The 57,671-nt window shown below is 51.9% G+C and carries 51 protein-coding genes (1 of these 51 running past the window's edge); 23 read left to right on the forward strand and 28 right to left on the reverse strand.

Annotated features, from left to right (window positions below; translation table 11 throughout):
• The 4 genes from JNE38_RS29995 to JNE38_RS30010 all read right to left on the reverse strand — a co-directional run.
• Positions 1-458, reverse strand: the 5' portion of a protein-coding gene (locus JNE38_RS29995) for an ABC transporter permease (protein ID WP_203354660.1). It extends 334 nt beyond the left edge of the window; only the first 458 of its 792 coding nucleotides appear in the window; its start codon is at positions 456-458; its stop codon lies off the left edge, out of view.
• 4 nt (positions 459-462) lie between these two features.
• Positions 463-1,236, reverse strand: a complete 774-nt coding sequence (locus tag JNE38_RS30000) for an ABC transporter ATP-binding protein (RefSeq protein WP_203354661.1) — start codon at positions 1,234-1,236, stop codon at positions 463-465.
• A gap of 5 nt (positions 1,237-1,241) precedes the next feature.
• Entirely contained in the window at positions 1,242-2,300 is a 1,059-nt protein-coding gene (locus JNE38_RS30005; protein ID WP_203354662.1) for an ABC transporter substrate-binding protein, read from the reverse strand.
• Positions 2,301-2,382: 82 nt separating this feature from the next.
• A complete protein-coding gene (locus JNE38_RS30010) occupies positions 2,383-2,931 on the reverse strand; it encodes a DinB family protein (protein WP_238933514.1) in 549 nt (182 codons plus the stop codon).
• Positions 2,932-3,061: 130 nt separating this feature from the next.
• Here JNE38_RS30010 and JNE38_RS30015 point away from each other — a divergent pair, with 130 nt between their 5' ends.
• Positions 3,062-3,376 carry a hypothetical protein gene (locus JNE38_RS30015; RefSeq protein WP_203354663.1) on the forward strand — a complete coding sequence of 105 codons (315 nt, stop codon included), beginning with the start codon at positions 3,062-3,064 and terminating at the stop codon, positions 3,374-3,376.
• Positions 3,377-3,446: 70 nt separating this feature from the next.
• On the opposite strand, the gene JNE38_RS30020 is transcribed toward JNE38_RS30015, so the two are convergent.
• The 8 genes from JNE38_RS30020 to JNE38_RS30055 form a co-directional block, all read right to left on the reverse strand.
• Positions 3,447-4,034, reverse strand: a complete 588-nt coding sequence (locus tag JNE38_RS30020) for a TetR/AcrR family transcriptional regulator (RefSeq protein WP_238933515.1) — start codon at positions 4,032-4,034, stop codon at positions 3,447-3,449.
• Positions 4,035-4,208: 174 nt separating this feature from the next.
• On the reverse strand, positions 4,209-5,462 hold the full coding sequence (locus JNE38_RS30025; protein ID WP_203354664.1) for a cyanophycinase: 1,254 nt from the start codon (positions 5,460-5,462) through the stop codon (positions 4,209-4,211).
• A gap of 28 nt (positions 5,463-5,490) precedes the next feature.
• A complete protein-coding gene (locus tag JNE38_RS30030; protein WP_203354665.1) occupies positions 5,491-6,528 on the reverse strand; it encodes an asparaginase in 1,038 nt (345 codons plus the stop codon).
• 14 nt (positions 6,529-6,542) lie between these two features.
• The gene (locus tag JNE38_RS30035) at positions 6,543-7,511 is read right to left on the reverse strand and encodes an ABC transporter ATP-binding protein (protein ID WP_203354666.1); all 969 of its coding nucleotides are present in this window, start codon (positions 7,509-7,511) and stop codon (positions 6,543-6,545) included.
• Between the two features lie 12 nt (positions 7,512-7,523).
• Positions 7,524-8,495, reverse strand: a complete 972-nt coding sequence (locus JNE38_RS30040) for an ABC transporter ATP-binding protein (protein ID WP_238933516.1) — start codon at positions 8,493-8,495, stop codon at positions 7,524-7,526.
• Positions 8,496-8,508: 13 nt separating this feature from the next.
• Positions 8,509-10,083 (reverse strand): ABC transporter permease subunit, encoded by a 1,575-nt coding sequence (locus JNE38_RS30045; protein WP_238933517.1) that lies wholly within the window; start codon positions 10,081-10,083, stop codon positions 8,509-8,511.
• 11 nt (positions 10,084-10,094) lie between these two features.
• Positions 10,095-11,018 carry a nickel ABC transporter permease gene (nikB, locus tag JNE38_RS30050; protein WP_203354667.1) on the reverse strand — a complete coding sequence of 308 codons (924 nt, stop codon included), beginning with the start codon at positions 11,016-11,018 and terminating at the stop codon, positions 10,095-10,097.
• A gap of 85 nt (positions 11,019-11,103) precedes the next feature.
• A complete protein-coding gene (locus JNE38_RS30055; RefSeq protein ID WP_203354668.1) occupies positions 11,104-12,747 on the reverse strand; it encodes a glutathione ABC transporter substrate-binding protein in 1,644 nt (547 codons plus the stop codon).
• A gap of 228 nt (positions 12,748-12,975) precedes the next feature.
• Here JNE38_RS30055 and JNE38_RS30060 point away from each other — a divergent pair, with 228 nt between their 5' ends.
• The 14 genes from JNE38_RS30060 to JNE38_RS30125 all read left to right on the forward strand — a co-directional run bounded on the left by JNE38_RS30060 (position 12,976) and on the right by JNE38_RS30125 (position 30,180).
• A complete protein-coding gene (locus JNE38_RS30060; RefSeq protein WP_203354669.1) occupies positions 12,976-15,051 on the forward strand; it encodes a sigma-54 interaction domain-containing protein in 2,076 nt (691 codons plus the stop codon).
• A 175-nt stretch (positions 15,052-15,226) separates the two neighbouring features.
• The gene (locus tag JNE38_RS30065; protein ID WP_203354670.1) at positions 15,227-15,967 is read left to right on the forward strand and encodes a (Fe-S)-binding protein; all 741 of its coding nucleotides are present in this window, start codon (positions 15,227-15,229) and stop codon (positions 15,965-15,967) included.
• Complete coding sequence (locus JNE38_RS30070; RefSeq protein ID WP_203354671.1) at positions 15,954-17,459, forward strand: LutB/LldF family L-lactate oxidation iron-sulfur protein; 1,506 nt, start codon at positions 15,954-15,956, stop codon at positions 17,457-17,459. Before JNE38_RS30065 ends, JNE38_RS30070 begins: the two co-directional genes overlap by 14 nt.
• On the forward strand, positions 17,456-18,136 hold the full coding sequence (locus JNE38_RS30075; RefSeq protein WP_203354672.1) for a LutC/YkgG family protein: 681 nt from the start codon (positions 17,456-17,458) through the stop codon (positions 18,134-18,136). The genes JNE38_RS30070 and JNE38_RS30075 overlap by 4 nt, the downstream gene beginning before the upstream one ends.
• A gap of 80 nt (positions 18,137-18,216) precedes the next feature.
• A complete protein-coding gene (locus JNE38_RS30080; RefSeq protein WP_203354673.1) occupies positions 18,217-18,933 on the forward strand; it encodes a FadR/GntR family transcriptional regulator in 717 nt (238 codons plus the stop codon).
• Between the two features lie 155 nt (positions 18,934-19,088).
• Positions 19,089-21,125, forward strand: a complete 2,037-nt coding sequence (locus tag JNE38_RS30085; protein WP_203354674.1) for a transporter substrate-binding domain-containing protein — start codon at positions 19,089-19,091, stop codon at positions 21,123-21,125.
• On the forward strand, positions 21,103-22,473 hold the full coding sequence (locus tag JNE38_RS30090) for a sigma-54-dependent transcriptional regulator (protein WP_203354675.1): 1,371 nt from the start codon (positions 21,103-21,105) through the stop codon (positions 22,471-22,473). The genes JNE38_RS30085 and JNE38_RS30090 overlap by 23 nt, the downstream gene beginning before the upstream one ends.
• Positions 22,474-22,695: 222 nt before the next feature.
• Positions 22,696-23,526 carry a transporter substrate-binding domain-containing protein gene (locus JNE38_RS30095; protein ID WP_203354676.1) on the forward strand — a complete coding sequence of 277 codons (831 nt, stop codon included), beginning with the start codon at positions 22,696-22,698 and terminating at the stop codon, positions 23,524-23,526.
• A gap of 23 nt (positions 23,527-23,549) precedes the next feature.
• Positions 23,550-24,224, forward strand: a complete 675-nt coding sequence (locus tag JNE38_RS30100; RefSeq protein ID WP_203354677.1) for an amino acid ABC transporter permease — start codon at positions 23,550-23,552, stop codon at positions 24,222-24,224.
• On the forward strand, positions 24,224-24,982 hold the full coding sequence (locus JNE38_RS30105; protein ID WP_203354678.1) for an amino acid ABC transporter ATP-binding protein: 759 nt from the start codon (positions 24,224-24,226) through the stop codon (positions 24,980-24,982). Before JNE38_RS30100 ends, JNE38_RS30105 begins: the two co-directional genes overlap by 1 nt.
• Positions 24,983-25,000: 18 nt before the next feature.
• Complete coding sequence (locus tag JNE38_RS30110; protein WP_203354679.1) at positions 25,001-25,963, forward strand: agmatinase family protein; 963 nt, start codon at positions 25,001-25,003, stop codon at positions 25,961-25,963.
• 187 nt (positions 25,964-26,150) lie between these two features.
• A complete protein-coding gene (efeO, locus tag JNE38_RS30115) occupies positions 26,151-27,044 on the forward strand; it encodes an iron uptake system protein EfeO (protein ID WP_203354680.1) in 894 nt (297 codons plus the stop codon).
• A 4-nt stretch (positions 27,045-27,048) separates the two neighbouring features.
• On the forward strand, positions 27,049-28,332 hold the full coding sequence (efeB, locus tag JNE38_RS30120; protein WP_203354681.1) for an iron uptake transporter deferrochelatase/peroxidase subunit: 1,284 nt from the start codon (positions 27,049-27,051) through the stop codon (positions 28,330-28,332).
• 18 nt (positions 28,333-28,350) lie between these two features.
• On the forward strand, positions 28,351-30,180 hold the full coding sequence (locus tag JNE38_RS30125) for an FTR1 family iron permease (RefSeq protein ID WP_343071452.1): 1,830 nt from the start codon (positions 28,351-28,353) through the stop codon (positions 30,178-30,180).
• Positions 30,181-30,297: 117 nt separating this feature from the next.
• Here the strand turns inward: JNE38_RS30125 and JNE38_RS30130 are convergent, their stop codons facing one another.
• From JNE38_RS30130 to JNE38_RS30155, 6 genes are all read right to left on the reverse strand, one after another.
• On the reverse strand, positions 30,298-31,419 hold the full coding sequence (locus tag JNE38_RS30130; protein ID WP_203354683.1) for a response regulator: 1,122 nt from the start codon (positions 31,417-31,419) through the stop codon (positions 30,298-30,300).
• A 266-nt stretch (positions 31,420-31,685) separates the two neighbouring features.
• Positions 31,686-32,231: a phosphoribosyltransferase family protein gene (locus JNE38_RS30135; protein ID WP_203354684.1), complete on the reverse strand. Its 546-nt coding sequence runs from the start codon at positions 32,229-32,231 to the stop codon at positions 31,686-31,688.
• 11 nt (positions 32,232-32,242) lie between these two features.
• Positions 32,243-33,304 carry a solute carrier family 23 protein gene (locus JNE38_RS30140; RefSeq protein WP_203354685.1) on the reverse strand — a complete coding sequence of 354 codons (1,062 nt, stop codon included), beginning with the start codon at positions 33,302-33,304 and terminating at the stop codon, positions 32,243-32,245.
• A gap of 270 nt (positions 33,305-33,574) precedes the next feature.
• Entirely contained in the window at positions 33,575-35,458 is a 1,884-nt protein-coding gene (locus JNE38_RS30145; protein WP_203354686.1) for an FtsX-like permease family protein, read from the reverse strand.
• A gap of 12 nt (positions 35,459-35,470) precedes the next feature.
• Positions 35,471-36,235, reverse strand: a complete 765-nt coding sequence (locus tag JNE38_RS30150) for an ABC transporter ATP-binding protein (RefSeq protein WP_203354687.1) — start codon at positions 36,233-36,235, stop codon at positions 35,471-35,473.
• Positions 36,236-36,435: 200 nt separating this feature from the next.
• Entirely contained in the window at positions 36,436-37,092 is a 657-nt protein-coding gene (locus tag JNE38_RS30155; protein ID WP_238933518.1) for a glycosyltransferase, read from the reverse strand.
• Positions 37,093-37,386: 294 nt separating this feature from the next.
• Here JNE38_RS30155 and gdhA point away from each other — a divergent pair, with 294 nt between their 5' ends.
• The gene (gene gdhA, locus JNE38_RS30160) at positions 37,387-38,769 is read left to right on the forward strand and encodes an NADP-specific glutamate dehydrogenase (RefSeq protein ID WP_203354688.1); all 1,383 of its coding nucleotides are present in this window, start codon (positions 37,387-37,389) and stop codon (positions 38,767-38,769) included.
• Between the two features lie 78 nt (positions 38,770-38,847).
• Here the strand turns inward: gdhA and JNE38_RS30165 are convergent, their stop codons facing one another.
• Entirely contained in the window at positions 38,848-41,523 is a 2,676-nt protein-coding gene (locus JNE38_RS30165; protein WP_203354689.1) for a YhgE/Pip domain-containing protein, read from the reverse strand.
• Between the two features lie 178 nt (positions 41,524-41,701).
• Complete coding sequence (locus tag JNE38_RS30170) at positions 41,702-43,543, reverse strand: SgrR family transcriptional regulator (RefSeq protein ID WP_203354690.1); 1,842 nt, start codon at positions 43,541-43,543, stop codon at positions 41,702-41,704.
• 119 nt (positions 43,544-43,662) lie between these two features.
• Here JNE38_RS30170 and JNE38_RS30175 point away from each other — a divergent pair, with 119 nt between their 5' ends.
• Together JNE38_RS30175 and JNE38_RS30180 are read left to right on the forward strand one after the other, a co-directional pair.
• Positions 43,663-44,922 (forward strand): MDR family MFS transporter, encoded by a 1,260-nt coding sequence (locus JNE38_RS30175; protein WP_203354691.1) that lies wholly within the window; start codon positions 43,663-43,665, stop codon positions 44,920-44,922.
• A 25-nt stretch (positions 44,923-44,947) separates the two neighbouring features.
• Positions 44,948-45,733 (forward strand): isocitrate lyase/PEP mutase family protein, encoded by a 786-nt coding sequence (locus tag JNE38_RS30180; RefSeq protein WP_203354692.1) that lies wholly within the window; start codon positions 44,948-44,950, stop codon positions 45,731-45,733.
• Between the two features lie 71 nt (positions 45,734-45,804).
• On the opposite strand, the gene JNE38_RS30185 is transcribed toward JNE38_RS30180, so the two are convergent.
• On the reverse strand, positions 45,805-46,392 hold the full coding sequence (locus JNE38_RS30185; protein ID WP_203354693.1) for an NAD(P)H-dependent oxidoreductase: 588 nt from the start codon (positions 46,390-46,392) through the stop codon (positions 45,805-45,807).
• 120 nt (positions 46,393-46,512) lie between these two features.
• Here JNE38_RS30185 and JNE38_RS30190 point away from each other — a divergent pair, with 120 nt between their 5' ends.
• Complete coding sequence (locus tag JNE38_RS30190; protein ID WP_203354694.1) at positions 46,513-46,947, forward strand: MarR family winged helix-turn-helix transcriptional regulator; 435 nt, start codon at positions 46,513-46,515, stop codon at positions 46,945-46,947.
• Positions 46,948-46,949: 2 nt separating this feature from the next.
• The gene (locus tag JNE38_RS30195) at positions 46,950-48,023 is read left to right on the forward strand and encodes an alpha/beta fold hydrolase (protein WP_203354695.1); all 1,074 of its coding nucleotides are present in this window, start codon (positions 46,950-46,952) and stop codon (positions 48,021-48,023) included.
• Between the two features lie 57 nt (positions 48,024-48,080).
• On the opposite strand, the gene JNE38_RS30200 is transcribed toward JNE38_RS30195, so the two are convergent.
• Entirely contained in the window at positions 48,081-48,824 is a 744-nt protein-coding gene (locus JNE38_RS30200; protein ID WP_203354696.1) for an SDR family oxidoreductase, read from the reverse strand.
• Between the two features lie 199 nt (positions 48,825-49,023).
• Positions 49,024-49,611, reverse strand: coding sequence for a TetR/AcrR family transcriptional regulator (locus JNE38_RS30205; protein ID WP_203354697.1), 588 nt, complete (start codon positions 49,609-49,611; stop codon positions 49,024-49,026).
• Positions 49,612-49,805: 194 nt separating this feature from the next.
• Between JNE38_RS30205 and JNE38_RS30210 the strand changes: the two genes are divergently transcribed.
• Positions 49,806-51,500, forward strand: coding sequence for a hypothetical protein (locus JNE38_RS30210; protein WP_238933519.1), 1,695 nt, complete (start codon positions 49,806-49,808; stop codon positions 51,498-51,500).
• 63 nt (positions 51,501-51,563) lie between these two features.
• Here the strand turns inward: JNE38_RS30210 and JNE38_RS30215 are convergent, their stop codons facing one another.
• The 3 genes from JNE38_RS30215 to JNE38_RS30885 all read right to left on the reverse strand — a co-directional run bounded on the left by JNE38_RS30215 (position 51,564) and on the right by JNE38_RS30885 (position 54,975).
• On the reverse strand, positions 51,564-52,313 hold the full coding sequence (locus JNE38_RS30215) for a hypothetical protein (RefSeq protein ID WP_203354698.1): 750 nt from the start codon (positions 52,311-52,313) through the stop codon (positions 51,564-51,566).
• Between the two features lie 18 nt (positions 52,314-52,331).
• Entirely contained in the window at positions 52,332-54,533 is a 2,202-nt protein-coding gene (locus tag JNE38_RS30220) for a DNA topoisomerase III (protein WP_203354699.1), read from the reverse strand.
• 106 nt (positions 54,534-54,639) lie between these two features.
• On the reverse strand, positions 54,640-54,975 hold the full coding sequence (locus JNE38_RS30885; protein ID WP_238933520.1) for a hypothetical protein: 336 nt from the start codon (positions 54,973-54,975) through the stop codon (positions 54,640-54,642).
• Between the two features lie 459 nt (positions 54,976-55,434).
• Between JNE38_RS30885 and JNE38_RS30230 the strand changes: the two genes are divergently transcribed.
• Both JNE38_RS30230 and JNE38_RS30235 read left to right on the forward strand, forming a co-directional pair.
• On the forward strand, positions 55,435-55,884 hold the full coding sequence (locus JNE38_RS30230) for an SRPBCC family protein (protein WP_203354701.1): 450 nt from the start codon (positions 55,435-55,437) through the stop codon (positions 55,882-55,884).
• Positions 55,885-55,889: 5 nt separating this feature from the next.
• Complete coding sequence (locus JNE38_RS30235) at positions 55,890-56,468, forward strand: DUF1697 domain-containing protein (RefSeq protein WP_238933521.1); 579 nt, start codon at positions 55,890-55,892, stop codon at positions 56,466-56,468.
• A gap of 51 nt (positions 56,469-56,519) precedes the next feature.
• Here the strand turns inward: JNE38_RS30235 and JNE38_RS30240 are convergent, their stop codons facing one another.
• Both JNE38_RS30240 and JNE38_RS30245 read right to left on the reverse strand, forming a co-directional pair.
• On the reverse strand, positions 56,520-57,086 hold the full coding sequence (locus tag JNE38_RS30240; protein ID WP_203354702.1) for a GNAT family N-acetyltransferase: 567 nt from the start codon (positions 57,084-57,086) through the stop codon (positions 56,520-56,522).
• 186 nt (positions 57,087-57,272) lie between these two features.
• Positions 57,273-57,614 (reverse strand): zinc ribbon domain-containing protein YjdM, encoded by a 342-nt coding sequence (locus JNE38_RS30245; RefSeq protein WP_203354703.1) that lies wholly within the window; start codon positions 57,612-57,614, stop codon positions 57,273-57,275.
• Positions 57,615-57,671 lie beyond the last annotated feature (57 nt).

A 57,671-nucleotide genomic window follows, 5' to 3' on the forward strand; every position in this document is an offset into this window, starting at 1 on the left:
GTGTTGATGACCACCGGGAAAAAGACGCCCAGGGCAATGATCGCGACCTTTGGCATTTCCCCGATCCCCATCCACAGGATGATCAGAGGCAGCAGGGCGATCTTTGGAATCGGATAAATGGAGTAGACGATCGGGGTCATGATCGCATCCGTCCAGCGGGAGAACCCGAGGATGAGGCCCGCGAGAACGCCCAAGGCCGCTCCGATGGCATACCCGACACCAATCCGGTACAGACTGGCCACCAGATCCTTGTACAGCTCACCGCTCGCGATCATATCCCAAGCCGCGGTCAAAATGGCTGTCGGTGCAGGCAAAAACAGCGGCGGCACAATCTCCATGCGGCAGACAATTTCCCAGAGCACGAGCAGACAGGCAATTCCCAACACCGCTGCGTAACTGGGGATTTTGGTTTCCAAAAAGGCTACACGGTTCGTAATGACTTGTCGTTGTTCAGACATCTTGTTACCCCTCCCTCGATGCTTCTTGGGCATCGTGGCGAATGAGCTGCCAGATCTCGTCGGCATACTTTTCAAATTGCGCTCGGTACTGCTCTTGATCACGGCCGATTTTCGGCAAATCAATCTGAATGATGCTCTTGATCTGGCCCGGATGTCTCGACAGGACAATGACCCGATCCGCCAAATACACGGCTTCCTGAATGTTATGCGTCACATAGAGTGTGCTGAGCTTCGTGCGATTCCAGATGGTCAAGAGCTCTTCCTGCATGATGGTGCGTGTCTGTGCATCCAACGCGGAAAAAGGCTCGTCCATCAGCAGCAGGTCAGGCTCGATCGCCAGCGCGCGTGCAATCCCTGCGCGCTGTCTCATCCCGCCGGACAGCTGCTTCGGATAGGCATTCTCAAAGCCGCTGAGGCCCACCATCTCGATGTAATGCTTCCCTTTTTCCTGCTGCTCCTGCTTGCTGGCTCCGCTCTCCTCCAGCCCGAAGATCACATTTTCATAAACGCTCCGCCAAGGGAACAGCGCGATTTCCTGAAATACGATCCCCAAGCTGGGTTTCTTGCCATTCGTTCCTTCGAAGTACACTGTTCCCCTCGTTGGGGACATCAGTCCACCCACGATGTTCAACAGGGTGGACTTGCCGCAGCCGCTTGGTCCTACCAGAACGACGAACTCTTCCTTTTCAATGGAAAAGTTGATGTTGGTAAGGGCAGTCACTTCTCTTTTCTTCGAGTCTACAAACGTTTTGTCGACGTTTTCAACAACGATTCTCATTGCGGTCACTTCCCTAATTTCTGCACAGCTTCATCAAGCAATTGAGTGTTCACGATCTCGGTCGTGTCGATCGCTTTGTCGATCAGTTTTTCTTTGGCATACCAATCTACCTGTGTCTTGATGTCAGACTCCAGCAGTTTTCCGTCACGGTCAATGTACGGCAGACCTTTTTTGATCATATCCGGCTCTTGATCGGTGTATTTCGCGATAATGCCGACGACTTCATCGTAGTTGGCACCTGGTACGATTTTTCCATCCTTTTGGGTCAATACAGCGTCGTAGTAGTAACGAGTCGCTTTGGCATACGCTTTGAGGAAGCGTTCAGCGGCATCCTTGTTTTCAGCCAGCTTTGGAGAGAAGAAAATGCCCGAAGTCTGGTAGTCCATCTCGTCGCCTACTTGCGCGATGACTTTTCCATAGCCCTCTTTCACGACGGTAGAGATGTTCGGCTCGTTCAGCAGGATCGCGTCCACCTGCTTGCTTTTCAGTGCTTCCATCAGGCCTTTGATGCTGTTCAGCGGGACCAGCTGTACGTCGCTCAGAGCCAGGCCGTGTTTTTCCAGCAGTCTGCCGGCCATGTAATGGTACGTGGAGCCAGTTTGGGTAATCCCGATCTTTTTGCCCTTTAGCTCTTCAATGCTTTTAAGGGGTGAATCGCTTGGGAACAACAAAGCGGAGGAGGAGTAACCCTTTTGCTCTCTTCCTTTATCTGCAACGATGAGCAGCTTTTGGCCGCCGGCAACCATGTTATACAAGCTAGCGGTAATCCCTGTCGCACCTACATCCACGCTGCCTGCCGCAGTCGCTACCGCGATCGGCTGAGCTGCTTCGAACCATTTGGCTTGAGCATCGATGTTTTCTTCTTTAAAAAAGCCCTTTTCAATCCCGATGAACAAAGGTGCCGAACTGGTCAGTTTCAACATCCCAATGTCTACTTTCACTGCTTCAGAAGCTTGTCCAGCCTGTGGACTCGCCGCCTGATCCCCTTCTGACTTGCCACAGCCCACGAGTGCCAGGGACAGTGCCAGTGCTGCGCTTAGCAAAATACTTGCTGACTTCTTCACGTTTCTTTCCCTCCAGGTAGTAATAGTTTTCCTATCTAATTTTAATTATATTTCGACAAAATAACACAAAAACCTCAATAGATCAATGTTTCCATCTCAATAAACGCTCATCGCCATCCTGTAAAAGTCTGGTCATGTACACGATTTGACCTGTGTGGTAGGAGTAATGAGAGGTTGTGTGATAAAGGATTTCCAGTATCGTTTTTTGATAGGACTCAATCCCGGCGCCAGGAGGATAGGCAATGGTGACCACCCTGTGGAAATCCTCGTCGGACAGCCTCTCGATGACCTGGCGGGATTGCTCCCGGACCTGGGATAGGCTTGCGTAAAGCTCCTCGTTCGTATGAGTTCCCTCCGCCAAAAACTCGGCCGAGCGCTCGCGGACAAAAGGCTTGCCCCCGATGGCGCTCACCACATTTTGATATTCATTTCCCGCCAGATGCAGGCATAAATTCCCGATGCTGTTCGTACTCTCTCTCCCTTTTTTCCAGGCCAGCTCCTGCGGCAGCCGATCCAGCGCCTTTTTGATCCGATCGAGCTCCGTGTCCAATAGAAGCAAGGTCTGCTTGTAAAACAGATGCAATGCCATCCCTCTTTTCTTGGGTAAGGTAACGTGGAAATTTCTATTCATATTACCATTCCTTCGAAGGAAAAAGGCATGCTGTCGATAGATTTCCCTCACTTTTATTTCATTGACATTGATAATTATTATCAATTATATTGTCCTTAAGAAAAGGAACCGTTGAGAAAGGAACTCTGCCATGCCACAAAGGGAACAGGTTCATCCGTTTTTGCGGGACACGCTCTTGGACATCAAACAATCCGGCAAGCGCTCCTATTCACCTGACAGTCCCTGTAGAGACGACATTTTACATAGCCATACCCTTTTGTACTGCACAAAAGGAAATGGAGAACTCATCATCGATGCCTCCTCCTCGAAAATGGGGCGCAAAACGCTGCTGCTCATTCCCCCTCAAATGAACATTGCCATCCACCCCTCGCCCCAGCAGGGGCTGGATTACTCGGCAATCGGGAACAAAATGGCCATGGATGAAGCAGAGAATTTCTTTAAATAAACGGTGGGAATCAAACAAAGCCTTGTACTGGGTACAAGGCTTTTTCTATTGCCATCAGGCAGCTGACGCGTTAGACACTCCTATCCATTTCAGCCCCGTATCCCTCCAGAAGGACCTTGAAGATCATATCGTTCCAATCCTCTTCTGGTACCGTACGGCTTTTTGGAATCTGAATCGCTTGGAACAGCAAGCTGGCGATCAAGCTGCTCGGGATATCTTGGCGAATCGATCCCGCTTCTTTGCAGGAATCGATGACTTCTGTCAAAACGCGTGTCAAGGTATGGTGCTGCTGACGCAAGGTCACCAAGTCCTTTTTTACACTTGGGGAAGACTCGCCGTTCACAAACGGTGCAAACAGCAGGATCTGGTGAAGATGTGCGTATTTCATAAATGAGTCAAAGATGCTTCTCAGCTTTTCCATCGGGGAGGATATGGCGTCCAGTCCTTCATATTCAGCCATGATTGTATCCATCAAATGCACCATGAGCGAGGCGATCAGCTCGTCCTTGTTGGAAAAGTATTCGTAGATGGTGCTGCGACTCACATTGAGCTGATCGGATACGAGCTTGAAGTGAAAGCCTGCATACCCTTTTTCGACCAGGATGTTGCCTGTCACGGTATACAGCTCATTGATGTTCATTTTTTGTTTTGCCATCATCAACGCCCTCTTTACCTGCTTATCAGATGCACCGACCTGACAAGTATCGATTATGAACAGTTTACACTAGAAAACTTGGCAGCGCCAAGTTTTTGGGTGAGCCGTTGCAGCGCGATTCCGCCAGGAGAAAAGCAAAGGAGATTGGAGAACTCCCCAATCCCCTCGCCTGCCTGTTTACTTTTTCCCTCCATTTGTTTCTTTTACCTGCACTTCAATCGGCGTGATTTCCATATCGACATGCAAGATGGAGGAGGCGTACTCGTCCGCATCGTAGTACCCTTTGGTTGCCTTCGTCTTGCTGAACACGACGCTGACTCCCGTTCCCTTGTCCTTTTTCTGCCCCATGGTAAAGGCGAGTCCCCGTGCCTGATCCGCCGTGTTATCCGCCAAATCATCCAATAGGGCGAGCTTAGCGGCATCCAGCCCGAAAATGTTCGTGTTCAGCTGGTTTCCTTCATAGTACTCTTTCCCTTTTGGAATCAACGTTTTCGATGACTCGATGGTAAACTTCTTTGTCACGTAATTATAAACGTCGCCCTTTTCCAGGTACGATACGTCCAGGTTTTGATAGACTCCCTTTTTGCTGAGAGTCGCTTTCGAAGCATCGATCAGAAACATTCCGCTCTCCCCGATCACCTCAATTTCCGGGCCGGTGACTACCATGGCAGAGTTCTCATCAATTCCAAAGCCGTAATCTACCTTTTCCTGCACCAGTGCGACGACTAGGCGACCGATGCGACCGCGCTTGCTGAAATGCTGGTCGACGATTCCTCCATCGAAGAACCCGAGCCCTTTTGTTACCCACAGTCCCGGATTTTGCTCTTCGTACGTCACGCCCAGCTGGAGCGTTTCGAGCGACGTGGCATTTTGAATCATGGTTTTGGACATGATCGCAGCCCCCGCGGAGGTGCCCGCTACCATACCGCCATTTTGGTACACTTCCCATACGGCATCCAACGCTTTGGTGTTGGACCCGTCGGGATTATAAAATGCTTTGGTAATGCGCGCCTGGTCTCCTCCTACGAAGAAGAAGGCCGTGCATTCGGAGATTTGGCTCACGACATCATCATTGTTCACTTTCTCTGCGTAGTTGCCTTCGGTGATCTCGATGATGCGCACCTGATCGGCAGGAACGCCATAGTCTTCGAAATCCTTTTTCATCCCTTTCGACGAGCTCATCGAGGCTGACGCCGTAGGAAAAATGCCAATGACTGCCTTCTTCTTTCCTCCTGCCAGTTCAATCATGCGGTTGTACAGCTCTGCATTATCGGATTCGTTGGCACCGCCGATGATCACCAAGCTACCTTTTGTCGTCTCCGTGTCTGCCTGAGCGTTGGCCTCCGACATCCCCAGTGTCACCGCTAGCAAAGCTGACAGCAGCATCGCCGCTACTTTCGAGAAGCCTTTGTTCCATACGAAGCTCATCATGGATCTTCCTCCCTTTTCCCTCTCTCATTTAGATGCAAACGGAGCTCGTAAACGCTTTCCCTTCTTTCAAAGCAAAAACGGGCTCCACACTTCCCACATGCTCTCCCTTTCTGTTCGTGACTGCAGGCACGTGAAAGTCACGTAGCGCAGCCGCTTCTGCAGGACTCAGCTCCTCTAGCTGCAGCAAAGCCTCCACGGCAGCAGGGTACGCAGACCGCCAGTTGCCATCCGCTACCTTTATGGCGATACCGATCCCTTTCTCCATGAGTCCTAGGCTGTACACCCCCTCTGCCCCACCCTTCGCGATCACTCTGCCCTTGGTGACTTTCATGACCTCCGTGCAGAATTCATTCGTTCCGCTCACCATCTCTGGATACTGCATCATGGCTTGGGTAATGCGCTGGATGGCTTTCTTGAGCGAAGGCGAATGGATGTCAACAGGATGCGCCAGTTTGGCAAATATTTGGGCCAGCTTCGTCAATGGAATCGCAAAATTGGGAACCCCGCATCCATCGATTCCTGTCAGCACTTGACCGTCCCCGATTTCCGCCAGCTCGAGGAGGGTATCCAGCACTTTTCGCTGAACGGGATGCTCCAGCTGATGATAGGTGGCGATGTCGCTTTCCAAATGCATGGCCAGCGCAAGCATGCCCGTATGCTTTCCCGAGCAGTTATTGTGAATTTGACCCGGCTCTACGTGCTTTTTGACCAGCTCTAGATAGTGTTCCTGGCTGTATGGGGGATGCGAGCCGCACTGCAGGTTTTCCTCCTGCAAGCCAATGCGGAACAACATGGAGCGGACTACCTGTGTGTGCTGCTCTTCACCGTTGTGAGAGCCGCAGCAAATGGCAATCTCCTTGTCATTGAACAAAAAGCGGTCCGCCGCCCCTGACTGAACGAGGGGAATCGCTTGAATCGGTTTGAGGGAAGAGCGGGTAAATGTCGTGCGCTCAACATCTCCTACCCCGTACAGCAAATTCCCGCGCCAATCCACGACTGCGATGCTTCCTGTATGTACGCTCTCGATATGACTCCCCCGTTTGACTACGACCAATGTTTCTTCCATGTGAGTTCCTCCCCTCAGGTCAGCAAGTGGCACGCTACCAGATGATCCTCAGCTGCTTGGATGAGGAGCGGCCTCTCCTTTTTACAGATCTCCTTTGCTTTCGGGCATCGGGTGACAAATGCGCAGCCTTGTGGCGGGTTGGCTGGGGAAGGTACTTCTCCCCGCAAGAGAATACGCTCTTTTTTCTTCCGCGGGTCCGCCGCAGGTATGGCCGAAAGCAGAGACTGCGTATAGGGATGCAATGGATTTTCGTAGATTTTTTCAGCTGCACCGATCTCGGCCATTCTCCCTAAATACATGACTCCCAATCGATTGCACAGATGGTGGACGACAGCCAAATCATGGGAAATGAACAAGTACGTGAGCTGGTATTCTTCCTGCAAATCCTGCAGCAAATTCAGAATCTGCGATTGAATCGATACATCCAGCGCAGACACGGGCTCGTCAGCCACGATCAGCTCCGGCTTCAGGATCAAGGCTCGGGCGATGCATATCCGCTGCCGCTGCCCTCCAGAGAATTCGTGAGCGTATCGTTTCAAATACGACTGATTCAAGCCGCAGACATCCATCATTTCCGCAATTTTTTGCTTCCGTTCTTCCGGATTGCCGACCTGATGGGCCTTCAATGGCTCCTCCAGGATTTCCTCAACGGTCAGGCGCGGATTGAGAGAAGCGTACGGGTCCTGAAACACCATTTGCATGTTCTTACGTTTCGCTCTCATCTGCGCTGTGGAAATTGAGGACAAATCTTCTTGGGCAAACAACACCTGTCCCGATGTTGGCCTGATCAGATTCAGGATCGCTCGCCCCGTCGTCGATTTGCCGCAGCCGGATTCCCCCACCAGTCCAAACGTCTCTCCTTTGGCAATGGAAAAGGAAACGTCATCGACTGCGCGGACATACCCTTGTGTTCGCTGAAAGAAGCCCTTTTTCACCGGAAAATGAACGTGCAGCTGCTTTACTTCCAAAAGTGATTCCGTCATGTTCGCCCTCCGTTACTCCGCATACAACCAGCAGCGGCAAGTATGACCTTGCTTGAGCTCGCGCAATTCGGGATGATCCTTTGCACACCGCTCCATCGCACGATCACACCTGTCTAGAAAACGACAGCCTTTGATGACCGACCCGGCAGGCGGGACCTGACCGGCAATGGAGTACAGGCGTCGCTTCTTTTCTTCCAAGCTCGGGATCGACTCCATCAGTCCACGCGTATACGGATGCTTCGGATCGTGAAAAAGCGTATCCACGTCCGCCTCCTCCACAATCTCCCCTGCATACATGACAATCACACGGTCGCACATCTCCGCCACGACTCCCAAATCGTGCGTGATGAACAGGATCGCCGTGTCTGTCTGTTCTTTCAGCTCCCGCATGAGATCGAGAATCTGCGCCTGAATGGTGACATCGAGCGCCGTCGTGGGCTCATCTGCTATCAGCAGCTGGGGCTGACAAGCCAAGCCCATCGCGATCATGACACGCTGCCGCATTCCGCCTGATAATTCATGGGGATAGCTCGTGTAGATCTGCTCGGCGCGCGGAATCCCTACCAGCTTGAGCATTTCGATCGAGCGCGCTTTCGCTTCTTTCTTGGTCAGCTTGGTATGGAGCAGGATCCCCTCATCCAGCTGTCTGCCTATCGTAAAAACCGGCGTGAGCGAGGTCATCGGCTCCTGAAAAATCATGGAGATTTCGTTCCCGCGTATCTCATTCATCTGCTTTTCCTGGAGGGAGAGCAGATCGACTCCTTTGTACAGAATTTCGCCAGCGACGACCTTCCCAGGCGGAGTCGGAACCAATCCCATGATCGACAGTGATGTGACACTCTTCCCGCAGCCCGATTCCCCTACCAGTCCCAAGGTTTCCCCCTTGTTTACATGAAAAGAAATCCCGTGTACGACGGAGTACTCCTTTTCATCGTTGCGAAATTGGATCGTGAGCCCTTTTACCTCCAGCATTGCTTCTTCCACAGCACTCCACCTCCTAGTCCTTCAATTTCGGATCTAATGCGTCGCGCAGCCCGTCTCCCAGCAGGTTGAAGCTGAGAACGGTGATGACGATTGCGAGACCCGGAAAGAAGGTGGGATGCAGCAAGTTGCGGCTGTTGTCCTTTGCTGCACTGAGCATGGCCCCCCACTCGGGAGCCGTGATGTCGCCGCCCAGCCCGAGAAAGCTGAGGGAAGCACCGATCAGGATGGCTGTGCCGATCCGCATCGTCAAATACACCATCACCACGGACATCGTCCCGGGGAATATATGCCTCATGATGATCACCGAATCGCGGACGCCGATCGACCGTGCCGCTTCTACGTAGGTCATTTCTTTTAAAGCCAAGGCGCTTCCCCGTACAATTCGAATGAAAATCGGGATCGTGAATACCGCCACCGCAAAAATGATGTTTGTTATCCCCGGTCCCAATAAGGCAATCACTGCAATGGCTAGCAAAATCCCCGGGAAAGCAAGCAAGACATCCGTGAATCTCGTAATGAGCCCATCCATCCACTTTCCGTAATACCCTGCAATCAGCCCCAGCACCGTACCGATAGCAGCCCCGATCGCCACGGAAACAAATCCGATCAGAAGGGTTTCCCTGGTCCCTACCAGCACGCGCGATAAAATATCCCGATTCTGATGATCCGTCCCAAACCAATGCAGGCTGGAAGGCGGCTGATGCTTGTACCCATTGATCAGGTCCACTTGCAGCTCTCCGGGCTGAAGGCGGACAGGAACAGGCTCAGACATGGGGGCGTTCACACTGACCGGCAAGATCGCAGAAATGCCATCCACAGACACTTTGATTTTGCCGATGCCACCTCCGACAGCCTGGATCGTCCCATCCTGACTGACGTTCAAAATCTCGGGATCTGCAGATTGAAAGGACAGGCCCTTGACCTCCGCAGGCACCGCGGAATTGGCAAACCCGCTGTTGGAAAATCCATCGGTAGACACCGGCTTGGATGCCTCTACGGCTTTGTCTTTATCTGCAAAGGCAACGACTTGATCGATTCCCTTTATTTCACTGCCATCCGTCAAAATCGCGGAGACTTCCGATTTGACGGTCTCGCCCGGTTGCAGTGATTGTTTGGGCACAGTAGCGATCAGCTGGGACAAATACACATCCTTCGTGCTCTGATCGGAGACTGCGACTTTGAAGCGAGAGATCAATTCGCCGCTCGATACGAGTATGGTCGTGGTGCCATCGCCGCCCGCATTGACTAAGATACTCCCGTCTGTTTTCCGCGCGGACGCGATTTGCCGATCCTTGCTCTCGATTGTCACCTGACTGATCTCGCTGCCTGCCCTCTTGCTTCCGTCACTCATCACGAGCTCCAATGGGATACTCGCGCTTGTCATCTGACTGACTTCGATTCCTTTCGCCTGATACTGGTCGGTAACCGGTCGATAGGGATCAAAAGGTGCGAGCCAGGGGGCGAGTATGCCTGCTGCTACGATCACCGCGACCACCCCGAGCGCAAGAGATGCGACTCGCTGCTTGCCAAACTTCTTGAGAAACGCTCGAAAAGGAGAGAGGGATTTGTTCTCTTTGGTCTGCATCATGATTTTCCTCGCTACTCGTAACGTATTTGCGGATTCAACAACCCGTAGCTGATATCGACGATCAGATTGACCACCAGAAATTGAACGGAAAAGAGCAGGATCAGCGCCTGTATGACCGGATAATCCCGCGTCAAAATGGAATCGATCAAGTATGAGCCGAGACCTGGCCAGGAAAAGACTTGCTCGACCACGACTGCCCCGCCGAGCAAAAAGCCGAATTGCAGACCCGTCATCGTCACGACAGGGATCAAAGCGCTGCGCAGCACATGCGTCAGTACAATGGTCCACGCTTTCTGTCCCTTCGCCTTGGCCGTCCGTACAAAATCTTCGCGTAGCACCTCCAAAATGCTGGAGCGTGTAAAGCGCGCAATGATCGCAGCCACCCCTAATCCGAGCGTCAGCGAAGGCAAGATCAAATGACGGAACGATCCGCTTCCGCTCGTCGGAAACCAGCCGAGCTGTACAGCAAAGATCTGCATGAGCATCAACCCAAACCAGAACTCAGGCACGGACAAAGCCGTGATTGCGGACACCATCCCGATCCGGTCCATCCAGGAATTGCGTTTGACAGCAGATAAGATTCCGACAAAAAGGCCGATGACAACAGCCCAAATCATGCTCGCAAACGTCAGCATCAGCGTATAGGAGAAGCGGCGGAAGATTTCGTCTGATACATTTGCTTTGGTGCGATAGGAGGTCCCAAAATCCCCATCGAGAACAACCTGCCCGACATAGCGGAAATACTGCACGTACAGCGGATCGTTAAAGCCCTCTTTTTCCTTAAGCAGCTCATACGTTGCGGCATCCAGTTCATTTCCGTACAAAATCCGGATGGGATCCCCAGGGGTGAGATGTACAAACAAAAACGAAATGATGGAGACGATCACCAGCATCGGCACCATTCCGGCTGTTCGTCTGGCAATGAATGAAAACAAGCTGTTCACCTCTCCATGAAGACATGACACGCACGGCCCTCAGCCTTGTCAGCGAGGACCATGCGTGCAAGACTCCCTTTTAGCCTTATTTTTTCTCCGCGTTGTCGACAATGACGGTGTCACTCGGAAGCACCATGACGTTGGACACGCTGCTCGTCTTGGCCACGATGTTTTCCGGAACATGCAGGAACACCCATGGCGCATCTTCCACGATGATCTTTTGCACTTCGGCATACTTTTTCAGCGATTCCTCTTTGTTTGCTGTCGATATCGCATCATCCAGCAGCTTGTCGACCTGCGGATTGCTATAGAATCCGGAGTTGTTGTTGGCAGGGCCAAAGCTCTTCGTATGGAAGTTCGGACGAATGCCGTAGTCGACTTCTCCTGTACCCGGTGACCAGCGGCCGATCCAGAGATCCGTTCCTTTGTTGTTGTCGAGCATGTCAAACAAGGTCCCGCTTTCAAACGCCTGCACCTTGGCCTTGATGCCCACCTTGCCCAACTGCATCGCCACATTTTCCGCGATCGCAATGAATTCACTGGAATTGCGGGTCCACAGAGTCGCTTCAAAACCGTCTTTGACGCCCGCCTCTGCCAGCATCTTTTTGGCCAGGTCAGGATTGTATTCATACACTTTTTGCTGGGCATAGCCATATGTGTTCGGAGCGATCGGGGAGTCGGCCACCTTGCCGTACCCATCCAGCACACCGGCAATCAGCTCATCCTTGTTGATCGCGTAGTTCATCGCTTGCCGGACTTTTTTGTCCTGATATTTTTTCTCCCGCATGTTGATGCCCACGTAATACACGTTCAGGGACGGACCCGTAAATACATTGAATTTGCTGTCGGAAGCGATCTCCTTGGCATTCAGCGTGGGGAGCTTGGTGACGATATCCGTCTCGCCAGCCTTCAGCATGTTGATGCGCGTAGAGGCCTCGATGACCGGCTTGTAGACGATGCTCTCGGCTTTTGCTTTCAGGTCTTTGTTCCAGTAGTTTTCAAACGGAACGACCTTGACGTATTGATTGTCCTTCCATTCCGCAAATTTGTACGGGCCTGTTCCCACCGGATTGCGGTCGAGATTGAAGTTCGGGTCTGCCTTTTTCTTCTTGATGACCTCCAATGATTTCATCGATGCCGCCGGGTGCGCCAGATAAGAGAGCATGGTTGAGTTCGGGGACGTGGCTACGATCGTGACATGGGTAGGATCTTTCACGACGACTTCTTTGATAAATGAGAAGAAGTTTCTCCGCGCCAGCCCATTTTTCTCATCGAGAACAAAATCAAGATTGGCCTTCACCACGTCAGCATTGAAAGGGGAACCGTCATGGAAGGTCACTCCCTCGCGCAGGGTAAACGTCAGCTCCGTGGCGTTCTCGTTGAATTTGTACTCCGTGGCGAGCAAAGGCACCGGCTCCATCTTGTCGGTGAAGGTCAAAAGCCCCTCGTACATCGTGCTCTGCACCGAAATCGAGTTTCCATCGGTCACATTCTGGGGATCCATGGAAATCGGCTCCGCTTCCATCGCCAACGTGATCGTCTTGGCCTCCGCTTGTTTCTCTGTCTGAGCGGCTGCTGGCGGCGTGCTGCTCGGCGGTGTCGCAGCGGGCGCTCCTGAACCCGTCGCTGCCGTTTCCTTTGGCTTTTCAGCTGGCGCCGAACAAGCTGCCAGCATTCCAGCCAGCAGTATACAGCTCAAGCCGATCTGTAAGCCCCTTCCTTTTTTCATGAAAACATCCCCCTCCTCATTAGAGCTGACATGGAATATGTACCTGTCATCTCCATCCATGAGCACAATCCATGCCAATACCTTACAGATAAGGAAGGACGGCTATTTTATTCTAAATTTTCTATCTTTTCTGTACAAACAGCTCTATAATGGTTAAAAATAACAGGGGATTCACCGACAATAACCACCATTAACACCCAATTACATGGGAGCAGGAGGGTTCTTATTTTGTACGCCAAAGAGCTGATTTTGCTAACAGGAACTACCGAGACGAGAAAGACGCTCGTCAGACAGCTTCAGGAAGTCATCGGGGATTTTGTCCGCATTCATGATTACTCTTTGGAAGAAGGGATTCCTCATGTCTTTTCTAACCAACTGATCATTCTCTCTTCCTCCGCCATTGAAGAGGAGACCGTCCCTTATATCGGTGACGGCAGCAAAGTGGTCGTCGCCAAACGGACTGTCAATTTCGAGCACATCGACAAGCTGCTGTTTCTGGCGGAAAACACCAACGTGCTGTACGTAAATGACGCTCCCGAAACGGTCTACGAATCGATCGAGACCTTGCTGCAGCTCGGGATCAACCACATTCACTACCATCCGTTCTACCCAGGAAAAAAGAATTACGCAGAAGTATCCATCGCGATCACTCCTGGAGAAATCAACCTTGTCCCCCCTTTCATTCAGCAAGTCGTAAATATCGGCCCGCGTCTGATCGACATCACAACGGTCATGACCATTTTGCAGCATCTGAACCTGCTCGAAAAAAAAGGCGATATCGTCTCCGATAAATACATCCGCAAAATCATCGACCTCAGCCAGAAGCTCTCCCAAACGAGCAAGGAATCCGATCGGCTGAACAAACACCTGAAGCAAGTACTCGATGGCGTCAATGACGGGATCCTCGCGGTGAACAGCAAAGGGGTCATCACGGTATTCAATGAGAATCTGCAGCATTTGCTGGGCATGTTCTCGACCAAAACCATCGGGAGGAAACTCCATGATGTCTTTCGCAATCCCGAGCTCGTGGCGTTCATCCTCCACGATTCCTCGGAGGAGTCGGGCTGGTTCTCCGTTCTCCACACAGACGTGATCGTCCATCGCTTTTATCTGGAGACGGAAGGGGCGATCGTCGCTACCTTCAAGAACGCGCACGAAACGATCGAAATGGAAAAAACCATCCGCCGAGAGCTCGTCAAGAAAGGCTATATCGCCAAATACGGCTTTGAAGATATTCGCGGAGTCAGCCCGAGCATTCAAAAGTGCAAGCAAATCGCTGCCAAGATCGCCAAAACCAATCTCACCGTCCTCATTGAAGGAGAGAGCGGAACTGGCAAGGAGCTTTACGCGAGTGCCATCCACAATGAATCGCTGCGTCGCGACGGTCCTTTTTTAGCGGTCAATTTCAGCGCACTGCCTGATGATCTGGTCGAAAGCGAGCTGTTCGGCTACGAAGAAGGGGCTTTTACCGGGGCCAAAAAAGGGGGAAAGGTCGGTCTGTTCGAGCAAGCCAATGGGGGTACGCTTTTCCTCGATGAAATAGGGGATATCAGTCTGAAGCTCCAGGCCAGATTGCTACGAGTCCTGCAGGAAAAGGAAATCATGCGCGTCGGCGGCAACAAGATCATCCCCATTGACGTCCGCGTCATAGCAGCGACGAATAAAAATCTGCTGCAAATGATCGAGCAAGGCACCTATCGGGCGGACCTGTACCACCGACTGAAAATCCTTTACATTCATCTGCCTGAGCTGCGCAACCGCAAAATGGACATCCCCCATCTGGTGAAGCATGTTCTGGAGCAAAGCGGAAGAAGCCATATCCAGATTTCGCCCGAAGTCATGCACCGCCTCGTTCAATACAACTGGTACGGCAATGTGAGAGAGCTCAAAAACACCATTGACTACATGCTTGCCGTCTGTGATGGAACGATCATTACGATAGACGACATGCCGGACGAGAGCTTTTTCCAACGCAGCTCCCACCAGGAAAGCTCGCTTCCTTCCCTCCAATCCCGTTCCATTTCGCCCGATGCCTTATCGCAATTGGATTTACCCAGCGATGCAGACGAATACCTGTTTATCCTGCAGACCATCTACGCCCACAACCAGCAGGGTGAGTCGATCGGCAGAAAAAAAATAGCAGACAAGACGCGCGGTTGGCAAAAGGAAATGACAGAGCAGCAAATGCGCTCCCGTCTCAAGACGCTGGAACAGCGGGAATGGATCGTGACCACGCGAGGCAGATCCGGAATCAAGCTGACCAGCAGCGGATTGGCATATTTACACAAACATCAAACCTACTAGAACACCTTGCAGCGAAAAGAACTTGCTCCCCAAGAAAACGATCCAAGCCAGCGGACACTGCCCCATCCCGGTCTGCTGGCTTTTCAATTCCGCCGATATTATCTGACTATTCATTCTTCAACATGTATGATAAGCTGATAAGTAAGTAAATTTTCCCAAGCAGGAAGGTGGACTCGTGAAAGTATCTTTGTTTATTACCTGTTTGAGTGACGCCCTCTATCCGCGGGTAGGGGAGGCGATGGTACGGCTGCTTGCAAGGTACGGGGTCCAAATCCATTTTCCACAGGAACAGACCTGCTGCGGTCAGCCTGCCTTCAACAGCGGATACTGGGATGAGGCGAGGGCGTCGGCCCAGACCTTGATTCGTGCTTTTGCCGACAGCGATTATGTCATTTCTCCGTCCGGCTCTTGCACAGGCATGATTCACCATTACTTTCCCAAGCTGTTTGAGCATGATCCGCAGCTTCTCGCAAGTGCGCACCAGCTGCGTGAAAAGACTTATGAATTTACCCAATTCCTCGTGAACGTGCTGGGAGTGACGGACCTCGGCGCAGTCTTCCCGCACAAGGTGACGTACCACCCGTCCTGTCATGGCAGCCGTCTCCTTGGCATCAAGCAGGAGCCGCTGCAGCTGATGGAACAGGTACGCGGCCTGGAACTGGTCCCGCTGCCGTTTGCGGAGGATTGCTGCGGCTTCGGGGGTACCTTCGCTGTAAAAATGAGCGATATCAGCGGTGCGATGGTAGCGGAAAAAGCCGATCACATCCTCGAGACGGAAGCGGAAGTGCTCGTGGGGCTGGATCTCGGATGCCTGATGAACATCTCCGGTCACCTGCACTTTCGCGGGAAACCGGTCCGCACGATGCATCTGGCCGAACTGTTGTACGAAGGAGTGATGGTCAGTGAGCAGCGGTAAATCTACCTCTGTAACAGAAAGGGCCAAGGTTGCCCTGAACGACGAGTTCCTACGCAATGCGGTCAAATATACGACTGAGCGCCTCCGGGACGGGAAGAAGCTGGCATCCAGCGAGCAGGGGCATTGGGAGGAGTGGCGGGAGCGCGGTCGGCAAATCCGGCTCCATACCATTGCCCACCTCGACTACTACCTGAACCAGTTCATCGAAAATGCCAAAGCGAATGGCGTCCAGGTGCATTTCGCCGCTTCCTCTGCCGAAGCTGCCAGCATCACCTTGAAAATCGCCAAAGATCGGCAAGCCCGGACCGTCGTCAAATCCAAGTCGATGGTGTCGGAAGAAGTGCACATCAACGAGACGCTGGAAAAAGAGGGGATCGAATCCATCGAAACGGATCTGGGTGAATACATCATCCAGCTGGCGCATGAGATGCCCTCCCATATCATCATTCCAGCCATCCACAAAAACCGGGAGCAAATCGCGGAGCTGCTTTCCAAGGAAGCAGGGGAGACACTTGAGCCTGAAACGACCATCCTCGCCGGCTTTGTCCGAAAAAAGCTGCGCGAAAAATTTCTGGAAGCGGACATCGGCATGACCGGCTGCAACTTTGCCATCGCAGAGAGCGGTTCCATCGTCCTGTTTGAAAACGAGGGAAATGCACGCATGGTCAGTACGGTACCCAAAACGCAAATTACACTGATGGGGATGGAGCGCATTATTCCCACGTGGGACGATCTGGAGGTCATGGCTACCTTGCTGCCACGCTCGGCCACGGGGCAAAAGCTGACCGTCTACATGTCCGGCATCAGCGGCCCTCGCCGCGAAGCAGACAGCGACGGGCCAGAGGAAATGCACATCATCATCGTGGACAACGGCCGCTCTCTCCAACTGGGGGACCCTGAATTTCAGGAGCTGCTCAATTGCATCCGCTGCGGTGCCTGTCTCAATGCATGTCCGGTTTATCGGCAGATCGGCGGCCATTCCTACGGCGGGCCCTACAGCGGACCGATCGGGGCAGTGCTCAAGCCTGCCCTGCAAAAGAACGTGGCCGAATGGGATGATATCGCCAACGCCTCCAGTCTGTGCGGGGCATGCTATGAGGCTTGTCCGGTCAAAATCCCCCTCCACGATATGCTCGTCTATCTGCGCAACCGCAAAGTCAAGGAAGGGCACAAAGCCGCCGATGAAAGCGTGGCGATGAAAGGCTACCAATACATCATGACCAATCCCAAACGCTTGCGGCGTGTGCTTGCGCTCGGCAGGGTCGGGCAAAAGCTGCTCCTGACAGACAACGTGATCAAAGCGAAAATCGGGCCTCTGAAGGGCTGGAATCGCTACCGTCATACACCTGCTCTGCCGGCACGAGCATTCCGCGAGCAATGGCAGACGCTCGAGCAGGAGGTCCGCACCGACATGAAAGAAATGAATGAGACGATCAAAGCTCGCTTGGAACAAGCACGCGCCCAGCGTGGGAAAGGGGGCACGCATGCATGAGTGACGCACAGCAAGCATTCATTGAAATGATCAGCAAACGATTGGGCCGCCCCATGCCAACCGAGAAGCCACATCACCCATTCAAAGGTGCGCCTGAATTTTGGAGGTCATACGAGCTCGGACTCGAACAGCGCATTGATTTGTTTCGGGACAACTGGGCCAAAGCAGGCGGGCACTCCTTTCGCTTTTCCACGATGGACGACGTAAAGCGGTTCATTGTCGAGCAGGCGCAGTCCCTGAAAGCTCGCCAGATCCTTCAGCAGAATCAGCCGGAGCTCTTGTCCCTGCGACTGAAGGAACAGCTTCCGAGCTGCAAAGTGATCACCTGGGGACCTGGAAACCGAGATGAATTGGTCGCACATGCAGCTGGTGCAGACATCGGCATCGCATGGGTCGATCAGGCTGTCGCGCATACAGGGAGTATCGTCGTCACGTCCTCCGGCAACACGGGTCGATCGGTGAGCCTCCTTCCCACCGTCTTCCTCGCGATCATTCCTGTCGAGCGCCTCAAAACGCGGTTGGGGGAAGTGCTGGCTGCTTATGATGGACAGCCACGGAAGCATTTTCCCGCGGGCATCCACTTTATCTCAGGCCCTAGCCGGTCTGCCGACATCGAGAACGATCTGACGATTGGCGTGCACGGACCAGGCGTCGTCTTTGCCCTCTTGGTCGGGTAACGTTTTGCCGCCACCCTCCCACCGATTGTGCGTATGCTACAATAATGGGTAATGAAAAAGGAATGTACAGGAGTGTCGAGATGGACCTTTCCAAGCTGGCCAAAAAGAATCACTATGAGCACATCACCGAACAAATCAAACAGCTCATTCTCAGCGGAGAGCTTGCTCCCGGAGATAAATTGCCCTCGACAAAGGACTTGTCCGAGCAGTTCGGTGTCGGGCGCTCCACCACCCGCGAAGCATTGAGCGCTTTGAAAGCGATGGGGCTGATCGACATTCGCCAAGGCGGAAACTGCACGGTGAAAACCCCTCCGCTGCAAGCACCATCCTTGCTGCCTGATCTGCAAGTCTTGCTCACCCATAAGCAGAGCATTCTGGAGCTGTTGGAAGTGCGAAAGTCGCTGGAGGTATCAGGCGTCGCCATCGCAGCCCTCAAGCGCGACGAGCAAGACCTGCTTGATCTGAAGCAGATTCTGGCGGAAATGTCGCAGCACATGGGGAACGAGGAAATCGGTGAGCGAACCGATATGAACTTTCACGCGATACTCGCCCGCTCTACCCACAACTCGATCATGGTCAAGCTGTTCGAGACGATTTCTTCCCAATTGGAGGTCGCCATCCGTGAGACACGACGGGTAGAAATCTATTCGAACCAAGCCGTATCCGAGCAATTTTATCTGGAGCACCAAGCGATCTTTGCGGCGATCCAAAATCAGGAGCCCGAGCTGGCACAAGCACGCATGAAGGATCATCTGCTGCACGTGGAAAGCATTTTGCTGCGTTATCTGAATGATTGAATGCCCCTGAAATCGCTGACGCCTACTGGCTGTCCGCTGCCCGCGGATGGCTTTTTTGCCGTTTCTGCGAATCTCCTTTTTTTCATGCGTGCTTGAATTTCGATCAACAACACCTTATCCTTTACAACAACAAACGGTGAACGGCGGTGCATAGCATGATTCGTGCAAAGAAACTGGGGATTGGGCTGCTGCTCGGAGTGATTTTGCTCGTGACCATGGGCATGACGATTCCCAGCGAGGTCCATCAGGAAAAAATCATTCGCATCGCAGGGGACAACAATTTTCCACCCTTTGAGTACTTCGCCCAGTCAGGAGTTTTCAGCGGCTTTAACGTTGACATCATGAACGCCATTTCCAATGAGACCGGTATGCGGATTGAATTCGTGCCCTTGCCCTGGAATGTGGCTCTCGATGCCCTGCGCAACGGACATGTCGATGCCGTGGAAGGAATGAAATACAGTCCTGCGCGCGACAAGCTGTACGATTTCTCAGCGCCATACTTTTTAAGCTCCCAGGGAATATTCGTTCGAACAGACAATATGCACATCTTCGGGATCACCGATCTGGCCGGTCGCAAGGTCTCCATCCAAAAAGCCGATATCGCGGCAGACCTTTTCCGGGAGCTCCAAAAGACCAGCTTCATCGAGACGGACAGTCAGGAAGAAGCCGTCCAATTGCTCCTCGATGGAAAAGTAGACGCGTTTGTCGGCAATCGCATTACCGGGCAATACTTCCTGCAAAAAAACAACCAGCAATCGCAAATCAAAATCGTGGGAGACCCGATCAATCCCACTGACTACGCACTGGCGGTGCTTCCCAAAAATGCGCAGCTGCTGACCGATATCAACAAGGCCATCTCCAAGATCAAACAAAACGGGACCTATGACAAAATCGAACGAAAATGGTTCGGGCAGTACATCATGCCAAACACCGTCAATCTGGAGCGACTTCGCCTCTACCTGGAGTGGGGATCTGGCGTTGGCATTTTGATCGTCCTCGGTATCCTCTGGTGGAATCGCATGCTGAAAAAGGAGGTGCTGAGAAGGACGTCCCAGATCCACGAGATCAATCGGGAGCTGGAAGAAAAGATGACGCTCCTTGAGGAAAATTTGCAATTTCAGCAGCAGCTGCTCAACAGCACCTACAGCTTTTACGTCACGCTCACCCAGCACGGACGCATTTTTTTGATCAATCGCAAAGCGGTCGACTTTCTCGACGTCGATCACCCGCTAGCCGGCCTTCCCCTGAGCGGAACGATTCTTGCAGAGTTTATTCCCGGCGATCAGGTCGAAGATGTCCTCAGGCAGGGCAGTACCTATCTGGAGCAGGAGATCGTTTGGGAACGCAAGCGAAATGGGCAAACCGAGCCTTTGGTGCTCCGCTACAATATTTTCCCGATTACTTCCCCTGCAAAGGAAATCACCGGGGCCATCATCAACTTTCATGACGTGACCAAGCAAAAGGACATGGAAAAGAAGCTGGAGAGCGAAAACAGGCTGCGTTCGTTGGGGCAATTGATTTTGGGGATCGCGCACGAAATCCGCAACCCCCTGACTTCGATTCTCACGTATACACAGCTGCTGCCCACCAAATTTGACAATCCCAAATTCCGCAATTTCTTCGCGCAGCAGGTGCCAGGCGAGATTTTGCGCCTGAATGATCTGGTGAATGACCTCTTGGAATACGCCCGGCCAAAACCGCCTCATCCATCCCGTTTTCGTGTCGCCGACCTGATGGAAGCGGTCCTTGCGCTATGCAGCCAAAAGATCAAAGAGAAAAAGGTTCAGGTTTCACTCAGCCTTCCTCCTCACTTGTATATCGAGGCGGATGTGAACCAGACCAAGCAGATTTGGATCAATGTCGTGCTCAATGCCGTCGAATCGATGGACGAGCAGGGCAAATTGAATATTCGCGGGCACACAGAGGGACCGATGGCCGTTGTCGAAGTAGAAGACAGCGGGCACGGCATGTCGCCAGAGGACAAGTACCGCATTTTTGAGCCCTTCTTCAGTACCAAAGCAAACGGAGTGGGTCTCGGACTCTCGATCACCTACCAATTAGTCAAGGAAAACGGAGGGGCTATCGACCTGCACAGTCAGCCCGGTCACGGCACCACCATGATCATTCGATTGCCGATGCCACAGCAAGAATCAGAAGGGAAGGACGCTTATGCACCATCTGCTAGTCATTGATGATGAACCTGCCATCTGCCAGTCGCTCGAATTTGCACTGGAAGAAAAATATCACGTCCATACCTTTACCGATCCGGACGCAGCACTGCCTTTTCTCCATCAGGTAGAGGTCGCTCTCGTCCTGCTCGATCTGAAAATCGGCGCGCATGACGGAACGGACGTACTGAAGGAGATCAAACGACTCTCGCCGGATACCGTGGTGATCATGATGACCGCCTTCGGAAGCATCTCTTCGTCCGTGGAAGCCATGCGGCACGGTGCCTTTTACTATTTGACCAAGCCCTTGATGATGGACGAGCTGGACATTTTGCTCTCCAAAGCCGAAGAGTTCTACCAACTGCAGACGCGCGTCAAATGGCTGAGCGAGGAGCTGTACAAGCTGTCCGACAGCTACGGTCTGATCGGGAACAGCAAAGCCATGCAGCAAATCCTCGATCTGATCGACAAGGTCAAAGACATCGACTCCAGTGTCTTGATCAATGGAGAAAGCGGAACAGGCAAGGAGCTGGTCGCCCGCGCGATCCACTACCAGGGACAACGCAGAAACAAGCGGTTTCAAGCTGTCAATTGTGCCGCGATTCCCGACAATTTGCTGGAATCCGAGCTGTTTGGCTATGAAAAAGGGGCCTTTACCGGAGCCATGCAGAGCAAGCCAGGCCAATTTGTGCTAGCGGACGGCGGGACGATCTTCCTCGATGAAATCGGGGAAATGGACCTGTCGCTGCAAAGCAAGCTGCTGCGGGTCATCCAGGAGAGAACCGTGACGCCGCTGGGTGGTCTGGAAGAGAAATCGATCAACGTGCGGATCATCGCGGCCACCAATCGGGACTTGTGGAAGGAAGTCAAGGCAAACCGTTTTCGCGAAGACCTGTACTATCGCCTCAATGTCATCCCGTTTCAGCTCGCTCCTCTGCGCGAACGAGAAGGGGACGTGCCGCTGCTCGTGCACTCCTTTATCCAAAAAATCAGCGAGCGAATGGGCAAACCGATCGACGGCATCTCCCAGGAAGCGCTGCAGGTGCTGGAAAACTACGATTTTCCCGGCAACATCAGGGAGCTGCAAAACATCGTAGAACGCGCGATAGCCTTGACGAGCTCCTCTTTGATTGAAAAGCGGGATTTGCCAAAGGAACTGCAAGGCACGCAGTCCAGGCAAGTCACGAGCAAGCAAAAGCTGATCCCTGTCTACGTAGGGGATACGCTGGAGCAAATCGAGAAAAGGGTCATCCTGCACACGCTCGCCCATCTCGAAGGAAATCGCCGAAAAACCGCACAATTGCTGGAGATGGGAGAAAGAACCCTGCGGGATAAGCTGAAAAAGTATCAGGAAGAACGAGAAGCAGAATAGACCAGGCGGCAGAAATGGCCGGCGGCATTTTTCGCAGGGCGGCGGATTTTGCCGCCTTTTTTGTATGTTCAAAATACTCGCTCACCTCATCGCAAACCACCGCGAATCGCTTCAGACAGCCCCTTTCTCCTCCTTCTCCTCTATCCCGCTTCAGTTGGCATGATTTTTGAATATAGCTAGTTTTCGAAATTACTAAATTAAATTTCATAGGGGGTCTACATCATGAAGGGATTTCGTAAGGGATTGTTCTCTCTGTGCGCACTGCTGGTCACCGGCGCTTTGATCGCAGGCTGCGGTGCCAAGCCTGCAGAACAGACAGCTGCGACAGGAAATGGCAGCCAAGCGGCAGCACCATCGGATGAAGTACTGCAAAAGATCAAAGACACCAAAACCTTGCTGGTAGGAACGGATGCTACTTTTCAGCCATTCGAATACAAGAACGCTCAGAACGAGTACGAAGGTTTTGACATCGAACTCGTGAAAGCGGTTGCTAAAGAGCTGGGTGCGGAGAAAGTAGAATTCGTCGACACGGATTTCAAAGGGCTGATCCCAGGTCTGCAAGGCAAGAAGTTCGACATGATCGTATCCGCGATGTACATCACAGATGAGCGCAAGCAAACCATCGACTTCTCCCAGCCTTACTATCCAGGCGGTCTGACGATCATGGTGCAAAAGGGAAATGAGGCGATCAAGAGTGCTGACGATTTGAAGGGCAAAAAAGTAGCCGTCCAAATCGGTACCAAATCGGCCAAATTCCTGAAAGAGAAATACCCGGAAGTCAAACTCGTGGAAGTCGAGAAAAACGTAGAAATGTTCCTCGAGCTGGAGAGCAATCGCGTAGACGCTGTCGTTACCGGAATGCCAGCAGCCAAGGTATACGCCAAGCAAAGCGGCAAAGTCAAAGTCCTTGATGTCGAGCTGACGCAAGAGTACTACGGCTACGGAGTTCGCAAGGAAAACAAGCAATTTGTAGCAGCGATCGATAAAGCGCTGAAAGCGTTGAAAGAAAACGGCAAGCAGGATGAAATCGTAAAAAAATGGTTTGGTGAATAACAACAACATCAGGAGGTGCACCAATGGCGCTTGATTTCATGGTGATTTTTGAAGACAACAATTTATATGCTCTTCTGGAAGGGCTATGGGTTACGGTTTCGATGACTTTCATGGCACTGATTCTAAGTGCGGTTCTGGGTCTGATCATTGGTCTCGGAAGGATGTCCAAGCAAAGATGGATATCCGTACTCTGCTCCTGGTATCTGGCATGGTTTCGCGGAACTCCGCTGTTGGTGCAGCTCATGATTCTCTACTATGGCTTGGCGATCGGCTTGCAAGTGGACTTGAGCGCATCGGTTGCTGGTGTGCTGGGTCTCGGGATGTACAGCGCCGCATACGTATCGGAAATCGTGCGCGGAGCGATTCAATCGATCGATAAAGGACAAATGGAAGCGGGACGTTCCCTCGGGATGAGCCATTCCCAGACCATGGTGAAGGTCATTTTGCCGCAAGCTGTGCGCCGCATGCTGCCGCCGCTTTGCAACGAATTCATCGCGTTGACCAAGAACTCTTCGCTCTTGTCCGTCATCACCGTCTCTGAATTGATGCGCGCAGGCAATCTGATCGTATCGAATAATTTCCGTTACTTTGAGATCTACATCGGCATCGCTGTTTTGTACTTCCTCGTCAACTACTCCATCTCGGTCGGCATCGGCCGTCTGGAACGCAGATTGAACGTAGAGGGGGCGCGTGCCTGATGATATCCGTCAAACGAATCCACAAATCGTATGGAAAGCTGCACGTACTGAAAGATGTGAGCCTCGAAGTCAGCCAAGGCGAGGTCGTGGTGATGATCGGGCCCAGCGGTTCCGGCAAAAGCACCTTGCTGCGCTGCATGAATTACCTGGAACAGATCCAGGAAGGCTCGATTGAGATTGAAGGAAAGCCGATCGGACTGATTAAGAAGGACAACAAGCTCGTGGAAATGTCCCAGAAGGATCTGGACAAGGTCCGCTCCGAGGTGGGCATGGTGTTTCAAAACTTCAATTTGTTCCCTCATGTGAGCGTGCTGGAAAACGTCATGATGGCCCCGATGACGGTAAAGAAAACAAAGCGGGAAGAAACCGAGAAACTGGCCCGCGAGCTGCTGCGCAAGGTCGGACTTGCCGAAAAAGCAGACATGTATCCGGACCAATTGTCAGGCGGACAAAAACAGCGCGTCGCCATCGCCCGCGCATTGGCAATGAAGCCCAAAGTCATGCTGTTTGACGAGCCTACCTCCGCACTCGACCCGGAATTGGTAGGAGAGGTGCTGGCCGTCATGAAACAGCTGGCTGCAGAAGGGATGACCATGGTAGTCGTCACGCACGAGATGGGCTTTGCCCGCGAGGTAGCCGACCGCGTAGTCGTGATGGACGGAGGAACCCTGATTGAGGACGGACCACCGGAGAAGATCTTCTCCACACCTGATCAACCTCGTACGCAAGCATTCCTGAGCAAGGTCTTATCTCATTAAAGTAAAGGAGGACGCTATATGCTTTCGCACTTGACACAACCTCCATTCCGGTATACCCAAGGAAAAGGAGACCCGTATGTGACCCGTTTGTCTGAATGGGTCGAGCAAACCTATCAACCGGGCGAAACCTATGATTTTGCAGTCATAGGCGTGCCGCTCTCCAAAAGCTCCATCAGCTATTCCGGAGCACACGCTCACCCATTGCAATTCCGGCAGCTGCTCAGCTCCTTTACCACCTACAACTTTGATGAGGATGTCGACCTGTCCACCTTGCGTGCCGTCGACCTGGGCGATGTTGCCATGCATGTGACAGACATTGCCTGCTGCCAGAAAAACATTGAGTCCGCTCTAGAGGAAGTCACCGCCCACGTTTCTGCTACACCGATCATCGTAGGGGGGGACCATTCCATTACCTATCGGGCCATTACCGGGATCAAGCGGTCCAAGCCGCAAAGAATCGGATTGATCCAGTTTGACGCCCACCTGGATGTGAGAGATACCAACTATGGAGGCACCTCCAACGGCACTCCCATGCGCAGCCTGATGGAGTCGGAGACCGTGCTTGGCGAAGATATCGTGACGATCGGCCTGCGCAGCTTTGCCAACTCTCGCGAATACCGTCAGTATGCAGAAGAAAAGGGAATGACGCTGATTACAGCCAATCAGGTGAGACAGCGCGGCATCGATGCCGTCGTGTCTGAGGCTCTGCAGTATCTGGAGGCCAAATGCGATGCGATCTACATTACGTTCGATGTGGATGTCATGGATCAGTCGACCGTACCTGGCGTTCCTGCAATCGGCCCTGCAGGCCTCTCCTCTGTCGATCTGCTCCATGCTGCCCATACGGTAGGCAAATCGCCCAAAGTCATCGCCATGGATATGGTGTGCGTAGACCCTACCAGGGACGTGCGCGACATGACCTCTCGGGTCGCCCTGCATCTCTTCTTGCATTTTGCTACCGGCTATCACCAGAGAAAATAGATTCTAGGCCATCGGTGACTCGATGGCTTTTTTTATTAGATTCCTCCCACCAGCATTCTCCATCTCAAATTTTTTTCGAAAACTATTGCAAACTACTGAAGAAAAGGGTAAGTTTTTTGTAATTGATAATGATTTTTATTCTCGGTATATAAGCGATCATTTATATGGTAAGGGGATGTATTTCGTCATGAGTAAGAAATGGGTTTATCCTTTGAGCGCGGTTGTATTGGGCTCTTCCTTGATGCTTTCGGCATGCGGAAGCCCGGAGACAGGTAAAACAGAGACAAAACCAGCGGAACAACCTGCCAGCAACCAAGCAGCCCCGGCAGCTGCTACTGCTGCTCCAGCTGCCTCTCCAGAGCTTCAGGCTTCCATCGATCAATACCAAAAATGGGTCATCGAGCAAACGGATCAGCTGGTGAAATCGACAGAAGAATTCACCAATGCCGTAAAAGCCGGCGATATGGAAAAAGCGAAGCAACTGTACGCACCTTCTCGTGCTTACTATGAGAGAATTGAGCCAATCGCTGAGTCTTTGGGAGATTTCGACCCTTGGATCGATGCTCGCGAAGGCGATGTTCCCGATAACGAATGGCGCGGCTACCACAAGCTTGAAAAAGCGCTGTGGGAAACAAAATCTGTGGCTGACCAAGGGAAAGTCGCCGACCAGCTGCTGCAGGACGTAAAGCAGCTGCGTGTAAAAGTAGAAAGCGTAGAGATTGATGTGAAAATGCTCGTAACGGGAGCGGTGGAGCTCTTGAATGAGGTTTCTACCAGCAAAGTGACCGGCGAAGAGGAACGCTACTCCCGCACAGATATGTACGACTTTGCAGCAAACGTGGAAGGCGCAAACGAAATCTTCAAAGTGCTGAAGACTTCCGTCGAAGCGAAAGACGCTGCGCTGGCAAAAGAAATCGAGGATCGATTCAAAGCACTGGATCAAGAAATTGCTCCTCACCGCAAAGGGGATGGCTACGTCCTCTACAATGAAATCAAAGAAGACCAAGTGAAAAAGCTCAGTCAAGCATTGGATGCTTTGGCAGAACCTTTATCCAAAATGGGAACGATCTTGGAGGGCTAACAGGATGGATACGAAACGTCTCGAAAACATTGCCAACAAGAAGCTGACACGACGAGACGCACTGAAACTGGCAGGTGTAGGTGGTCTCGGACTTTTGGTAGGTGCGGGTGGCATGGGTGCAGTCATGATGCCCAAACCCGCGTCTTCAAATGCTGCGACTTCCACCGATTCGGACGCTGTAGGCGGGATCGTTCCCTTTTACGGAAAGCACCAGGCTGGAGTCATTACACCTATGCAGGACTTTATCTGCATGGGTGCTTTTGATTTAACGGCTACCGCATTGGCTGATGTCCGCAAGCTGTTTCAGAGCTGGACTGCTGCAGCAGCTCGTATGACGGAAGGCAAGAATGTCGACGATGAAAGTGACAATCCTCACCTGCCTCCTGTCGATACCGGAGAAAGCATGGGGCTCGCTCCTATGCGCATGACCGTCACGTTTGGTCTCGGTGCCTCCTTCTTCGATGAGCGCTTTGGATTGGCAAGCAAACGTCCTGCTCCTTTGGTCGATTTGCCCCATTTCAACAGCGATGATCTTCGCAAGGAATGGACGGGTGGAGACATCGTCGTCCAGGTCTGTGCGAACGATCCTCAAGTCGCATTCCACGCTCTTCGCAATTTGGCCCGAATCGCACGGGGAAAAGCTGTTCTTCGGTGGGTACAAGACGGCTTCCAACGGACGAATGCCGCCGACCCTACTGGTTCTACACCTCGTAATCTGATGGGCTTCAAAGACGGGACCAACAATCCAAAAGTGAGCGAACCTGCCGTAGCCGACGAAATCGTCTGGGCACAATCCTCCGACGATCCTGCATGGATGGCGGGCGGTTCTTACATGGTCATGAGAAGAATCCGGATGCGCATCGAAATATGGGATCGTTCTTCCCTCGACGATCAAGAGAACACGTTTGGGCGACATCGCCTTTCCGGCGCACCACTCGGAAAGACCGGGGAATTCGATGATCTGGAATTGGATCGCAAGGACGGCCAAGGAAAGCCTGTCATCCCTGCCGCGTCTCACGTAGCTCTCGCGAATATGGACGGGAAAGTGAAAATTTTGCGCCGCGGATACTCCTACTCGAGCGGTATGGATCTGAAAACGGGTCAGCTGGACGCCGGACTGCTGTTTGTATGCTTCAACCGCGACCCGCGCAAGCAGTTTATCCCGATGCAGCAAAAGCTGGCGGCAGCCGATCTGCTCAATGAATACATCACCCATGTCGGCAGCGGTCTGTTCGCCTGTCTCCCTGGGGCGAGTGAGGGCGGATATATCGGGGACACGTTATTTTAGATTCCAATCAGGGACGGAGTGAACATCTTGAAACGCTATATGCTCATCATCTGCATGTCCTTGCTGCTGCTCGCCTCTGGCCTCCCTTCTGTACAGGCGGCTGCGCTGCAGGCAGACCAACTGAAGCAAATCATCGCGTTTTCCAGTGACGCCTTGATCAGCGCTGGGGACCAAAACTGGGCGGAAGCGAAAAAGGCCATTTCCGGCATGAAAGCTCTCTGGGAAACCAATGACGAGAGCACTGCAGACGCCCAGGCGCTAGCAGACGCCCAGGCGCTAGTAGACGCCCAGGCGCTGACAGCTGCCCTGGCGGAGGCACAGCAGGCCCTCGCTCAGGTCGATTCCGATCCAGCAACGGCGAAAGCGGCCATCTCCAAGCTGGCAAAAGCGGCAGATCGATATGTCACAGCCAAAGAAGACGCTGGCCAACCGAAGGAAAAAGCTCATAAACAAATTGCGGCCCTGTTGCCGCTTCTCCAAGATAGTATGAAAGCCGTATCAGCTGGAGACGGTCCAGCGGCAAAAAAGACGTACAACAGCTTTGTCACTGGCTGGTACAAAGCAGAAAACCTGGTCCGAGCCGAAAATGTCCAGGTGTACAGCGATATGGAAATCAAAATCAGCAGTGCGCGAATTGCGCTGAATACCGATCCGATTGATCCTGCAAAAGGCAAGGCGAAGCTGCAGGACTTGATTACCGTCGTAGAGGATTACCTCGCGGGTAAAGCGGCCACTAATGCCTCGACATCGGCTGCAGCAGGTGATAAGCCGTCCGTCTCTTCGCTTTTGGAATTGCTGGACTCCGTGGAAGCCGACATTCAAAGCAAGCAAGCGGACAGCGCATCAGGAAAAATGGACACTTTCATCTCTTCCTGGCCGCAGGTAGAAGGTGTGGTCATGACCAAATCGCCGGCTACCTACAGCAGCATCGAAACCAAGATGGTGTCCATCCCTACGCTGATCTTGTCCAGCCCGCCTAACTGGGAGAAGGCATCGTCCTTTATCGCGGAAATGAAAAGCGAGCTCCAGCCGTTTGTTGCATCTTCTTCCTACACGGCATGGGACGCCGGACTCATCATGTTCCGTGAAGGTCTGGAAGCCATCTTGATTATCGTGTCACTGTTGACGTTGCTCACCCGATCTGGCAATGAAGACAAGCGCAAATGGGTCTGGTCCGGAGCTTTCATTGGGATCTTGGGCTCTGCGCTGCTCGCCATTTTGCTCAGCGTTGTATTTTCCAATCTTTCTGCCGGCAGCTCTCGTGAAACGATCGAAGGCGTCACCGGAATCATTGCCGTTCTGTTCATGCTTACCATCGGTGCCTGGCTGCACAAAAAGTCCAATTTGCAGGCGTGGAACCGCTTTGTAGAAAAGACGATCGGCACCTCGCTGGCGAAGGGAACTCTGTGGTCGCTTAGCTTCACTGCTTTTCTGGCCATTATTCGCGAAGGGGCTGAGACAATCATCTTCTTTATGGGGATGGCTGCAACGATTCGCATGACCGACCTGATTATGGGAGTCTGCGGTGCACTGCTCGTGCTCGCGATCATCGCGTTTGCGATCATCAAGCTGAGCAATCGCATACCGATCCGCCCGTTCTTCCTGGTAGCGAGCTTGCTGCTCTATTACATGGCTTTCAAATTTATCGGCGCCAGCATTCATTCTTTCCAGGTCACCGGCAGCTTGGCAGCCCACAGCTCCGACTATCTGCTCTACGCGCCGCAGCTCGGCATCTATGCGACATGGGAGACGACGATTCCCCAGCTGGTTATCCTTGCCGTCGTTGCCTTCAACTTTGTGCGCCTTACGCGGAAACGGACGATCAAACCTCTCCCGCAAATCAACTAAAAAGCATAGCATGAAAAAAACCGCAGGTTGGCGCATCCCATGTGCCATTCCTGCGGTTTTTCGCGCTGCGATCTTGCCCCACAAAAAGCAGAGGGGAGTCCCTCTGCCTTTGTTCCATTATGAATTCTCTTTTAGATAGGCGGCCACCCATTTTCGCATGCCCTCCGGCGGTTCCACCCCCACTTCATTCCGGTAAGCGTGGGCGAACTTCTCATAGTGCTTTGCGACTTTTCCGCTTTGCTTGTTACGGGCATACATCTCCAGCAGGATTTGATTCATCTCTTCTTGCAACGGATACATGGATAAATACGAATCGACACGTTGCTCGGCTTTTTGCCACTCCCTTTGGAACAGGTCATGCTCAATCAGTTGTTGGACCAGCATCGTGTATTGCTTGGCGAACATTTCCTCCATCGGTGTTTTCCAAAAATAGTCCCTCTGATCCAGAAGCGGCCCTTTGTATTGGCTGTACAGATACTCCGCCTGCTCCACATCGAACGGCTCCCTCGTCTGGGGAAAGTTGTGCTGGAGGTATGCCCAAACGTCATAAGACTGGTCACGGGGCTCCAGGACATACCCTTCACTCGTTTTGTGGATGTCCACTCCGATCTTCTGTTCCTTTAGAATTTTCTTGAGTCGGTAGACAGTGGTATAAAGATTATGGGTAGCTCTCTCCTCATCCATCTCTCCCCACAAGAGATCGATCAGATTCCACTTGCTGACATGGCGCCCGGGATGACAGAGAAAGTACGCAAACAGCTCCTCCGCTTTCTTGGTTCGCCAACGAACCATGTTCCCTTCCTGGTTGCGCACTTCGAACCCGCCGAAGCATTGGATAGTGGCTTTGTTCTGGGGCTGGCCACCTGTCTTGATGTGTCCCAGCTGTTCCACCAGCTTTTTCGTCACCCGATCGATGGCCATGGGTGTCACAGGCTTTAGTATGTAGTGAAAGGCAAACAAATTGAATGCGTCTAAAGCGTAATCCTTGTAGGCTGTCGTAAACACAATCTTGGTTTGCGCCGAACATTCATTGATTTTCTGAGCGAGCTCCAGGCCGTTCATTTTCGGCATTTCGATATCCAAAAAAGCCACGTCTACCGAATGCTCCGGAAATTCAGCCAGCGCCTCCAAAGGATTTGTGAAGGCACCTACAATCGTGTAATGCGGGTCTTGGCCGATGACGTATTTCATCAGATCGAGAATGGGTTTCTCATCCTCGACAATCAAGGCGTTAAACAAACATTTTCCTCCTCTCCCTCTCTCTATTCGACGCCATCCGTTCAGCCTTTTTCCGTCAGTATAACAGAAGGAAACAACACTCTTGAGAGCATTGTACAAAAAATGCGGTTTGATTTGCGAGCAGTGCCTCGCTGGCAGTGAAAGCAGTGATGACCTCATACGCAGAAACATCACATTGAAGAACAAAAAACAGCCCAGGTGAACATTCTCACTGGGCTGTCTCATCGGGCGATCTTTTCACATGCACCGGACATTACTCTTTCATTTTACGCGTGAGGAAACAAAGGAAGCTTTTCCAAAAACAGAATGTCAGCACGCTCTGCCGCATCTCCTTCTGCGAGGATGGCCGCTCTGGCCACGACATTGCCGCCTGCCTGCACGACCAGCTCTTCGATGGCCTTCAGCGATTTGCCAGTGCTGATCACATCGTCGATAATGGCCACTCGCTTGCCTGCGATTTCCTTGGCATCCGCACCATCCAGGCACAAAACCTGCGTTTTTTGCGTCGTGATGGAGACGACTTCATTTACCAGGGGAGAATCCATGTACGGCTTGATACTCTTGCGTGCCACATAATACTTTTTCAACTTCAAAAGACGAGCCACTTCATAGACGAGAGGGATTCCTTTTGCTTCCGCGGTAATCAGCACGTCCACTTCAGGCAATTTTTCTACGAGCAAAGGCGCTGCGGCTTCCACCAGCTCGGCATCACCGAGTATGACGAAGCTGGCGATACTCAGATCGTCGGCGATCGGCATGATCGGAAGCTCACGAGTGACTCCGGCTACTTTGAGTGTGTATGTCTTCTCCATGTTCGTCCCTCCTACATTCCAAACAGACTTATCAAAGCTCTCATCAGCAAACCAGCCAGCATTCCAAAAAACGGGTCGGAAATTGCGGTAACGACCATCGTCATACCCCCTACAAGGCCGGAGGTAGCGTCGCCGCCAGTCAAAGCTGCAGTCGCATTACCCGGAACGGTTACGATAGCCCCCAGTACAAACAAGAAGCCGCTGATCGATTCGCTCGGAATGAAACGTCCGATTTTCGGCAGCAAACCCGCGAACAGGATGGCAGCCATCAGCACCATCATCAGCACGCCAGAAGCTACCGGGTGTGGAGCGCCTGCCGTAGCAGAAATGATTGCCTCTACAGGGGCGCCGCCGAATAGCGCCGAAACCATGTCAGCCACGCTGCTGATCACGCTCAGTGTATCGATGTTTACGTCCGATTTGGCAATTTCTCCGTTGATTTGCCCAAACGCAATATTCGCGCCGATGTTGAGGCATACCATCGCCATCGCACCGCGCAGGATCGCAGGTGAAAAGGTCAATTTCTGCAAGACGAGACGATCATTCGCTACGGGCTGAATCGGGCTTCCCTGCTTCAGAACATTAGAAACGGCGCTAGACAGGATAACCGAGATCGTTACCGTGTACACCAGGTCTTTCGTCAAGAAATACGTAAGCAGACCGGAAGCCATGGAACTGATCCCGACTGCCATATTGCCGCGTGCCATGTCCCACGATACGCGGGCCAGCATGATTCCCACACCAGCCATCATGCCGTTTGTAATGACCGGTCCGATAAAATCCACGATTTTCTCCAGAAAACCAAACAGACCGATGATGGTCATGATGATTCCCCCGACAAAAATCATGGAGAGCCTCTCTTTCATGCTTTTTCCTATCGTTCCTGCAAGGGTAATCGTCTCTGCTTGATAGGAAACGACCGCGACCGAACCTGTGACGGCATTTCCCGCTGCACCTACTAGAAACGCAAGCGCAGTCGGAACGGATGCAAAACCAAGGGATAAGGCCAGCAGACCTTGCGGCAGACCGTTCAAAACCACGCTCAGTGCAGCGATAATGTCCTTCCACTCCATCTTTCTCTCTCCTTTTCAAACAAATAAACATGTCAGATAAAATTACACAAATGATAAATTATCACAAAACACGATCTTTATCAATTAAATAATTAATTAATTTTCGTGTTTCGTTTAAACCAATTGATTATATCCCTATTATCGTTCGTAATATGAGGGTATACACGAACGTTCTATTCTAGCCAAAGTTTTATTTTCATTACAAATATACTCGTGATAAACAAAAAAAGCATGAGCAAGATCGTTTGATCTCACCCATGCTTTATGGCGTTAGGTTTCTTTCGGCAAAACAATTCCTCGATACAGCTGTACCGTAATCCAATAGTAGACTGCGTAAATTCCCACAAAAATCGAGGTCGGTACCCAAATGTTCGCGTACGGATCAAGCAGGATGACCGAGAACATCTCCATTCCCACAAGTACATGCAGCAGGCCCAGCAATGCAGGGAAAATGAATACGAGGAACAGCTCCTTGTAGATCGATCCTACCAGCCATGCTTTCCGTACTCCAATCTTGCGCAGCATCTTGTAGCGCTCGCGGTCCCTGCTCGCTCCCGAGAGGATTTTGAACATCAGGCAGCTTGCCATCATTGCCAAAAAGGCAATTCCCAGGAAGAAGCCCATGAACATCGTTCCGCTCGTAAAGGCATACAGATTTTCGTACATGCTGTATTTCGTAGATAGGACTTCGCCGTCGTTGCCGCTCGCGGAAGGTGCGATTCGCTCCAATTGGCGTTGGTCCATGGCTTTCAGCTCACTCTTGTACTTCTCGAAGTCATCGACCTTTGCTAAAAGCACCGTGTGCTCCTTGCCTTTGATGCCTGCATACGTAGGACCATCTGCAATGCGAATGCTTTTACCATCCAGCATCGCGTAGCTCGAGACAAATTCGTTGCGAATCGTTTTCTCCCATTCTTCGGGCACCTGCTCCATCACAGCGCTTCCTGATTTCTCCGAATGATCGTCCATGCCATACACGGAAGCCGGCAGCTGCGTCGATACCCGTTTGGGTTGGGCATCAGGATCGTAGGCTCCCATACTGTTCGAGGAGATCAGAGGCGGATGGGCGAGCAAATCGTCCTTTGCGTAATAGATTACGTCTCCATCCACTTTGTATCGATACGTGAGCTGTTCTTCTACGGTCATGCTTTTGATTGCCTCAAAATCTTCTGTCGTCGGGTCCTGAAGCGTGATGTCATAGACATGCGCGACGCCCGCAATCAAGGAGACGTTTTGCTGAAACGCCAATCCTCCTGCCATCGCTCCCACGCCCAGTGCAATCAGCATCGCGACGGTGGCCAGCACCTTGGTCAGGTTGTTCACGCGAAAACGGAGCTGGGCAAACGTAAAAGCATTCAATTTCTGGTCATTCAGTCTTTGATTCTTTTTCAATAGCTGCATGAACAAAGGCAGCAGCGAGATGAAAATCAGGTACGTCCCGATCGTCGTCGCTACAGCTCCAATGATAAACCCAAAGGCGACCAGCTCTCTCAGATGATAGAGGCAAACATATCCTACCGTTACCAGGACAATCCCCAGTAAGGCAACCAACACAGTTCCGACCCCTGCCGCTTTTACCCGGTCATGCTGCTCTTCCGCACGGATGAGATCCAGTTCGGTAGCGCGTGCCAAACGAATGGCATTGATCGTCGATGTCAGAATGAAAAGCACGAGAAAGAATCCGCTCGTCATGAGCAGGGCTGGCACATAGACGGGCTGGTATCCCTCTGCCGCAATGTCCAACTGATTCATCAGCATCTTGCCGATTCCACTGGCCAGTCCGATCCCTACGATATTTCCAACAAGGATGGACAGGATGCCCATTGTCAATGTTTCCAAGAACAGAATCTGGCTGATCTTACCCTTCTTCGCTCCCAATACCCTGTACATCCCCAGCTCTTTGCGCCGAAGGGAAAGCAGGAATGAGTTGGCGTAAAATATATAGAAGATCGTAATGAACGCTAGAAGAAATGCGCCCACATTAAACACCAGCTGAATGGAACTGATCAAGGAATTTTCTCGGGTATACTCGCTGTTCAGTGCGAGCGTCTGAAACATGTAGAAAATGGAGATGGAGATGACCAGACCCACGAGCAGGATCAGGTAGTCCTTCATCATTTTCCGCATGCTGGATAACGATAGCTTCAGCAACATCCTATTGCCCTCCTAGTCTAGGTCATGTGACGCACCAAGCTCGGCGAGCACGTCCAGAATTTGTTTGAAAAAGGTTTGGCGATCTTCGGTGCGATGGATTTCTTTGTACAGTCTGCCGTCCTGAATAAACAAAATGCGCTTGCAGTAGCTCGCACTGAACGCATCGTGCGTGACCATCAAAATCGAGACGTTCTGGTTTTGATTCAAATCGCTCATCGTCTCCAAGAGGCTCTTTGCATTTTTAGAATCCAGTGCGCCGGTCGGCTCATCTGCCAGCAAAATAGCCGGCTCATGGACCAATGCCCGTGCTGCGGCCGCTCTTTGCTTCTGTCCGCCGGATACTTGGACCGGGTATTTTTGCAGAAGATCAGCGATTCCTACCGTCTCGGCCACTTTTTTCACCTTTTGCCCGATCACTTGGGATGACACCCCTTGCAGCGACAATGGCAATGCGATGTTTTCGTACAAGGACAAGTTCTCCAGCAAATTGAAGTCCTGAAAAATGAACCCGAGCCGCTGCGAACGGAAATCGGCGAGCTGGTTCTGTTTCATCTTGGTGATGTTGGTCCCGGCGATGTGAATCAAACCGCCACTTGGACGATCGAGCGTAGAAATGACGTTCAAAAGCGTCGTTTTGCCCGATCCGGAAGGGCCCATAATGCCGACGAACTCCCCCTCCTCGATGTTCAACGAAACTCCCTTTAATGCATGGGATTGGCTCTCGCCCTTTGTCCCGTATATTTTTTGTACGTCCTTGACTTCAAGTACAGTTTGCATATGGTGTTCCTCCTTCTCCCTATTCCATAAGCTCCGCTCTTCTTTTTTCTTTCAACGCCTCTTACTGTACTCATTTTCCAGTGAGGGAGCCATTGATCTACCTAACAGTTTGCTTACGTTTTTGTAAGAAAGCTTTTACCGAACACATCGTGAAAGAAAAAAAGACATGGAGATAGCTCCATGTCCCATGCCACATCGCATTATGAAAATTGATCAGGAAATTGCTTCATAATCCCTTCTGATAGCGTGTCCGCTATGATCAATCCGTTATCTTCGCCCTGATCAAAAGCCACGATATCCGCATTCCCATTCTTGTTCAGCCTTGCTTCCACCACATCTGTCATCTGTTTAAGCTGGGTATGGAGCAAATCTCTCAATTCATTCAGGGTCCAGTTCATATTGATACTGCTGAGTAGATTGGCAATGTCATCCGCGTTTTGATACCAGTCTGTGTACAGACTTTTCAATTCTACCTGCTGCTGGTTTTTGGCTGCTGCCACGATTTTTTCTGCGATGAAAATATGCTGCCTTAACATCTCTGTCAGCTGATTGCCCACTGTATCTCCGTAATATGGCTTAAAGACGTTTCCGATGTCCTCCTGATTTTTCAACAGCTTTGCCATCACCTGAGCCTGATCCTCCAGCCCAGCCGTGGCACTGACGACGTAGCTGCGGGTCCATAGGATTTGATCCGTCCAGAGCTTTCTCATCTCTTCCCTCAGCTTTACGGCAGCCGTGCTGATTCCTTCTACCCGCTCGGCACTCTCCACTGTCTCTTGTCCTTTCGTAACAGTTGCAGGATGGAACAGCGCCATGCCTAGCAGGAACGCAATAGTCCCGAACAGCGGTTTCCTCAAAAGACTTCTCCTCCGTCACGCAAATTTCTGGAAAGGCACCACTTTATTGTCGGCAAACTCCGCTATTTCATTCCTCTCTTTTCCTGCAAAAAAAAGACACCTAACAGAAGGGTGCCCTGCCGATCGAGCCCTCAACTTGATTGATCTCATTTCGGCATCAATTTTATCCAATATTCATATTGTTTCGATTGATTTTCAATTATACAATACACCAAAGCAAACCAAACGACGTGAAGCACCCAAGAAAAATAGAGAGAGCAAAAGAAAAAATCAAGTGGGAAGAAGATGAGAGAGATGGCTGCTTTACAAGAAGTGCAGCAAAATGACTTGCAGATTGCACAAGCTTACGTTCATGAAGTGTACGAGACGATTCAAGCGCGCAACCCTGGGGAGCATGAGTTTCATCAAGCTGTCAAAGAAATTTTCGAGTCTCTGGTACCCGTATTTGCAAAGCATCCGAAATACATGACCAACGGCATTCTGGAGCGCATCAGTGAACCGGAGAGAATCATTACGTTCCGCGTACCTTGGGTCGATGATCACGGAAAAGTACGAGTAAATCGCGGGTTTCGCGTACAGTTCAGCAGCGCCATCGGTCCATACAAAGGTGGCATCCGCTTCCACCCTTCCGTCAATGCCAGCATCATCAAGTTTCTCGGCTTTGAACAAATCTTCAAGAATGCCCTGACCGGTCAACCCATCGGTGGTGGAAAAGGCGGATCGGACTTCGATCCAAAAGGGAAATCGGACGGAGAAATCATGCGGTTCACTCAGAGCTTCATGACAGAGCTGTGCAAATACATCGGACCGGACACGGATGTCCCCGCTGGCGATATCGGAGTCGGTGCACGAGAAATCGGATACATGTTCGGTCAGTACAAGCGCATTCGCGGTGGCTACGAAGCTGGTGTCCTCACCGGAAAAGGCGTCGGCTACGGCGGGAGCTTGGCACGTACGGAAGCGACTGGATACGGAGTCGTCTATTTTGTTGAGGAAATGCTGAAAGGCACGGGAGAAAGCCTAAAGGGCCGCACTGTCGTTGTATCGGGTTCTGGCAACGTCTCCATCTACGCCATGGAAAAAGCTCTCCACATGGGGGCGAGCGTGGTCGCCTGCAGCGATTCCAACGGCTACATTTACGACAAGAACGGCATTCATTTGGAAACCGTGAAGCGACTGAAAGAAGTAGAACGGGCCAGAATCAGTGATTATGTAAAGCTGCATCCACATGCGGAATACAGGGAAGGCTGCCGCGGCATCTGGACGATTCCCTGTGATATTGCGCTGCCGTGCGCTACCCAGAATGAGATCGACGCAGCGTCTGCGAGCATCCTCGTGGAGAATGGCGTCAAAGCAATCGGAGAAGGCGCAAACATGCCATCCACTTTGGAAGCCATCGAAGCATTCCAGAAAAATGGCGTCCTGTTTGGTCCTGCAAAAGCAGCAAATGCTGGCGGGGTCTCTGTCTCCGCTCTGGAAATGGCCCAAAACAGCATGCGGCTTGCTTGGTCCTTTGAAGAAGTCGATGCCAAGCTGCAGGAAATCATGGCGAGGATCTACCAAAACAGCATGAAAGCTGCCGAGGAATATGGTCACCCAGGCAATCTCGTCGTCGGTGCCAACATCGCCGGATTCATCAAAGTGGCAGATGCAATGCTTGTGCAAGGTGTGGTCTAACCCTTTCTCTGGCAATAAGACAAGGACAGCTCATGATTGGGCTGTCCTTGCTTGATTACGTTCCTTTTTCCCCTTGTCTTACGCGATAATTTTCGTCTTCTTCGCATTCTCCGTGGATTTCTTGATGAGACCGCTGAGCGGACGCTTCAGGACGAGGGCTATGAATAGACTGAGCCCGATAAATCCGAGCAAGCAGAGAACATCGCGAATCACTGTCGTCCAGAGAATTCCGCCCACGCCTTCGCGCAGCAGGCTAATCGCATAGGTAAACGGCATGAATGGATTCAACGCCTGGAAGAAAGCCGGCGTCATGCTGATTGGGAATGTGCCTCCCGAGCTGGAAAACTGAAATACCATGAAGATGATTGCGAGTCCCTTGCCCACGTTGCCGAAAACTGACAGCAGCGTGTACGTGATGGTGACAAATACGGCACTGACCAGCATCGCGAAAAGGACAAACGGCAATTTGTCGGCCACGTAGGCACCGAGGAGGTAGATGTCACCAAGCGTGATGAACAGTGCCTGGAACATCCCGATAGTCAAGAATGTAGCCAGTCTCCCCAGGTACAGCTGATACGGCTTGAATCTCCCCTCCGGATTTTCCGCTTCTGCCTTCAGCAAGGAAATCAGCAGCGTCGCCCCCACCCATAGCGACAGCACCCCGTAAAACGGGGACATAGCCGAGCCGTAATTGGGAATCGGATACTTGCGGTTCTCCTCGATCTGGACAGGGCTTGCCAAAAACTCGCTCTCTTTTTGAATATCTCCCCGCAGCAGCTTGGCGAGGGCCGCAAATTGATTGTTCGATTCAAATTCCCTCAGTTTGTCTGCCGCCTCACGAACGGCGTGCTCCAATTGCGGCAGGTCGTTTCGTACCAAGCCAGCTACTTTATGTACACCTGACTCGAGCTGCGGAAGCTGATGCTGGACGAAATCAGACAGCCTGACGAGCTCTTTTTCTGCCGCAGGCAAGTCGTTGGTTATGAACGCTGCCGCCGCATCGAGCTTCTTCCCGATCTCCGGGAGGCTGCTTTTCAGGAGCGGAGCTGTGGCAGTGATCGCTTTGTCAAACGCGTCTACCTTGGCCCCGAGACCTTGCGCAAGCTCATGCAGCTTGGCTCGAATCTGCGGCAATTGCTCCTGGATGCGGATCAGCTCGGCTTGACCAAATTCCAGACCGGCCTTGGCATCCTCCAATATGGCTGCGATATCCGGCAGCTTGCCTTTGGCCGCCTGCAAGCGGTCTGCTGCCGAGCCAGACAGCGATGTCAGTGCATCGATGCCAGCCGCAATACGCGGAACGATTTCCGTGTCGTACCGATCCAAGAGTGAGCCCAGTGCGGTGCTGGTCTCTACCGCGTGCTGACGCAAGCCCTCGATCGTTTCTTTCAGCGGAGCTTTTCCTTCCTCCAGTGCCCTTGCCACTATTCCCAGCAGCTCGATTTGCCGGTTCATCCTGTCTTCGAGTGCGTGCAGTCTGTCTACCTGGCCTTGCAGCGGTTTTCCCGGGATGTACTCGTTGATCCGGTCGAGCAACGAAGCGGTATGCTCCAGCACACGGACCACAGTGGCCAGTCTCCCTTGCACCGCCTTGACCTCATCCGCAGTCGGCCAGCGATCCGGATTGGTTTCCAGCAGCCGGTCTGCCAGCAGAGCAACTGTGTCAGCGGCTTGCTGTGCCAGCGCCAGGTTTTGCTTCACCAACGGTGCGATCGTATCCAGCGCACCGTTACTTTCGGTCAAAAATTCGTTCAGCCGATCGGCTAGAGCAGCTCCTTTGTCTGCTATCTCTGCCACTCGCGGCAGAGCTTCCTGCGCTGCCGTCACGACCTCGATCGCCTTGTTGGTCTTGTCCAGCGCCAGATTGATGGTATCCTCTACCTGGTTGAAGTGTTGATCCAGCTCCTGAACACGGTCTGCTGCCTGGCGAATTTGCGGGAGCTTATCCTGGATGGCCAGGATCCGATTGATCGCATCGCTGATTGCCGGCCAATTTTGCTGGACCTTGAGCAGATACTGCGCTGCCTGATTGATTTCCGGTATCTTTTGTTCCAGCGCAGGGATAATCTGCGCCTTTTCATGAATCTCCGGCAGCTTCTTTTCCAGCTCCAAAACTTTTTGCCCCGCCGCCTGGATCTGGGGAAGGTTTCGCTCGAGCTCAAAAATGCCGTTTTCGATCTTGCGGATCGTCGGCAGCTGAGCTTCGATCTCGATGCCGATTTCCTTCAGCTTTTTGAGCAAGGCTTCACTCACGGCTCCCGTGAAATTTTCGTTGATTTCCTTGGCGATCGCAGACACTCCTGAGGAAGTGATCTTAGGCGCCACCGCATTTACCTTTTCATTCACGGTATAGATGACGGTGGGACGATCCAGCCTCCCCTCGACAATCCCCGTGATTTTCGAGGAAAAGTCGGGCGGGATGAGAATACTGGCATAGTATGCTCCCTCGTCCACGCCTCTTCGGGCCTCATCCTCATCGACAAAGGTCCACCCCAGCTTTTGGTTATGGTGCAGGTTGTTCAACAGCTCCTCCCCAATATTGATGTGCTGCCCCGCCACTGTCGCTCCGGTATCCTGACTGGTGACGGCCACTTTGACACCTTGTGTATTTGCATACGGGTCCCATACCGATTTGATATTGACCCAATCGTACAGGCAGGGGAGCAAGGCAATCGCCACAATGAGAAAAACGCCCGTCGGCACTTTAAAAAGGTTGAGCCAATCCGTTTTATAAATCTGCCAAATTGCACGCATAGAGGTACCACCTAGTAGTAGATTGAGTAATCCTGATTCTTCCAAAAAGATTACCATACTTGCATGAGGACGAGAACCTTGTAGTAGTATGCGTTAGAAAAACTTGGTTTATCGCCGCTTCATGAGCAGCACAAAAAAAGCGGCCTGCTTGGATAGCGGCCACTTTGGCGTTGTCTTTTTACGAGCGGGCTGTCTGGGGGTGGAACCAGATTTTATCGAAATCGAGCCAACCTGAGGTGTTGATCGAGACCCCGCGCACCGACTGATGAAAGGACGTATTGCTTTTTTTATAGACGAGGTACAGGATCGAATGGGTTTGCTTCATCAACTCTTCCAGTTCATCCAGCATCTCCTGGCGGCGCAGTCCCTCTTCTTCGCGGAAAATCTCTTCCGTCAGCTGGCGGACCTGCTGCGTCGTCTGAGGATCAAAGGCGGCGAGGAAGTAATTCTTTTGCAAATACATCTCCAGCTCGCAAATCTCGTCTCCGGTAAAAACATTTCCAAACAACCGGCAATCGTAACGAGCCCAATCCTCGTAGTCCATCAGTTCTTCCACACATCTGACGTCCATCACGACCTCGATGCCGAATGACTCCAAACGGTCGCGAATCCAAAGGGCATCTTCTACGTGATACGGATTCGAGGCCACCCGGAACACTTCCCCGCGATAGCCGCTCTCCTCCAGCAATGCCAGAATCTGCGCACGACTAAGCGCCTCTTCCTCTTTCTCGGCCCTGCCCGTATACGCATGATGCGGACGAAATCCGAGAGCGGGAACGACGAGATCTCCTCCCAAATCATCAATCATTTGCTTCCGATCGATCATGTGGTGCAGCGCCCGTCTAAACGCAGGGTGATTCTGCGGCCCGACCTTCCACTGGTTAAAGACAAGCAGTGTGCAGCAGGCAAACAGCATTTCGGTGTCGATCCACTCACAGCTTTGGCTGAGACGCTCCCCCCATTCGCCATGGGATGGATCTCCATACGAAGTGAAAACAGATGTCCAGTCCGGTTCCTTCAATCGGCCTGGCTCCATATCAGGAAGGATGAGGATCTCTACGCGATCGAGCTGCGGCCGCCCGCGAAAGTGCCCTGGGAAAGCCTCCAGCACGCAAATCCCATCCTGCATCCGCGTCACTTGAAACGGACCCGTGCCGACGGGATTCCGGGAAAAATCGGCTTCCCCTTTTCGCAGCACGACATCCTCCGGAAGAATACTCGCAGGAACAGTCGATAGAAAACGCAAAAACAAGGAATTCGCCTGCTTCAGCTGAAAGTGCACGGTTTTATGATCGAGAGCCACGACCTGCTCGATGTCCCGAAACATCCAGCTGGATTCAAACCGCTCCGGACGCAAACGGACGCGGTCGATGGAAAAAACGACATCGTGGGCAGTAAGCTCCCTGCCGTGATGGAACAAGATGCTCTTTTTCAAATGAAACGTCCATGATCGGCCATCTTCACTGGTCTCCCAGAAATGCGCGATGCTTGGCTGAATCGTGCGCCGATCGGGATCATACTCGACCAATGTATTGAACAGCTGTCCGCCGATATGGGCATCGAAGGTGTAATAAGATAGCGCTGGATCCAATGTCACGATGTTGCGGTAGACAGGAAAACGCAACGTGTCCTCCAGTCTGTCGGAAACCATCTGGGTCGAGAAGCCCATTCCATCGGAGAGCCAATCCATCAAGCGATTCTTGGCAGAGCTGCTGCCAAACCGGTTCATCAGCTCCATCGCTTCATTGACCTCTCCTCTCTCCATCTTGAGCTTTCCTTCCTGTACCAGAATTTCTTCCGCATCGGCTTGGATGGTCAGGAGAGAAGTATGTCCACGTCCGCGACCGGCTTGCCATTCAATCCAGCCCAGCTCGCTCAGCTTGCGAATGATCATCTTCGTGTATCGCGGCGTGCAATGCCAAATGCCTGTGAGCTTTTCCACTGTCACAGGAAATGCAACATGATCCTCCTGGTCACGAAAAAACGAACGGAGCTCCAAAAAATGAAGAACGGTCAGCATACAGTACCTCATTTCCTCCTAGAAAAGGTGAACAGACTCAACCAAATCATACCCTTTTTCTCTGTTCCTAGATAGATATACTGGGGGTAAAGAGACGATTCCAGAAGGGGAGAACCAAAATGAACAGCTTTGCACAAAAGCTCCGCGCGATGACTGATTTCCATCCAGTCGCTTGGGGTGTCATTATCGGAACCTTCCTGTCACGTACAGGTTTTTTTATGACCATCCCGTTTTTAGGGATTTACTTGGGGAAGGGAAAGGGCATCGATCCCGCTACCGTTGGCGCCATCCTAGCGGCGAGCTTTTTGGTCGGGACCCTCTGCAGCTTTGTGGGCGGAGCGCTATCCGATCGCTTGGGACGCTATCCGGTGATGATTGCCGCCATGACTGCCTGGAGCGCAACTTTGCTGGGCTTTGCCTTCGCCGATGAGGTCTGGCAATTCTTCCTGATGAGTTCCTTGAACGGGCTGTGCCGGAGCATCTTCGAACCAACCGCACGTGCCCTCCTGGCTGATGTGACGGCTCCCGAGCGCCGCACGGATGCCTTTCATGCCCGTTACTTTGCCATCAATATCGGTGGCGCGATCGGTCCGTTGGTGGGCCTGAAGCTGGGGGCTGGCAGCACATCCTCGCTGCTGCCCTTTTACATCAGTGCCGCAATCTTTGCCATCTATGCCATCGTCCTGGTCATTTTCATGCTCTCCTTCAAGCATACGCTGCAGGAAAAATCGTCCGGAACCCCGATGAATCAAATGATCCGCATTGTTTTCTCGGATAAAGTATTTCTCTATTTCCTCATTGGCAACGTCTTCCTGGCTGGCGCCTACTCGCATCTGGACACGACCCTGTCGCAGTTCATCGGTCATGATCGGGTGGAGGCCTACTCGTTTCTGTTCATCATCAACACGCTTTCCGTTCTCGTCCTGCAATATCCGTTGGCAAAGCTGATGAAGCGTTTTTCCTCCCTGACCGCGCTAAAGGCTGGCTGCTTGCTGTTCGGGCTGGGACTGTTCGGATTCGGACTCTTTGATAATCTGGCGCTGCTCGCCTTGTCGATGGTCGTCTTTACAGCAGGTGAGATCTTGAGCTTCGTCATCGGAGACGTGCTGATCGGGGAAATCGCCCCCAGCCATTTGAGAGGAGCTTACTACGGCGCAAGCGGATTCGCCTTTATCGGCCAGAGTGCATGCGCTTGGTTCGGGGGGATTTTGCTGAACGTACTGGGCTTCGGGCAGGGGCCGCTCATCTTCGCGATCCTTATGCTTTTGACCTTTATCGCTTATCCTTTTTTCCACCGCGGGCAGCAGCTGTGGGAAAGGCGCCTCGGACATTCTGGTACTGACCAAATGTGCCATGGCATGGAGCTGACCAAAAGCTAAATCCATTCAAAAAGGAGTTTTGTCCATGACAGCCATTTCGCAATTTCTAGCTCTGCATCAAGCAGATGATCTGTTATTCTTGGGCAATGCCTGGGACGTCCCCTCCGCACGCGCCCTGGAAAAAGGCGGTTTCAAAGCCATCGGCACCACCAGCTGGGGGATCGCCCATTCTTTGGGCTATACGGATGGAGAAAAGATTGATTTCGACCTGCATCTGGCCGTCATCAAAAGGATCGTAGAGCAAGTGAGCATCCCTGTCTCCGCTGACCTGGAATCAGGATACGCTGCAGATGCGCCGACGATCATTGAAAACGTCTTGCGCACAGCGGACGTCGGGGTCGCAGGAATCAACCTCGAAGATTCGCTCAAGAGGAGCACAGGCCTGCGGGATATGATCCTGCATGGCGACCTGCTTTATCAAATCAGAACAGCGCTCGATCACAACGGATTTTCCGATTTCTATATCAACGCACGGATCGATACGTATTTCCAAAAGGAGGATCCGCTGGCGGAAACCATCGAGCGGGCAAAGGTGTACGTAGAGAGCGGCGCGAGCGGGATCTTTGTTCCTGGAGTAAAGGAGGAAACAGACATCCGAGCGATCAGCGCCCAAGTAACAGCACCGCTCAATGTCCTGTCGCTGCCAGGGCTAACAGACGGCAAGCTGCTCAGAGAGTGGGGCGTAAAGCGACTGAGCTTTGGCAACTTCCTGTATGACAAGATGGTTGCATTTCTGGAGAACAGCGCCTTTCAGTTGTACCAGACTACAGACACCGCTTCGTTGTTTCAGCCAGAGCCTGCGCGGTTCTGAATCACGGAAAAGAGCTTCCCTGCCATTCGCTCGGGGAGGCTTTTCCTTTTTCCCATCACCGTTGCTCTCCTTTAGTGAGCGATTTCCTTAAAATATCGATAGACCCTCTCCAACTTCGCCTGATGCCGTCCCTTGGGGCTCTCCATATTGCCAAACTCAAAGAACTTCACTTTCTTCATCCCCACGAATTGAAACAATGCTCGTTTCATCAATACTTTGTGGGCGTTATTCAGCCAAAACAGCGGATAATGCGTCGGCCCCTTCATGGTGGATATGCACACGACCGACCTCCCCGTGAGAAGTCCCTCTGGAAACAGCCCTTTTTTATCTCTGTACGCAAACTCCGATGCAAACATCTGATCCATGTATCCGAGAAGCATGGCTGGCGGACGCCCCCACCAGATCGGGTACACAAGAACGATTTTATCTGCCCACGTAATCTGGTTCCGATATTTCTCCAGCCGGGGATCGCTGTGCATATCCCTTCTGCGCTTCTGTTCATTGAAAACGAGGACAGGATCAAACCTCTCTTCGTAGAGATCAAGCACCTGCACTTCCTGGATCAGCGGGTTTTCCTCGCTCCCTTGTAAGACCTTCTGCAGAAACGAAAAGCTAAGACTCTGATGATTCGGATGTGTATAGATCACAAGCAGTTTCATCTCGGCACCCCATTAGTTATCATTTGATAACAAAAAGGTAGCACGGTCGGAATAAAGTTGTCAAATGATAATTGTTAAATGATAACCAGTTTGCTATCGTAACGATAAGAGGTGATCCCTATGGACCAAACAGCCCTTTTTCAAAAATTCGTGGCCTTCACCACAGCCGTCCATCAAGTGAAGCACGAGATGACCAAGGATCTGAAACCCGATGACATTACCCCTGTCCAATACAGCATTCTGGAATATGTAGCTGTCCAGCAGCCCGTCACCCTCAGCGATATTAGCGACTGCCAGCATATGTCCATGCCCAATACGAGCCGTGAAATCCGAAAGCTGACGGAAAAAGGCCTTCTCGAAAAATCAGCCGTCGCCGAAGATCAGCGCAAGCAATCGATACGCCTGACCCAAGAAGGCCAAGCCATGATGGACGAAGCCTTTTCGCGAATTGAGGAGCGTTTCCGCAAGCGAATCCTAGGGGCTAGCGAAGAGGATCTGAAAATGATTGAGCAGGCTTTGGACGTGCTGCAGTCCAAAGTGTTTCATACCCAGTAGCGATGGCCTCTCTCAAAAACAAGCGCTCGTTGATTTTGCTCAGTATCCTGGCTTTCCTTTTGCTCCTGTTCCTTTTTCCTTCGTGGACTCCTGAAATCAGAGACGAAAAAGGAAATGCTCTGCCGAACAGTGTGGCTTCCTTGGAGGAAATCACACTCGGCGGAATCAAGCAGTCGATTTTGATTCGGGGTATGGATCGAAACAACCCAGTCGTACTCTTCCTGCATGGCGGACCCGGCTATCCGCAAATCGCCTATGCCCGGAAATACCAGCAAGAACTCGAAAAAGATTTCGTCGTCGTGAACTGGGATCAACGAGGTTCCGGGAAGTCGTATCACTGGAACATGACCGATGAGGATTTGAAGGTCGAGAAACTCGTCGAGGATACGGCTGAACTCACCAAATATTTGCAGGAGAAATTCAACCAACCAAAAATCTTTATCGTCGGACATTCATGGGGTAGCCTCCTGGCAACATGGACGGTTCAAAAATATCCCGACCTTTTCTATGCTTATATCGGCGTCGGACAGGTAGCAAATTCTCCGCTGGGGGAACAAGTATCGTATCAATTTGCTCGGGAAGAAGCCCAAAAGCAACACAATGAGCCAGCAATCAAAGAGCTGGACTCCATCGGCCCTCCTCCCTATAAAAATCCCCGTAAGGATGCCACCTTGGAACGAAAATGGGTCACTGCTTTCGGAGGATCGGAGAGAAAGACCCATACCTATCAAGATCTGATAATGGGTGTCTTGTTCGCGCCTGAGTATACTCGGCTCGATGGGGTTCGTCTTGCCTTTGGGGACTCCTATTCCAGAAACGCGATTCTACCGCAAACCCAACATACGAACTTGTTTGAAACCGTTCCCGTTTGGAGCGTCCCCGTCTATCTCATTATGGGGCGGTATGATTACATGACTCCCTCCGCAGTAGCCTACAGCTATTACGAAAAGGTGGTCGCACCCGAAAAACATTTCATCTGGTTTGAAGAATCCGCACACTTTCCCCATTTTGAAGAAGAGAAAAAATTTCATGAAGTCATGCTGGGAATCAAGAAACATATTCTCCCCGGCAGCTAATATCGAGGAAATAACAGCAAAGGGAACTGCACAGGCAGCTCCCTTTCTTTTTTCTTCTTAAATAAATCCGCCGTTGACGCGAAGAGTCTGCCCTGTCACCCACTGGGACTCGGGACCCGCCAGGAACAGGACGACCTGCGAGATGTCATTCGGCTCAGCGATTCTTCCCATAGCATTCATGCTTCCGACCCTCTTGGCTTCCTCTTCCGTTTTCTCAGCCGTAAAGAGCTCTGTGTTCACAGGTCCCGGGGCAACCGCATTGATCGTGATTCCTCTTGGGCCGAGCTCCTTGGCCAACTGACGGGTGATCTGCTCGACCGCTCCCTTGGTCGCAGCATACACGCTGTACGCCGGTAACATATTCCCCGCTACGGATGTGGAGAAATTGATGATGCGCCCATTCTCCTTCATATGCAGCGCTGCTTGCTGGCAGGCAAAAAACGTTCCTTTGACGTTAATGGCAAACTGCCTGTCGAATTCCTCCTCAGTCACTTCAGCGATGAGCCTCGTGCTCATGACTCCGGCATTGTTGACCAAAATATCTACCTGACCATAGGCATCGAGCGTCTTTTGAAACAAGCTCTCCACTTCTGCCACTTTGCTGATATCTGCCCCGATGGCGATGGCTTCTCCGCCAACCTGCTTGATTTCAGCCACGACTTCCTCTGCTTTGCCCGGACTGCTTGAGTAGTTCACGACCACCTTCGCGCCATGCTGAGCCAGCTCTACTGCCATTTGTCGACCGATTCCCCGCGAAGCTCCTGTCACGATTGCTACTTTACCCGCCAGCTTTTTTTCCATGGATGATCCCGCCTATCTGTTTATTTGGAGAGCTTTTTATGTGAATGTACGTCTGTTTGATTGCCTGTTGCTCGGTTTTGATTATAGTCGTTTTCCAAAACAAATGTCAAATGACAATTTTGTATTTTTGTCATTTGACCCCATGCAACATAAAAATACCTTTCCGATTCGCTGCAATCAGAAAGGTTTCGGTCTTGTATTAAGTGATGCCTCTCAGGAGCAACTCCCATACGGCCCGGAAGTCTTCCTCTTCTCCCTCCGACAGCCACTGTTTGGCATGTGCGGGATGATGGAATCGGGAGGTGGCGAGGAAAATGGCTCTTGCGATGACCTCTGGTTGTCCTGGCTTAAATTCTTTGGCCAGTATCCCTTGCTCCACGATAGCGGCGATCTGCTGAATCAGATGATTGACGTGTGCCGTGACAATTTCTACCGAATCCTGAGTTTCGGCAGCGTACATGGCAAACATCTCTGCGTCCTTCATGAAATAATCCCTTTTGGACTTTCTCAGAGTCGACAGCCATAGGTACAGTCGCTCTGCCGCACTCCCTTTTTCGTCGTGGACGATCTCCGCTAACGGAGCCGAGATGCAGCCTACCAGCCATCTCTCGGTTACGGCCTCTCGCAATGCGGCCTTGCTTGGATAGTGCCGATACACCGTTCCGTGGCTGACCTGCAGTACCTTGGCGATATCGACCACCGAGGTCTTATCCGGTCCAAAACGCCTGAGCACCTGTTCTGCCGCGTCCAAGATCATTTCCTTTGTTAATGGCAAATCATTACTCATAAGAACGTCTATCCTCCTTCATCTCCCTCCCATCATACCTCAATTCAGCCAAAGAGAAAAATCAAAGGTTGAAAATTGTCAGTTGCACTTCATTCGCTGTCGAACCAAATCACCTCTTGTCTAACTCTTCCAATTTCAGCTATATTTTGAATATACATACTACTTTAAAACTATGACATTGGTAGGAGATTCATATGACGATTACAATGAAAATCCGATCTGCGACCCCACTGGAGACAGAAAGGCGCATTACCAAAGCCTCTCCCAACGAATACTCACATGAAGATTGGTATGAAACCACCCTTGCTTCCACCGACGCGCTCGAGATTCACATCAACAATCTGACGCACCCTGACTCCTGCATTGAAGTCTACGACAGGTTCGGCACCAGGCTGGAGCACGCTTGCTTTACCCCTGATGCCCCTATCATCCTGCCCTTCTTCCCTGAGAAGGAAGGTCTCTACTTTATCCGCGTCCTGGTGGGACCGGACCCAGATCCCCACCACATCTACCAGCTGTTCGTGGACAAGTACACTCCTCTCTCGGGCACGATCGAAGGCTCCTGCAGGCTTACAGCGGAAAAAGGACCTTATCTGCTCGGACCGAAAGACTTGATCATCCCTGCCGGCTGCAGCATCACGGCAGAAGCGGGAGCAACCATCAACGTTCGGGGATCAAACAAGATCCTGGTTCAAGATGCCGGCGCCCTTTACCTCATGGGAGAGTCGGATAACCACATCACGATTATCGGAGCAATCGGCGACCCTTCCAGACATACGTGGAATCAGCTCGTTATCTCCCCTCAGGCGATGACTGAAAACCGGCATGTGGTCATCCAGTACGATAATGACGAGAATGGCGTCGACTTCCTAACGTTTCCTGCCCCGTTTGCTGCTACAGCATCGACCTTCGAAGAGTTTACCGCCACCATCGAAGAAGCTTCCCACTACAAGCGGGCTGGAATGATCCCGCCAGCTGCTCGCCTGGACTACATCAAGTCCTGGTTTAAGCAAGCCAGCCCTTACCACTTCAGCTTCCTCGAAGAACTCATCCCCTTTGAACTTTACTTCGGGAACGATGTCACCTCTTTTGCCGATTGGGAAATGGACAGCCTCCGCGTCAGCAGCGAACGCTACCTAGCCGGACACATCAACTATTGGGATTTCGTCAATGGCAACTTCACGAGTGATCTGGTGGAGGCAGCACAGCTTTTCGCCAACAAGCAAAGCAGCTCCGAGCCGCGCATACAACGCATGATCGATTTTCTCACCATCGGCCAAAACTGGCGCCAAACCCACGGCTACTTCAAGTGGTACGATCTGATCAATCCGTTCAACAAGAATGGCGAAGAATTCGAAAAGACGTTTGAACAAATGGCCCCGATCTTCTGGTTGGCCCACAATACGTCCATTATTTATTGGGATAAAAAGGCGCGAGAGTTAGGGCTTTGGGAAAAAGAAAATGCGCTGGAACAGCAGTTTATCAACTCCGTGATCATCCGCGTACATTTTGCAGCAGATTTGCCCTTCACCATCCCCGGTTATGGAAACAACATCCCACCCGTTGGCTTCGTCAGTCTCTCCATCAACCACGGCCCTCTGTGCTATCCCAAGCAATACCCGATTCCTGAACCCGAGCACGAAGTGAACTACGGCACCTTGTCCATCGCCAGCTACCTGAAGTTTTTCTTTGACACGCTGTTTTCGCGCAAAACCAACTCCATCTACACCTGGTGGATTCCGACTCAAGCAGACCAACAGCTCTATCAGCTGCTGGGTGAGAAAGGGATTTCCGTCGATTCTCCTCCCGAAGACTGGGATCGCGAGTTCATCCAGCCCTCGCAAAAAACATTGGAGGAAATCCAGCAGTTTTACCTGACGATCTCCTGACAGCATAAAAAAGACCCGAGAGCCTGTTTTGCAAAACATCAACGGCATTCGGGTCTTCTGTTTTTAGCGGTTTTGCGCAAAGTAGTCCTGAATCGTCGCTTTCATTCCTGCCAGGTTGGCAGCAAACTGCTTGTGTCGATGCCTGTTCGCCCCTGAGGGATGGGGAAATCCCCAAAGGCACCTTTGTTTTTCCAGCTTGCCTTCTTGCTCCAATACCTGAAGAACGCTCTCCACACCCTTTCCCAGTGGAATCAAAAGCGCCCGCTCCCATATGGGCAGCTCTTCCTGCATGAAGCCCATCGCAGCATCCGCGAGAGATGGGGTGGTCAGCAGTCCCGGATCGTTCCCATTGTAATTTTGTCCGTTCACAAATACCGGAAAACGCAGCAAAGAGGTCGTATGAAGCAAATCGCGATGCTCTTGAAACAATTCCTGGCAGGAGGAAATCCCCAAATGCCTGTGCAGCTCGAGCGTATCCAGAAAGTCGATCAGATTGGCTCTCATGCTTCCCACAAAGCTGGCAGCATGCTTGGCATTTCGGCATACTTCCTCGTCTGAAAGTCCTGCTTCAAGACTTCGTTTAGCCGCTTGCATCGCGATCCTCATTTGATTCCAGCCTGGCGTAATCCCTAGGATAATCACCTTCGCCGACGGGAGAGCGTACTCGTTGTGAGGCGCATAGTACGTCTCCAGCCTGCCGTCACGCGCCATGAGAAAATCATCGATGAGCAAGTCTGCTTTCGTGAGTGTCGCATCGGTTGGGAGCGACAAGATGGCATGTTTGTATCGTTCGAGATGGGTAGAGATGAGCATGGGAGGGGCGATTCACTCCTACTCGTCGAATTTGAACTTGGAGAGTGCATCCGCCAAAGCTGAGTTGATCCCCTCGGACGCATCCTTATCCTGTCCCTTCAAATACTTGGCGACCTCTTTTTTGGAGACCTTGCTGCCCTTTTCCTTCTCTCTGCGTTCCTGGAACGTAGACAGCTTTTCCCGATGTCCGCATACGCATGCAAAGGTCTGCTTTTCTCCTTCGCCGCGCAGTTCCAGCCTTTTGTGACATTGCGGGCATCTGGCGTTCGTCTGCTTGGAAATGCCTTTCCGATAGCCGCACTCCCGATCTTGGCAGACCAGCATCTTGCCGCGTTTGCCGTTTACCTCCAGCAAAAACTTGTTGCACTCCGGGCATCTGGTTCGGGTCAGGTTGTCGTGGCGGAAGGTCTGCTCGCTGTTTTTAATCTGTTGGACGACCGTTTTCGCGTAGTTTTTCATTTCGCCGATAAACGCCTGCTTGCTGAGGCTCCCTTTGGCGATCGCCCCGAGCTTCGTCTCCCACTGGGCGGTCAGCGTCGGCGACTGCATCTCATCCGGTACGAGCTCCAGCAGCTGCTTTCCTTTTGCTGTCACGTAGATGTGCTTTCCTCGCTTTTCAAACAGGAAGCTGTTGAACAGTTTCTCGATTACATCGGCACGGGTCGCCACTGTCCCGAGCCCGCCCGTCTCTCCGATGGTTTTGATCAGCTCTTTGCTTTCACCCGCCATATATTTCGCCGGGTTTTCCATCGCGCTCAGCAGTGCCGCTTCGGTAAAAGGCTCCGGTGGCTTGGTCTCCCCCTTGGTTTGGGATACGTTGCCTATGCGCAGGCGATCGCCCTTTGAAATCGAAGGCAAGAGCTGTTCTGCTACGCCATCCTTGGCCTCCTCGTCCTCCACATCGTGGTCGTAAACCTCTTTCCAGCCTTTCGCGAGGACGGTTTTCCCTCTGGCGATGAACAGCTCCTGACCTATTTTCGCCTGAATGGTGGTTTGTTCATATTCAAAAGCCGGGAACAGCACGGCGAGGAAGCGTTTCACCACGAGATCAAAAATCTTTCGCTCCTTGTCGCTGAGGTCGGTCAAAAGCACGGATTGCTCGGTCGGAATAATCGCATGGTGATCTGACACCTTGCTGTCATCGACGAAGGCTTTGTTTCCTTTGATCGGCGCACGCAGAAGCTTTGCGGCAAATGGAGCGTACGGCTTCATCTGCACGGCTTTGACTCGATCCGGCAGCGTCTCCACGATGTCAGAAGAAAGGTAGCGGGAATCGGTCCGCGGGTAGGTGACCACCTTGTGATGTTCATAAAGCCCCTGCATGATGGAAAGCGTTTCTTTTGCGGAAAAGCCAAACAGCTTGTTGGCATCACGCTGCAGCTCCGTCAGATCGTACAGCTGCGGAGCAAAGCTCTTCTTGTGCGCCTTGGTCACCTCGATGACTTCGGCCGCGGTCTCTCTTTTCAGCGATGCCAGCAGCTGATCGGCTTTTTCCTGGGAAAAGGTCCGGATCTCCTTTGTACGCTGATCCTGCCATTGGAGCTGGATGTGCCCCTCGACCACTGCGGTTAATCCGTAGAAAGGCCGTGGCGTAAACTGACGAATCTCCTCCTCCCGCTTCGCAACGATCGCGAGCGTCGGCGTCTGTACGCGACCGCAGGACAGCTGGGCATTGTATTTGCAGGTCAGGGCACGCGTGGCATTGATCCCTACCAGCCAGTCTGCCTCTGCACGGGCAGCAGCGGAGGCAAACAGATTTTCATACGCCTTGCCGTCCTTTAGATTACGGAAGCCGTCCCGTATCGCTTTGTCCGTGACGGAGGAAATCCAGAGACGCTTGATCGGCTTGTTTACGTGCGCCATCTCAATAATCCACCGGGCGACCAGCTCTCCCTCACGTCCAGCATCTGTGGCAATCACGATATCCTTTACATCATTTCGCTTCATTTGCTGTTTCACGTTCTGAAACTGCTTGTTGCTCTCCCTGATGACCACCAGCTTCAACGGAGACGGCATGATCGGCAAATCCTCGATTTTCCACGAGCTGAATTGCTGTCCGTAACCTTCAGGATCAGCAAGGGTCACCAGATGCCCCAAGGCCCACGTCACGATATATGTATCTCCTTCGAAATATCCGTTTCCTTTTTTCTGGCACTGCAAGACACGCGCGATGTCTCTTCCCACAGAAGGCTTTTCGGCCAGTACAAGTGTTTTACTCATGCATGACATCCTTTCGAACCAACTAACTTTCCATAGTTCCATTCTAAACAAAAAAGGAGGGAAGGGGGTAATCAATGGGCAAGAAAAAACGCAATCCCCTGCGGGACTACGTTTTTACCTTGCGATGACGATAGCTTGTGCTCCCTGTTTGCTGGCTTGCTGTGGAGAACAGAATGGGTGTGCGGTTGATCCTATTTCGGAGTACATCACGAAACACGAATGCAGCCACCCTATTGAAATTACGGAACAGATCCGACAGATCATCATTGAAGAACTGAATCACTCGGGCCTTGAACACGGGGAAGACGGCCGTAAAGCTGATGGACGACCTGACAACGGCAAAGTTGAACAATCGATTGGTACGAAACGCAATTCGATAGAGATTTGCGATTTCACGAGGCGAAAGGGACCGCGTAATAGGCAGTACCCTATTTCCTTCCATATTTCTGACCCTCACTAGGATACGAATATTCCCGATTCGCCTCGACCGTACCAACAGCGTAGCCAGAGCCCTCGCTTTTTGCCTGCCTTGAACACGGATCGTGATGAGAAAGTCACCACTTGCCAACTCACGCAAAGGATCTACACGAACCAACGGGTCATCGCCAATAGAGAATTTTATTTCGTTAAAAAAGGTGAATTCTGGTGGCGATAATCGAATTTTGGCTTTCTTGTGGGGAGTAGCCATGCTGCATCTGCCTCTTTTCGTCACTTCTTCTAGATTTGCTCTATTCTATTGGTTTCCGAAACGATTCGTAACCGTACATGCCTATGAAGAATGCCCGTTTTCCACCACCACAGCGTTTCACTTGTCGCGTTTTTACAAGACGTACCTCCTTTTTTCTTCTATGATGGAAAAAGGTTACAATGATGATTGAATGGATGAAAAGGAGGACTACCTATGGAACTCACGTATGTCACTTATATCGGGGCCAAGCCAGAGGAAGTGTGGAATGCCCTCATATCGCCGGAAGGCACAAAAGCGATCTTTTTCGGGACCGTTTTGCAATCGACATTTGAGATTGGTGCCCCTTATGAATATGTAGGTCCCGGAGCGGCTGGCGAAGAAACGGTTCACGTCTATGGCAAGATTCTTGCTTTTGAGCCGTATCGATTCATGAGCTATACCGAGCATCCCGGACCAGCTTACAACGAAAGACATGCCGAACTTGAAACAAGAGTCTCTGTCACCCTCGAAACCGTAGGCAGCTGCACGAGATTAACGCTGGTGAATGACCAATGGCCAGCCGATCACCCTTCCTACGAACGGACGAAGGACAGCTGGCCTTACATCATGAGCAGCATCAAAACCTACGTGGAAACAGGAAAGACGCTGGATTACGGCTGGTGATGGGCGTGGATAGTGAGAGTAGGAACAAAATCTACGTCGCACTGCTGCGAGGAATCAACGTAGGCGGCAAAAACAAAATCAAGATGGCCGAGCTGCGGGAGGCGCTGGAGAGGATCGGGCTGAGCCAGGTGAAGACGTACATCCAGAGTGGAAATGTGCTCTTTGCATCACCAGACGACGAGTCTTCCCTCCGAAAGCGGATAGAGCAGGAGATCGCCGCGGTCTTCGGAATCACTCTCACTGTCGTTTTGAGAACAGCTGAGGAAATGGAGCACATCGTCGACGATTGCCCCTTCTCGCCTGAGCTGATCGCAGAGGCAGCAGCCACATGTGTAGGAGAAAGCCACTATGTCGCTCTCCTGCCAGACGCCCCGCCGCCATCCGGAATCGAGAAGCTGGCGGCGGCCAATAACGGGGACGACGAGTACCGCATCGTGGGCCGTGATGTGTACCTTTTGTTCCGTCACAGTGTTCGTGATGCCAAGCTTTCCGCCAATCTGCAAAAGCTCGGCGTTCCTGCAACGGTGCGCAACTGGAATACGATGAACAAGCTCGTGGAGATGGCAAAAGAGCTGCGAGAATAAAGAAAAAGGAGGCAGTCCCATGCTGAATGCGGGGGCTTCCTCCTTGTTTTTTTATCTCTGGTTAAATCGTTCCTTCGTCAATACGTAAAGCAGCTCGCCGTTGCAATCTTCATCCTCCCCGGTCAAGCCCTGCAGCTCGCGCTCAAAGGCAAAGCCCAGCTTCTCAAAGATTTTCAACGACGCTTTGTTCCGCGGATCAGCCTTGGCATACAATCGATCCAGTCCGATGACTTCGAACGTGTATGCCGTCAGCGCTTTCGCTGCCTCACTGGCGTAGCCTTTCCCCCAATCCTTTCGACCGATCAGATAATAGAGCTCTTTTTCTGGCGCCATAAAGTCAAGGACGCCTACACCGCACCAACCGATGAAAGCACCTGTCTCTTTGCTGAAAATCGCAAACGAGTACTTGAACGGCTGATCAAAAGGCGTCTGATAGCTGTCTATCAACCATTTGAAAAGCCTTTGGTAGCTTTCCAGCGGCATGACGCCAAAATGCAGGTAGGTGAACAGCTCTGGATCTTGCATCAATTCAAAGGATTCCATCAAATCGCTTTCGACGTAAGGGCGGATAATGAGGCGTTCTGTTGTAAGGCTCATCGCGGATAAAGCTGTATTCATAGGGTATTCCTCCTAGTCTGTGGATGTTAGGCTTTTGGCAGACTAGCAGTGGAAACTGGCATCGTGATCCCTCGCCTTCCAATTATTACAATCAGTATAGAGGGACTCCAACTCAGAAAACAAGACAAACCTTTCGATAAGAAAAAGGCCACTCCTGCGATCGAAGCGGCTTCTTGAAAGTACTTTCTACACCTTTTTCACAAACTCGGATTTCAGCTTCATGGCGCCAAATCCATCGATCTTGCAATCAATATCATGGTCGCCTTCCACCAAACGGATATTTTTCACGCGAGTCCCTATTTTTAATACGGACGAGCTTCCCTTCACCTTCAGATCCTTGATGACGGTCACGGTGTCCCCATCTTTCAGGATATTTCCATTGGCATCTTTGACGATCTTCTGCTCTTCCCCGCTGTCGGCTCCCGCTTCTGGCGACCATTCATGGCTGCATTCCGGGCAGACCAGATTGGCACCATCCTCGTACGTGTATTCCGATTTGCATTTCGGGCAATTTGGCAAAGTAGACATGTTTTTGTTCCCCTTCTAGGTTAGATACTTGTTTCTCTCTTTGCCATTGTAACGCAT

Source organism: Brevibacillus choshinensis, from assembly GCF_016811915.1.
GTDB classification, from domain to species: domain Bacteria; phylum Bacillota; class Bacilli; order Brevibacillales; family Brevibacillaceae; genus Brevibacillus; species Brevibacillus choshinensis_A.

What these genes read in the sequence shown, in the direction of transcription:
- JNE38_RS30000 (WP_203354661.1), bottom strand. Translation starts at nt 1,236, where the DNA reads ATGAGAATCGTTGTTGAAAACGTCGACAAAACGTTTGTAGACTCGAAG.
- JNE38_RS30010 (WP_238933514.1), bottom strand. Translation starts at nt 2,931, where the DNA reads ATGAATAGAAATTTCCACGTTACCTTACCCAAGAAAAGAGGGATGGCA.
- JNE38_RS30015 (WP_203354663.1), top strand. Translation starts at nt 3,062, where the DNA reads ATGCCACAAAGGGAACAGGTTCATCCGTTTTTGCGGGACACGCTCTTG.
- JNE38_RS30020 (WP_238933515.1), bottom strand. Translation starts at nt 4,034, where the DNA reads ATGATGGCAAAACAAAAAATGAACATCAATGAGCTGTATACCGTGACA.
- JNE38_RS30025 (WP_203354664.1), bottom strand. Translation starts at nt 5,462, where the DNA reads ATGATGAGCTTCGTATGGAACAAAGGCTTCTCGAAAGTAGCGGCGATG.
- JNE38_RS30030 (WP_203354665.1), bottom strand. Translation starts at nt 6,528, where the DNA reads ATGGAAGAAACATTGGTCGTAGTCAAACGGGGGAGTCATATCGAGAGC.
- JNE38_RS30035 (WP_203354666.1), bottom strand. Translation starts at nt 7,511, where the DNA reads ATGACGGAATCACTTTTGGAAGTAAAGCAGCTGCACGTTCATTTTCCG.
- JNE38_RS30045 (WP_238933517.1), bottom strand. Translation starts at nt 10,083, where the DNA reads ATGATGCAGACCAAAGAGAACAAATCCCTCTCTCCTTTTCGAGCGTTT.
- JNE38_RS30055 (WP_203354668.1), bottom strand. Translation starts at nt 12,747, where the DNA reads ATGAAAAAAGGAAGGGGCTTACAGATCGGCTTGAGCTGTATACTGCTG.
- JNE38_RS30075 (WP_203354672.1), top strand. Translation starts at nt 17,456, where the DNA reads ATGAGTGACGCACAGCAAGCATTCATTGAAATGATCAGCAAACGATTG.
- JNE38_RS30080 (WP_203354673.1), top strand. Translation starts at nt 18,217, where the DNA reads ATGGACCTTTCCAAGCTGGCCAAAAAGAATCACTATGAGCACATCACC.
- JNE38_RS30085 (WP_203354674.1), top strand. Translation starts at nt 19,089, where the DNA reads ATGATTCGTGCAAAGAAACTGGGGATTGGGCTGCTGCTCGGAGTGATT.
- JNE38_RS30090 (WP_203354675.1), top strand. Translation starts at nt 21,103, where the DNA reads ATGCACCATCTGCTAGTCATTGATGATGAACCTGCCATCTGCCAGTCG.
- JNE38_RS30095 (WP_203354676.1), top strand. Translation starts at nt 22,696, where the DNA reads ATGAAGGGATTTCGTAAGGGATTGTTCTCTCTGTGCGCACTGCTGGTC.
- JNE38_RS30100 (WP_203354677.1), top strand. Translation starts at nt 23,550, where the DNA reads ATGGCGCTTGATTTCATGGTGATTTTTGAAGACAACAATTTATATGCT.
- JNE38_RS30105 (WP_203354678.1), top strand. Translation starts at nt 24,224, where the DNA reads ATGATATCCGTCAAACGAATCCACAAATCGTATGGAAAGCTGCACGTA.
- JNE38_RS30110 (WP_203354679.1), top strand. Translation starts at nt 25,001, where the DNA reads ATGCTTTCGCACTTGACACAACCTCCATTCCGGTATACCCAAGGAAAA.
- efeO (WP_203354680.1), top strand. Translation starts at nt 26,151, where the DNA reads ATGAGTAAGAAATGGGTTTATCCTTTGAGCGCGGTTGTATTGGGCTCT.
- efeB (WP_203354681.1), top strand. Translation starts at nt 27,049, where the DNA reads ATGGATACGAAACGTCTCGAAAACATTGCCAACAAGAAGCTGACACGA.
- JNE38_RS30135 (WP_203354684.1), bottom strand. Translation starts at nt 32,231, where the DNA reads ATGGAGAAGACATACACACTCAAAGTAGCCGGAGTCACTCGTGAGCTT.
- JNE38_RS30140 (WP_203354685.1), bottom strand. Translation starts at nt 33,304, where the DNA reads ATGGAGTGGAAGGACATTATCGCTGCACTGAGCGTGGTTTTGAACGGT.
- JNE38_RS30145 (WP_203354686.1), bottom strand. Translation starts at nt 35,458, where the DNA reads ATGTTGCTGAAGCTATCGTTATCCAGCATGCGGAAAATGATGAAGGAC.
- JNE38_RS30150 (WP_203354687.1), bottom strand. Translation starts at nt 36,235, where the DNA reads ATGCAAACTGTACTTGAAGTCAAGGACGTACAAAAAATATACGGGACA.
- gdhA (WP_203354688.1), top strand. Translation starts at nt 37,387, where the DNA reads ATGGCTGCTTTACAAGAAGTGCAGCAAAATGACTTGCAGATTGCACAA.
- JNE38_RS30165 (WP_203354689.1), bottom strand. Translation starts at nt 41,523, where the DNA reads ATGCGTGCAATTTGGCAGATTTATAAAACGGATTGGCTCAACCTTTTT.
- JNE38_RS30170 (WP_203354690.1), bottom strand. Translation starts at nt 43,543, where the DNA reads ATGCTGACCGTTCTTCATTTTTTGGAGCTCCGTTCGTTTTTTCGTGAC.
- JNE38_RS30175 (WP_203354691.1), top strand. Translation starts at nt 43,663, where the DNA reads ATGAACAGCTTTGCACAAAAGCTCCGCGCGATGACTGATTTCCATCCA.
- JNE38_RS30180 (WP_203354692.1), top strand. Translation starts at nt 44,948, where the DNA reads ATGACAGCCATTTCGCAATTTCTAGCTCTGCATCAAGCAGATGATCTG.
- JNE38_RS30185 (WP_203354693.1), bottom strand. Translation starts at nt 46,392, where the DNA reads ATGAAACTGCTTGTGATCTATACACATCCGAATCATCAGAGTCTTAGC.
- JNE38_RS30190 (WP_203354694.1), top strand. Translation starts at nt 46,513, where the DNA reads ATGGACCAAACAGCCCTTTTTCAAAAATTCGTGGCCTTCACCACAGCC.
- JNE38_RS30195 (WP_203354695.1), top strand. Translation starts at nt 46,950, where the DNA reads ATGGCCTCTCTCAAAAACAAGCGCTCGTTGATTTTGCTCAGTATCCTG.
- JNE38_RS30200 (WP_203354696.1), bottom strand. Translation starts at nt 48,824, where the DNA reads ATGGAAAAAAAGCTGGCGGGTAAAGTAGCAATCGTGACAGGAGCTTCG.
- JNE38_RS30205 (WP_203354697.1), bottom strand. Translation starts at nt 49,611, where the DNA reads ATGAGTAATGATTTGCCATTAACAAAGGAAATGATCTTGGACGCGGCA.
- JNE38_RS30210 (WP_238933519.1), top strand. Translation starts at nt 49,806, where the DNA reads ATGACGATTACAATGAAAATCCGATCTGCGACCCCACTGGAGACAGAA.
- JNE38_RS30215 (WP_203354698.1), bottom strand. Translation starts at nt 52,313, where the DNA reads ATGCTCATCTCTACCCATCTCGAACGATACAAACATGCCATCTTGTCG.
- JNE38_RS30220 (WP_203354699.1), bottom strand. Translation starts at nt 54,533, where the DNA reads ATGAGTAAAACACTTGTACTGGCCGAAAAGCCTTCTGTGGGAAGAGAC.
- JNE38_RS30885 (WP_238933520.1), bottom strand. Translation starts at nt 54,975, where the DNA reads ATGGAAGGAAATAGGGTACTGCCTATTACGCGGTCCCTTTCGCCTCGT.
- JNE38_RS30230 (WP_203354701.1), top strand. Translation starts at nt 55,435, where the DNA reads ATGGAACTCACGTATGTCACTTATATCGGGGCCAAGCCAGAGGAAGTG.
- JNE38_RS30240 (WP_203354702.1), bottom strand. Translation starts at nt 57,086, where the DNA reads ATGAATACAGCTTTATCCGCGATGAGCCTTACAACAGAACGCCTCATT.
- JNE38_RS30245 (WP_203354703.1), bottom strand. Translation starts at nt 57,614, where the DNA reads ATGTCTACTTTGCCAAATTGCCCGAAATGCAAATCGGAATACACGTAC.